At 40.0% G+C, this 57,401-nt stretch carries 45 protein-coding genes and 2 riboswitches; of the genes, 22 read left to right on the forward strand and 23 right to left on the reverse strand.

The features are described from left to right. Nucleotides 1-456 precede the first annotated feature (456 nt). Nucleotides 457-810, reverse strand: coding sequence for an iron-sulfur cluster biosynthesis family protein (locus tag FC85_RS00855; RefSeq protein WP_057863684.1), 354 nt, complete (start codon nucleotides 808-810; stop codon nucleotides 457-459). Between the two features lie 123 nt (nucleotides 811-933). On the opposite strand from FC85_RS00855, the gene FC85_RS00860 reads away from it, so the two are divergent. From FC85_RS00860 to FC85_RS00875, 4 genes are all read left to right on the forward strand, one after another. After that, nucleotides 934-1,890 (forward strand): NADP-dependent oxidoreductase, encoded by a 957-nt coding sequence (locus FC85_RS00860; RefSeq protein WP_057863685.1) that lies wholly within the window; start codon nucleotides 934-936, stop codon nucleotides 1,888-1,890. Nucleotides 1,891-2,516: 626 nt separating this feature from the next. Beyond that, the gene (locus FC85_RS00865; RefSeq protein WP_057863686.1) at nucleotides 2,517-3,707 is read left to right on the forward strand and encodes a metal-dependent hydrolase family protein; all 1,191 of its coding nucleotides are present in this window, start codon (nucleotides 2,517-2,519) and stop codon (nucleotides 3,705-3,707) included. Nucleotides 3,708-3,785: 78 nt separating this feature from the next. Then, nucleotides 3,786-5,387 (forward strand): peptide ABC transporter substrate-binding protein, encoded by a 1,602-nt coding sequence (locus tag FC85_RS00870; protein WP_057863687.1) that lies wholly within the window; start codon nucleotides 3,786-3,788, stop codon nucleotides 5,385-5,387. A 106-nt stretch (nucleotides 5,388-5,493) separates the two neighbouring features. After that, the gene (locus tag FC85_RS00875; RefSeq protein ID WP_057863688.1) at nucleotides 5,494-6,684 is read left to right on the forward strand and encodes a metal-dependent hydrolase family protein; all 1,191 of its coding nucleotides are present in this window, start codon (nucleotides 5,494-5,496) and stop codon (nucleotides 6,682-6,684) included. Nucleotides 6,685-7,213: 529 nt separating this feature from the next. Here FC85_RS00875 and FC85_RS00880 read toward each other — a convergent pair. The 3 genes from FC85_RS00880 to FC85_RS00890 form a co-directional block, all read right to left on the reverse strand. After that, nucleotides 7,214-7,729, reverse strand: coding sequence for a hypothetical protein (locus FC85_RS00880; RefSeq protein ID WP_057863689.1), 516 nt, complete (start codon nucleotides 7,727-7,729; stop codon nucleotides 7,214-7,216). Between the two features lie 10 nt (nucleotides 7,730-7,739). Next, nucleotides 7,740-8,180 (reverse strand): hypothetical protein, encoded by a 441-nt coding sequence (locus FC85_RS00885; protein ID WP_057863690.1) that lies wholly within the window; start codon nucleotides 8,178-8,180, stop codon nucleotides 7,740-7,742. Nucleotides 8,181-8,277: 97 nt separating this feature from the next. Beyond that, nucleotides 8,278-9,288, reverse strand: a complete 1,011-nt coding sequence (locus tag FC85_RS00890; protein WP_057863691.1) for a lipoate--protein ligase — start codon at nucleotides 9,286-9,288, stop codon at nucleotides 8,278-8,280. A gap of 165 nt (nucleotides 9,289-9,453) precedes the next feature. On the opposite strand from FC85_RS00890, the gene FC85_RS00895 reads away from it, so the two are divergent. The 3 genes from FC85_RS00895 (at nucleotide 9,454) to FC85_RS00905 (ending at nucleotide 12,409) form a co-directional block, all read left to right on the forward strand. Beyond that, complete coding sequence (locus FC85_RS00895) at nucleotides 9,454-9,921, forward strand: universal stress protein (RefSeq protein WP_057863692.1); 468 nt, start codon at nucleotides 9,454-9,456, stop codon at nucleotides 9,919-9,921. A gap of 5 nt (nucleotides 9,922-9,926) precedes the next feature. Next, on the forward strand, nucleotides 9,927-10,829 hold the full coding sequence (locus tag FC85_RS00900; protein WP_057863693.1) for an RluA family pseudouridine synthase: 903 nt from the start codon (nucleotides 9,927-9,929) through the stop codon (nucleotides 10,827-10,829). Between the two features lie 113 nt (nucleotides 10,830-10,942). Further along, nucleotides 10,943-12,409: an amidase gene (locus tag FC85_RS00905; protein ID WP_057863694.1), complete on the forward strand. Its 1,467-nt coding sequence runs from the start codon at nucleotides 10,943-10,945 to the stop codon at nucleotides 12,407-12,409. Between the two features lie 141 nt (nucleotides 12,410-12,550). Here the strand turns inward: FC85_RS00905 and FC85_RS00910 are convergent, their stop codons facing one another. From FC85_RS00910 to FC85_RS00920, 3 genes are all read right to left on the reverse strand, one after another. Further along, nucleotides 12,551-14,941 (reverse strand): phosphoketolase family protein, encoded by a 2,391-nt coding sequence (locus FC85_RS00910; protein ID WP_057863695.1) that lies wholly within the window; start codon nucleotides 14,939-14,941, stop codon nucleotides 12,551-12,553. Between the two features lie 241 nt (nucleotides 14,942-15,182). Next, nucleotides 15,183-16,595 (reverse strand): MFS transporter, encoded by a 1,413-nt coding sequence (locus FC85_RS00915; RefSeq protein WP_083484841.1) that lies wholly within the window; start codon nucleotides 16,593-16,595, stop codon nucleotides 15,183-15,185. 401 nt (nucleotides 16,596-16,996) lie between these two features. Beyond that, on the reverse strand, nucleotides 16,997-17,728 hold the full coding sequence (locus FC85_RS00920; RefSeq protein WP_057863696.1) for a GntR family transcriptional regulator: 732 nt from the start codon (nucleotides 17,726-17,728) through the stop codon (nucleotides 16,997-16,999). A gap of 133 nt (nucleotides 17,729-17,861) precedes the next feature. Between FC85_RS00920 and ybaK the strand changes: the two genes are divergently transcribed. Continuing rightward, nucleotides 17,862-18,365 carry a Cys-tRNA(Pro) deacylase gene (gene ybaK / locus FC85_RS00925; RefSeq protein ID WP_057863697.1) on the forward strand — a complete coding sequence of 168 codons (504 nt, stop codon included), beginning with the start codon at nucleotides 17,862-17,864 and terminating at the stop codon, nucleotides 18,363-18,365. After that, on the forward strand, nucleotides 18,365-19,105 hold the full coding sequence (locus FC85_RS00930; protein WP_057863698.1) for a hypothetical protein: 741 nt from the start codon (nucleotides 18,365-18,367) through the stop codon (nucleotides 19,103-19,105). The genes ybaK and FC85_RS00930 overlap by 1 nt, the downstream gene beginning before the upstream one ends. Nucleotides 19,106-19,143: 38 nt before the next feature. Here the strand turns inward: FC85_RS00930 and FC85_RS00935 are convergent, their stop codons facing one another. The 6 genes from FC85_RS00935 to FC85_RS00960 form a co-directional block, all read right to left on the reverse strand. Beyond that, nucleotides 19,144-19,788, reverse strand: coding sequence for an HD domain-containing protein (locus FC85_RS00935; protein ID WP_057863699.1), 645 nt, complete (start codon nucleotides 19,786-19,788; stop codon nucleotides 19,144-19,146). 175 nt (nucleotides 19,789-19,963) lie between these two features. After that, nucleotides 19,964-21,379 (reverse strand): APC family permease, encoded by a 1,416-nt coding sequence (locus tag FC85_RS00940; RefSeq protein WP_057863700.1) that lies wholly within the window; start codon nucleotides 21,377-21,379, stop codon nucleotides 19,964-19,966. Nucleotides 21,380-21,383: 4 nt separating this feature from the next. After that, nucleotides 21,384-22,499: an alanine dehydrogenase gene (gene ald, locus FC85_RS00945; protein ID WP_057863701.1), complete on the reverse strand. Its 1,116-nt coding sequence runs from the start codon at nucleotides 22,497-22,499 to the stop codon at nucleotides 21,384-21,386. A 263-nt stretch (nucleotides 22,500-22,762) separates the two neighbouring features. Then, nucleotides 22,763-25,375 (reverse strand): bifunctional acetaldehyde-CoA/alcohol dehydrogenase, encoded by a 2,613-nt coding sequence (gene adhE / locus FC85_RS00950; protein ID WP_057863702.1) that lies wholly within the window; start codon nucleotides 25,373-25,375, stop codon nucleotides 22,763-22,765. A gap of 213 nt (nucleotides 25,376-25,588) precedes the next feature. Next, complete coding sequence (locus tag FC85_RS00955; RefSeq protein ID WP_057863703.1) at nucleotides 25,589-26,125, reverse strand: DUF1836 domain-containing protein; 537 nt, start codon at nucleotides 26,123-26,125, stop codon at nucleotides 25,589-25,591. A gap of 372 nt (nucleotides 26,126-26,497) precedes the next feature. Further along, nucleotides 26,498-28,081, reverse strand: a complete 1,584-nt coding sequence (locus tag FC85_RS00960) for an ArnT family glycosyltransferase (RefSeq protein ID WP_225427602.1) — start codon at nucleotides 28,079-28,081, stop codon at nucleotides 26,498-26,500. 629 nt (nucleotides 28,082-28,710) lie between these two features. Between FC85_RS00960 and FC85_RS00965 the strand changes: the two genes are divergently transcribed. Then, the gene (locus FC85_RS00965; RefSeq protein ID WP_057863705.1) at nucleotides 28,711-29,232 is read left to right on the forward strand and encodes a hypothetical protein; all 522 of its coding nucleotides are present in this window, start codon (nucleotides 28,711-28,713) and stop codon (nucleotides 29,230-29,232) included. A 283-nt stretch (nucleotides 29,233-29,515) separates the two neighbouring features. On the opposite strand, the gene FC85_RS00970 is transcribed toward FC85_RS00965, so the two are convergent. Next, nucleotides 29,516-31,882 carry an HAD-IC family P-type ATPase gene (locus FC85_RS00970; protein WP_057863706.1) on the reverse strand — a complete coding sequence of 789 codons (2,367 nt, stop codon included), beginning with the start codon at nucleotides 31,880-31,882 and terminating at the stop codon, nucleotides 29,516-29,518. A gap of 111 nt (nucleotides 31,883-31,993) precedes the next feature. Next, nucleotides 31,994-32,320 carry a DMT family transporter gene (locus tag FC85_RS00975; protein ID WP_057863707.1) on the reverse strand — a complete coding sequence of 109 codons (327 nt, stop codon included), beginning with the start codon at nucleotides 32,318-32,320 and terminating at the stop codon, nucleotides 31,994-31,996. Between the two features lie 230 nt (nucleotides 32,321-32,550). Between FC85_RS00975 and FC85_RS00980 the strand changes: the two genes are divergently transcribed. Beyond that, on the forward strand, nucleotides 32,551-33,399 hold the full coding sequence (locus FC85_RS00980; protein WP_057863708.1) for an aldo/keto reductase: 849 nt from the start codon (nucleotides 32,551-32,553) through the stop codon (nucleotides 33,397-33,399). Nucleotides 33,400-33,998: 599 nt separating this feature from the next. Here FC85_RS00980 and FC85_RS00990 read toward each other — a convergent pair. Next, nucleotides 33,999-34,358, reverse strand: coding sequence for a class I SAM-dependent methyltransferase (locus FC85_RS00990; protein WP_057863710.1), 360 nt, complete (start codon nucleotides 34,356-34,358; stop codon nucleotides 33,999-34,001). Between the two features lie 167 nt (nucleotides 34,359-34,525). Between FC85_RS00990 and FC85_RS00995 the strand changes: the two genes are divergently transcribed. The 3 genes from FC85_RS00995 to nrdI all read left to right on the forward strand — a co-directional run bounded on the left by FC85_RS00995 (nucleotide 34,526) and on the right by nrdI (nucleotide 39,865). Further along, nucleotides 34,526-35,938, forward strand: coding sequence for a hemolysin family protein (locus tag FC85_RS00995; RefSeq protein ID WP_057863711.1), 1,413 nt, complete (start codon nucleotides 34,526-34,528; stop codon nucleotides 35,936-35,938). A 210-nt stretch (nucleotides 35,939-36,148) separates the two neighbouring features. Next, on the forward strand, nucleotides 36,149-39,265 hold the full coding sequence (locus FC85_RS01000) for a YfhO family protein (protein WP_057863712.1): 3,117 nt from the start codon (nucleotides 36,149-36,151) through the stop codon (nucleotides 39,263-39,265). A 150-nt stretch (nucleotides 39,266-39,415) separates the two neighbouring features. Then, on the forward strand, nucleotides 39,416-39,865 hold the full coding sequence (gene nrdI / locus FC85_RS01005) for a class Ib ribonucleoside-diphosphate reductase assembly flavoprotein NrdI (RefSeq protein ID WP_057863713.1): 450 nt from the start codon (nucleotides 39,416-39,418) through the stop codon (nucleotides 39,863-39,865). A gap of 256 nt (nucleotides 39,866-40,121) precedes the next feature. On the opposite strand, the gene FC85_RS01010 is transcribed toward nrdI, so the two are convergent. Further along, complete coding sequence (locus FC85_RS01010) at nucleotides 40,122-41,312, reverse strand: MDR family MFS transporter (protein WP_057863714.1); 1,191 nt, start codon at nucleotides 41,310-41,312, stop codon at nucleotides 40,122-40,124. A 268-nt stretch (nucleotides 41,313-41,580) separates the two neighbouring features. Further along, nucleotides 41,581-42,342: an Ig-like domain-containing protein gene (locus FC85_RS01015; protein ID WP_057863715.1), complete on the reverse strand. Its 762-nt coding sequence runs from the start codon at nucleotides 42,340-42,342 to the stop codon at nucleotides 41,581-41,583. A 410-nt stretch (nucleotides 42,343-42,752) separates the two neighbouring features. On the opposite strand from FC85_RS01015, the gene zwf reads away from it, so the two are divergent. Both zwf and gndA read left to right on the forward strand, forming a co-directional pair. Then, nucleotides 42,753-44,228, forward strand: coding sequence for a glucose-6-phosphate dehydrogenase (gene zwf, locus FC85_RS01020; RefSeq protein WP_057863716.1), 1,476 nt, complete (start codon nucleotides 42,753-42,755; stop codon nucleotides 44,226-44,228). 511 nt (nucleotides 44,229-44,739) lie between these two features. Then, a complete protein-coding gene (gndA, locus tag FC85_RS01025; RefSeq protein ID WP_057863717.1) occupies nucleotides 44,740-46,173 on the forward strand; it encodes an NADP-dependent phosphogluconate dehydrogenase in 1,434 nt (477 codons plus the stop codon). A gap of 189 nt (nucleotides 46,174-46,362) precedes the next feature. Here gndA and lepB read toward each other — a convergent pair whose 3' ends face one another. Together lepB and thiE are read right to left on the reverse strand one after the other, a co-directional pair. After that, complete coding sequence (lepB, locus tag FC85_RS01030) at nucleotides 46,363-46,956, reverse strand: signal peptidase I (RefSeq protein WP_057863718.1); 594 nt, start codon at nucleotides 46,954-46,956, stop codon at nucleotides 46,363-46,365. Between the two features lie 77 nt (nucleotides 46,957-47,033). Continuing rightward, the gene (thiE, locus tag FC85_RS01035; RefSeq protein WP_057863719.1) at nucleotides 47,034-47,672 is read right to left on the reverse strand and encodes a thiamine phosphate synthase; all 639 of its coding nucleotides are present in this window, start codon (nucleotides 47,670-47,672) and stop codon (nucleotides 47,034-47,036) included. A 158-nt stretch (nucleotides 47,673-47,830) separates the two neighbouring features. Further along, a riboswitch (TPP riboswitch) is annotated at nucleotides 47,831-47,923 on the forward strand. Nucleotides 47,924-48,065: 142 nt separating this feature from the next. Between thiE and thiS the strand changes: the two genes are divergently transcribed. From thiS to FC85_RS01060, 5 genes are all read left to right on the forward strand, one after another. Further along, entirely contained in the window at nucleotides 48,066-48,263 is a 198-nt protein-coding gene (gene thiS, locus FC85_RS01040) for a sulfur carrier protein ThiS (RefSeq protein WP_057863720.1), read from the forward strand. An 11-nt stretch (nucleotides 48,264-48,274) separates the two neighbouring features. Continuing rightward, nucleotides 48,275-48,928: a sulfur carrier protein ThiS adenylyltransferase ThiF gene (gene thiF / locus FC85_RS01045; protein WP_371862971.1), complete on the forward strand. Its 654-nt coding sequence runs from the start codon at nucleotides 48,275-48,277 to the stop codon at nucleotides 48,926-48,928. An 85-nt stretch (nucleotides 48,929-49,013) separates the two neighbouring features. Further along, complete coding sequence (locus FC85_RS01050) at nucleotides 49,014-49,784, forward strand: thiazole synthase (RefSeq protein WP_057863721.1); 771 nt, start codon at nucleotides 49,014-49,016, stop codon at nucleotides 49,782-49,784. 58 nt (nucleotides 49,785-49,842) lie between these two features. Then, on the forward strand, nucleotides 49,843-51,063 hold the full coding sequence (locus FC85_RS01055) for a M20 family metallo-hydrolase (protein ID WP_057863722.1): 1,221 nt from the start codon (nucleotides 49,843-49,845) through the stop codon (nucleotides 51,061-51,063). A 14-nt stretch (nucleotides 51,064-51,077) separates the two neighbouring features. Next, complete coding sequence (locus tag FC85_RS01060) at nucleotides 51,078-52,313, forward strand: dicarboxylate/amino acid:cation symporter (protein ID WP_225427622.1); 1,236 nt, start codon at nucleotides 51,078-51,080, stop codon at nucleotides 52,311-52,313. Nucleotides 52,314-52,715: 402 nt separating this feature from the next. On the opposite strand, the gene FC85_RS01065 is transcribed toward FC85_RS01060, so the two are convergent. Beyond that, the gene (locus FC85_RS01065) at nucleotides 52,716-52,961 is read right to left on the reverse strand and encodes a hypothetical protein (RefSeq protein ID WP_057863723.1); all 246 of its coding nucleotides are present in this window, start codon (nucleotides 52,959-52,961) and stop codon (nucleotides 52,716-52,718) included. 71 nt (nucleotides 52,962-53,032) lie between these two features. Next, the gene (locus FC85_RS01070; RefSeq protein ID WP_225427623.1) at nucleotides 53,033-53,377 is read right to left on the reverse strand and encodes a hypothetical protein; all 345 of its coding nucleotides are present in this window, start codon (nucleotides 53,375-53,377) and stop codon (nucleotides 53,033-53,035) included. A gap of 114 nt (nucleotides 53,378-53,491) precedes the next feature. Between FC85_RS01070 and FC85_RS01075 the strand changes: the two genes are divergently transcribed. After that, on the forward strand, nucleotides 53,492-55,006 hold the full coding sequence (locus FC85_RS01075) for a multicopper oxidase family protein (RefSeq protein WP_057863725.1): 1,515 nt from the start codon (nucleotides 53,492-53,494) through the stop codon (nucleotides 55,004-55,006). A 57-nt stretch (nucleotides 55,007-55,063) separates the two neighbouring features. After that, nucleotides 55,064-55,227: riboswitch (M-box (ykoK) riboswitch) on the forward strand. Between the two features lie 748 nt (nucleotides 55,228-55,975). On the opposite strand, the gene FC85_RS01080 is transcribed toward FC85_RS01075, so the two are convergent. Further along, nucleotides 55,976-57,250 carry a cation:dicarboxylate symporter family transporter gene (locus FC85_RS01080; RefSeq protein WP_057863726.1) on the reverse strand — a complete coding sequence of 425 codons (1,275 nt, stop codon included), beginning with the start codon at nucleotides 57,248-57,250 and terminating at the stop codon, nucleotides 55,976-55,978. Nucleotides 57,251-57,401: the final 151 nt, after the last annotated feature.

Raw genomic sequence — 57,401 nt, forward strand, 5'->3', positions numbered from 1 at the left:
AGTTCTATAAAAGATTTAATTGTTAAGAATATGGCACAACTAGCACAACGCGTTAAATACTAAATAATGTTACTTCTAAAAGGCGTGACCGGGACAATAGTCAGAAATCCACAGTTTAGCATCTTATTTCAAAGTGAAAATAGGGGTGAGACAATAATTGTTTTGCCTAGTCTCTGTAACTATTACCAAACAAAAACGCAGGGCAAAAGGCAATTTCCGGCCGCGTAACCGAATTCAAGTTCAGAATATTTCGTTTAAAAAACGTGGACCAGCAAGCAACCCCAGAATATAGCCCCTAACTTAACATTCCAAAATCAGAAATATCAAGTTAGGGGGCTATATTCTGGGGTCTAAACGCTTGCTGGTCCACTCTATTTTTTGAAAAATAACTATTTTATTGACTGATGTCTCAACCACATTCATTCTAAAAATAACGATAGTCAATATTAATTAGTATCAGACTTTTTGGCCTGTTAAATCTTGAATATCAACTTCACTGTCCAAAACGCCGCTATCACCAGACAGGACTAATTGATTATTCTTCACATCCAATTTCATGTTATCGTTCAAATAAATCTTAGAATACCCTTTATAAGCCCAACTTCCCTTATTTGATAATAGCGCTTGATCGTAGTCCGATACATTCGCATCAGGGTCAACCGCAATAATATCAAAAGCGGTATCTAACGAGCAAACACCAACTTTTGAAAATGGGCCAACCCCATCATCAAAGCTTAGAAGCAGCTTACTATTTAACGGTACATGAGCCATTATTTTTTGATAAGCACGATCTGTCACTGTTAATTTCATTTTGAACCCTCCCAACATCCAATCAAGTCCATTTTATTCCCATCCATAACAATGTCAATTGAATTGTGTACAACCTTTTTAAGCTGCTTCTACCATCTGCTATAATGTGAACGAGGTGATTAGATGATAAACAGTAATAATATGAAAGCAATCGTCATCAACGAATATGGTGATGAGCACAAACTAACTGCAGCAAACATCCCCATTCCAGAAATTAACGACAATCAAATTTTGATTAAGATTAAAAGCATTGGCGTCAATCCAATTGACTGGAAAACCCGTCAAGGATTGCGCCAAAAACGTTACCCTTTTCAATTTCCAATCATTCTAGGCCAAGAAGCAGCCGGAATCGTTGCCAAAGTCGGCAAAAATGTCACTGACTTTTCAGAAAATGACGAAGTAATTGCATACGGAACTCCCAGCAATCGGGGCACATATGCCGAATACTTTGCAATCGATGCGGATCTTGCAGGCCATAAACCCGCCAACCAATCATTCCAAGCTGCGGCTGGTTTGGGACTCACTGGAACGACTGCCTGGGAGGCTCTTTTCGAAGCGGGAAACCTGCAAGCAGGCCAGACGGTTCTAATCTTAGCTGGTTCCGGTGGTGTGGGTTCGCTGGCAATTCAATTAGCTAAAAATGCGGGCGCACATGTTATCACAACAACCAGCGGAAAAAATATTGACTTTGTGAGATCACTAGGTGCTGATGAAGTGATCGATTATACGACCAATCACTTTTCCGAAAAAACACTCAGCGTCGATCTCGTTTTCGATACGCTTGGTGGTAATAATCAAGTCGATGCTTTCAAGGTTGTAAAACCAGGCGGCAAAATTGTTTCAATTGTCGAAACTACCGAGCAGGCCGATAAACTCAGCGAACAATATCATGTTACCTTCAGCAAAATTAATGGCCATGCCCAGCACGATGTTATGACTAAGCTAAGCCAATTATTCGCTGATAATAAATTAAAAATTACAGTCGCTCAGCAACTGCCTTTTAGTGTCGAAAACGCACAGGAACTACAGAAAATAAGCGAAACGGGACACGTGGTTGGCAAATTAATTATGACTATTTAATGATGACCATTGATGATATTTTAAATCATATCAGTCAAGCGTCCTTTTTCAAAATGCTGGTGCCTTACCATTAGAAAATGGTTAGATGAAAAATCACCGACCTGTTTTTCCCTTATTGCTATTTTTTCTTAATGAGCAGCTGTTTTCCCTACTGTGTCAACGTCGGCGGCGACTATTGATTTATCAAAAGAGATTTAATAAAGATTGACATTTTTTAAAACGACTGTTAGAGTATATAACATTAATAATTGATTAGAAATTAATGGCATTGATGAAGAAGGATCCATTTACAGCCGTTGACAGCGACCCCGGTAAAGTGAAAGCGGGACAACAGCCAAATGGAGAAGTAGCTTCGGAGCTGTTGGCTGAACTCGGCAAAAGTAGGCTATCACCGGTCGCATCCGTTATCAATGCAGCGAATCGTTTCTAAATTTCTTCAAGTTAATTGTTATTTAACTTAGAAGATGATCTGGTTACCGTTCGTTTGAGGCTAATGATTAGCGAATAAAGGTGGTACCGTGCGAAAGCACCCTTTCAGAGAAATTCTGGAAGGGTGCTTTTTTGTCGCCTAGACAGCTATTTCTAATCAATTATCGAAAATCAATTGATATTATGGAGGAATTTCAATGACTCAAACAGCATTTTTTAATTTTACATTATTCGATGGTAAAACAGATCAAAATGAATCGGATGCTTGGTTCACTACCAATGATCAAACCGGCAAAATTGTCAATCGAGGCACGGGTACTGCACCTAAAGCTGACCATTGGATCGATTTACAGGGGCAATACGTCATGCCGGGGTTCATCAACGTTCACACTCACATTACCAGTGATCCCAATACATTTGATGGTAATTCAGGTGATTCTGAAACTGAAGCAGCGGTTACTGCTTACAAGAATCTTCAAACAATGTTGAAATCCGGTGTGACTTATATCCGAGAATGTGGCACCAGTTATGACGTTGATATTAAGCTTAACCGGCTCAAGAAAAAGGGACTGCTTGATCATACTCCTACCATGATGCCTTCTGGGCGTGCCTTTTCAATGACTGGCGGTCATGGAGACGGTCCCCACTTTTCATTTTTAGTTGATTCACCTGACGAAATGCGTAAAGCTGTCCGTCAGGGATTAAAAAACGGCGCTGAAAATATCAAAATGATGGCAACCGGGGGTGTCATGACACCTGGTGATTTCATGGCTGATCCTCAGTTATCAACGATCGAGATGAAGACTGGGATTGACGAAGCCCACCATAAGGGCAAAATCGTAGCAGCTCATGCGGAAGGAAATCCCGGCATTCAAAATGCGATTGACGCTGGTGTTGATTCTATCGAGCATGGTTTTTACGTTAATGAACAAGAAGCCCAACAAATGATCAAGCAAGGCACTTACCTCACGCCCACTATTATTGCACTTTGGGCAATTCCAGAATATGGCCGTGGTACTTTGCCGGCATGGGAAGTAAAAAAAGCAGACGATGCCGCTGAAGATGCCTACCGCAATCTTAGTCGTGCATTTAAACTTGGTGTCAAATTCACTTGCGGCACGGATGCAGGAACGCCCTATAACGGATTTGATACGACACCAAAAGAACTGGAACTGATGACTGAAAAGTTGTCCATCACGCCGCTTCAAGCTTATAAATGTTCAAGCATTAATTCAGCTTCTCTCTGTCACATTGAAGACGAATACGGCACTCTTGAAATTGGAAAATTTGCGGATTTTCAAGTACTCAAAAATGATCCATTAGCAGATGTTAAAGCATGTCAACAATCTGATAAACAAGTTTATTTACATGGAAAACGGGAATTCTAAATGTCACTAGATTCAAATTTTTAAAGTCAAATTTAAGTCATTCACCTTAATTACCGCATCAAATCGGAGGGACTATATATGAAACATAAACTATTGACGATTGGCGCTATTTTTCTCACAACGATCTCACTTGCTGCCTGTGGTAGTAAGAAATCTGCGAGTACTCACAAAGCGCTCTCAGTAACCTTACCAGACGAACCACTCACTGCAGACCCTAACAAAGCCACAGACACTAATAGTGCCGGACTAATTTTTCAGACTATGGAAGGGTTATATACATACAACAAACAGAACAAAATCATCCCGGGGGTAGCAACAAAAGTCGTTAAGCCCACTAATAACGGTAAAACCTACACATTTAATTTAAAACGAAATGCGAAATGGGCAAATGGTCAGCCTGTCACCGCCCAGGATTTTGTCAACTCTTTTAGGCGGACGGTTGATCCTAAAACGAAAGCTCAGTATGCTAATTTATATAGTGCTTTCAAAAATTACAGTGCAATCCAGGCTGGTAAGCTAGCGCCAAATAAACTTGGTGCTAAGGCAATTGGACGTCATAAACTACAAATTCAATTAACTAAACGAATTCCTTGGTTTAATGATCTGGCGGCTTCGAAATACCTGCCCCTCAATACAGCTGCCGTTAAGAAATATGGTCAGAAGTATGGGACTAATGCATCTAAAACAATGGCGGATGGTCCATATAAACTCGTTGGCTGGACCGGTAGCAACTCATCCTGGAAATATGTTAAGAATCCCCATTATTGGAACGCTCAAAACGTTAAAATCAACCAGGTTAACGTTAGTGTCACTAAAGACGAAAATACCGCAATTAATCTGTTTAAGAGTGGCAAGATTCAAGAAACCACTGTTACTGGTCAATACGTTCGAGCTAATGCCAGTAATCCAGATTTGAAAAAACATGCCACCGGTCGACTCAATTACCTTTATTTTAATCCTCAAATTAAGAAAACCAATTCTGAAAATCTCCGTAAAGCACTTGGATACATCATTAACCAAAAAACCATTACCCAAGATGTTCTCCAAGATGGGTCTAAGCCTGCCCTCAACATGGTTATTCGTGGCGACCAAAAGAATCCCAAAACCGGCAAGGACATGGCCGAAGATGTTGGTAATCTCCTACCGACCAGCGTTTCAAAGGCTAAAAACTATTGGAATAAGTATCTCAAAGAATCAGGTAAAAAGTCGGTTACAATGAACCTACTGACTGACGATACCGATGAAGACAAACATATCGGGGCCTGCATCCAATCAATTGCTCAAAAAAACTTCAAAGGCTTAACTATTAACCTCACATCACTTCCCCACGCTCAACACGTTGCTCGTGACTTTGATGGTAAGTTTGAATTGAATTTAACTGGTTGGAGCACTAATTGGCGTGACTCATACGACTTCCTCAGCTTAATGGCCAAGGACAACTCAGTTAACTTTGCCCATTGGAATGACCCGACATTCAATAAGCTCTTAAATACAGCAAACGCCAAAACTGGTCAAGCACGATATGATGGCTTGGTCCAAGCAGATAAATACTTAATGAAGGTAATGGGCTGCATCCCACTGTATCAACCTTCCGAAGCGAAATTAATTAGCAGTAAAGTCGGTGGCTTGACTTACTCATTACTAAATGAAGCGCAATACCAGTACGCTTATTGGAAGTAATGTATAGTAAACTGTAATCACTGCAATAATCGACAATCACGGGGCAAACAGCTCATACAATATAACTATTTTAAACTGAATTTATTTTAATTGGAGGACTTGTAACATGACCCAGACAGCATTTACAAATTTCACACTATTTGACGGCCGATCGCCTCATAACGAACCTCATTCCTGGTTTATCGTCGATGATGCAACCGGTAAAATAACCAACCGTGGAACTGGAAAAATGCCTGACACAACGCATTGGATTAATTTAGAAGGTCAATATGTGATGCCGGGATTTATTAACGTTCACACCCACATTTCAAGTGATCCGGCAACATTTGACGGTGGCCGCGACCGCTCAGAAACCGAAACAGCCGTGATGGCTTATCAAAATTTACAAGCATTACTGAAATCAGGGGTAACATTTATCCGTGGCTGTGGAAATAGTTACGATGTCGACATTAAACTCAAACGAATGCGCGAAATGGGATTATTAAAAAAGACGCCTGGTATTATGCCATCGGGAAGAACGTTCTCAATGACTGGTGGCCACGGTGATCATCCCCATTCAACTTACTTGGTTGATTCACCGGATGAAGTTCGTAAAGCCGTCCGCCAAGGGCTAAAAAATGGATCTGAACTGATCAAATTAATGGCAACCGGCGGCGTCATGACGCCTGGCGATTTCATGGCTGATCCCCAATTATCAATTGACGAAATGAAGGCTGGGGTAACTGAAGCTCATCACAAGGGAAAACGGGCGGCTGCTCACGCGGAAGGTAATCCCGGTATTCAAAACGCACTGGACGCCGGTGTTGATTCGATTGAACACGGCTTTTATGTTACCGAACAAGAAGCTGAGCAAATGATCAAACAAGGCACCTATTTAACGCCCACCTTGGTCGCTGAATGGGCCATTCCCGAATATGGTGAAGGCACACTTCCCAAGTGGGAAATCATGAAGGCAGCCGACGCACTTGATGACACTTATGAGAACCTTAGCCGCGCTTTCAAAATGGGCGTCAAAATCACTTGTGGCACCGATGCCGGAACGCCGTTCAATACTTTTGATAAAACCGGCAAGGAAATGGAGCTGTTGACAACCAAACTTGGCATGTCACCAGTTGAAGCTTATCAATGTTCCAGTATCAACTCAGCTGAACTTTGCCAAATCCAAGACGAATACGGTACCCTTGAGGTTGGTAAGTATGCTGATTTCCAAGTCTTAGCTGAGGATCCATTAGCCAATGTTGAAGCCGTTCAGCAAACCGATAAACAGGTCTACTTACATGGTAAACGTGAATTTTAAAATGACGTTTTTCAGAAAATAAAGAATGAAAACAATCTAAGATTAGATCCAGTTAGAAACTGACAAAACCTCGGCTTCTAACTGGATCTTTTTCGTCACGCTGAAATTGGAATCTGGAACCATTTATAGAACCCAACATACCAAATTCGACCCATAACCAATTTCGGCTATTAATTAGCTTAACCACGTCAATCTCCCGTCCTTAGCAATCTTGCAATCATATCAACATATTAATATTAATTAATTATCAAACCGCTTGTCTGGTCGTTACTGGTAACGTCTTATTAGATTAAGACAATGAAAAAAGGACCAACCAATTTCTTGGCTGATCCTTCAATACGGCATCTAGTTACTAGATGGGCTTCTTGGACTCCACAATCCGCTAAAGTCAAACCCCTGCAAATCTGTGCATTAAATTGGGTCCCGCTCAAAATATCACCTTAGTCGCTTGCGCGAACAGCAAAATGCTGTGTGATCTCTCGACTCATCGCATAAAGCCATTATGACACGTCTAGATTAATAATGCAACCTACTTTTTAGCAGTTCGCTTAGCAGGGGCCTTTTTATGCGTTTCTTTTTCCCTCTCAGCTTCTTGAGCCAAGTGATCTTTGACGGCCTCAATATGCTGAGCAACCCACTCGTTCATGGTCTTGGCGTAATCCGCAACGTGCCCAATATAATCATCAGCACTGGAAACCTCATCAATTCGTAGACCTGAAGCATTAACCAAAGGTGAAATCATTAAAATATAGACGTTAACTGGTAATTTATCCTCGTCAGAAATCATTTTCGAAATACGTTTAATTTCCTGTAACGGTAAATTAATAAGATTGGTCTCTAATCGAATCGCAACATCAGCGTCTGTTAATTTCAATTCAGCATAACCTAATTTCCCCAAGTTAAGTTGCGCTTCGATATAATTATAAACCGGCTTCATGACACCATCGATATCTGCTGCGACATCATCCAATTTACCGGTGAACGTTTTACCGTCAATTTTTTCATTCGTTGCATCATCAATAAAACTTGTTACATCCTTCTCCACTAGATTTCACCTATTTCTTAAATTCTTTTGCACGTTTTTCAAGTTGCTTCTTCATACTCTTTCGTTGATAAACTGCTCGTAATCGGAATACTAAAATATACCAATAAACGTTAACCCAAATGCCAATCGCACTCATCACAATTGGCAACGCTCGGACCAAATAATTGGCAGAGCTGTCATTGATCATCGTCATCAACATACCAACAAATCCCACTGAGTATACCGCAACAACGACTGCCAGTAAATAATAGCTGATTTTAACCTTTAAGACTGCCAAAATAATTGTAGCAGCATAAAATGCAATTGCGATCCAAGTAACCTGAATCGCTTCGGACATATGCACCGCTTTGTCAAGCTGCATCATCTTTAATGTCAGCAGCCAATTAGTAATTAAGAACACCACAAGCGAAACAATTGCCCAAGTGATAACTTTCTTCTCTTCGACTCTCAAATTAACCCTCCATTATTCCAAAACAAAAAAGATAAATTCGATCATGGAATTTATCTTTATGCTACCGTTCGTTTCAAGTTTAACTTATTCGGCCACTTTAGAAAAGCATATTCAGAAAATCTTCCTTTGGAATGCCGGTAAAGTACTGATTTGTGTCAATATCTTTTAAAGCATCTTCGAAATCTTGACGTTCAAAACGTAGGCCCTGTAACTTGTCGGCAAGTTCATTAACATCCTTTGGTCCAAAGAAATCACCATAGAATTTAATTTCGGAAACTTTACCATCATCAACTTGCAGACGGGCATCAATAGTACCGTTAGTGAAATGTTGACGCTTTTTAACTGTAAATTCAGGTGAATTACCATATACCCAATCCCAGTTATTGTAGTAATCATTGTAAATCTTTTCAATACCCTTTTTATCGCTATCTTTCAAGTGATATTCCTTATCTTTGATTTGAGACAAATCATCAACATGGAACAACTCCTTTAGTAACCGATCGCGAAATTCCGGGGTTGTTAAGTTTTGATACTTTGATGCTAAATATGGTTTTAGATTAGTGACACGTGAACTCACTGACTTAATTCCTTTTGACTTGATTTTGTCTTCAGGAACATCCAATGCCTTGGGAATAACTGACAAATCAACATCCAGCATTAAGGTACCATGTGAGAATGTCTTGCCACCCTTAGTGTACATTGCGTTGCCGGAGAATTTCTTACCATCAACCAAGATATCATTTCGGCCGCTAACTTCAACTGAAGTTGCCCCCATATCATGTAAAGCATCAACAATTGGCTGAACAAATGACTTGAAATCACCAAATTCTTCACTATCACTGTCAACCACAAAACTGAAGCAAAGATTACCAAGGTCTTGATAAACGGCCCCACCACCTGAAAGTCGACGGGTCACAACAATATTGTGCTCATCAACATATTTCTTATTAATTTCTTCAAGCGTGTTTTGATTACGACCAACGATGATGCATGGCCCTTCAATATAAAATAGAAGTAAAGGTTCATCAAAGTTAATTTCATTCATTAAATACTGTTCAGTAGCTAAATTTTGACGAATATCGTCGGACTTCATGACATAATAATACATAGAAAAAATCCCTCTTTTCATTGTTTCACTAGTTTATATGGTAGCACCATAAGTAAGCGATTACAATCACAAGGAAAAAGCTTCTGCAAATTAATAATTGATTACAAGCGGTGCTGAGAATGTTATAGTTTAGGTAAGGAATAAAACGAATACGGGGTGGTCGAAATGGAACAACAAAAATACAGTAGCATCTTAGTACCAGTTGATGGCTCAGCGGTTACGGAGCATGTGCTTAATCGAGCAATTGACTTAGCATTAGTCAACGATGCTCATCTAGATATCCTCAATATTTTGGAAGTTAATCAGTTCAACCAAACCTATGGAAGCGCTGTAAGCGGAGATGTCGTTTTCAAATTAACTGAAAATACCGAAGATAAACTTAAAGACATGGAACAAAAAGCCAAAGACGCCGGCGTTAAGAGTGTCGATATTCATATCCGTTTTGGTAACCCGAAACCCATCATTGCACGCGAATTTCCACGTGATCACAATAATGATGTGATTGTCATTGGGTCAACTGGACTAAGCGCCGTTGAGCGACTAATTATTGGTTCGGTTACAAGCTATGTGACTCGAACAGCCAAATGCGATGTGTTAATTGTTCGATCCAAGCAGGCTAAAAAAGCAAAGTGATTTAAATGATCGATAAATGGATATTTAATGAAGTCGTTCCACCGGAGATGGCCGATCAGCCACTCCGCTTTTTATTACATCAATATTGGTTAATTCCTAAACATTTGATATTTAGTTTAAGGCACAATCAACGTGTCTTAGTAAATGGCCAGTATCTGCCCGTCAATTTTCCAGTTCATACCGGTGATCGAATTCAAATGACCTTTTTGCCTCAGGACTTTGGACAGCCATACCCGGAAGTATTGGTGGACTCGGCTGCTACAATTGAAGTCTTATATGAAGATCGCAATCTCATTGTGATCAACAAACGTCGCGGTGACAAAACACATGCCAATCAACCTGGTGAAGTTGGCGCAACAATGAATCATTTAGCAGCTTATTTACAAGTAGAAGATATCCCACCATACATGATTCATCGACTAGACCAAGAAACCAGTGGTGCCATCGTTTTTGCAAAAAATCCAGCAGTTGTTCCAATTCTAGTGGCTAATATTGCTAAAAAGGTGATTCAAAGAACTTATTTAGCGTGGGTTAGTGGCACAAATTTAGAATCAATCGGTAAAGTCAACTTACCAATTGGCTTGGATCCAGACGATAAGCGAAAGCGAAAAGTAAACGGGCCACACGCGGTAAACGCCGTTACCCATTACCAAGTCATTCGGGAAGAAAAAGGTTTTTCACTACTATCAATTCAGTTAGAAACCGGCCGAACACACCAGATTCGCGTTCATATGGCTGCAATTAACCATCCAATTGTTGGTGATCCACTTTATAATCCGAATGACCAGTATGAGTATTTACTATTACATTCGTGGAAATTAGGATTGGTGATGCCGTTTACAAACCGGCTACAAACTGTGATTGCCCCAATTCCCTCACATTTTCTCAGATTTGAACAATTTTATTAGAAAAATAATCTCAAAAGTTGAGTGAGTTAATTGCTCAACTTTTTTCTTAAGTTTACAATGAAAGCGAGTTCATATTTAATCGCTTTTTTATTGATACTGAAAGGAAATCTGCCATGACAAATAATTTACTAGCTGCTCATTCTGCAACGGAACTATCTCAGCTTCTTCGCAATCATCAAGTAAGCCGAAGTGAACTTGTTTCCGAATTGATTGAGACAATTAAAAATAATAATAAGCATCTTAATGCTGTTACAAGCTACTGGCCAGAGCGAGCTCAAAAAATGGCCGCCGATTTCAAAGATACCGGCCAACCCTTTGCCGGGGTGCCAATTCTGTTAAAGGGATTAGGCCAGTCCTTTAAGGGTCAGCTGGATACCGCTAGTTCAAAACTATTAAAAGATTACGTTGCACCTGAAACCAACAACTTTGTTTTAGGACTGCTTGCCGCCGGATTAATTCCGGTTGGCGAAACAAACGCCCCTGAATTTGGGTTTAAAAACATTACCGACTCGCAATTATATGGTAACGCTCATAATCCTTGGAACGGAGATTACCAACCTGGCGGCTCATCAGGTGGTTCCGCAGCTGCGGTTGGAGATGGCTGGCTGCCAATTGCGGCTGGTAACGATGGTGGTGGTTCCATTCGAATTCCATCTTCATTTTCCGGCACCATCGGTCTTAAACCAACTCGGGGCAGAGTCCCAACTGGTCCGGGTGAATGGCGAGGCTGGCAAGGCGCCTCAATTAACTTTGCCATTACCCGGGACATCACAGATACTGCTAATTTATTAGATGCGCTAACAACTATCCAAATGGCTGCACCATTTCAAGTCCCGGCACCGGATAAAAAGTTTGCAGATACGTTAGACCAATTACCACATCACCTAAAAATCGGTTATTCAACTAAATCGCCAGTTGGAACACCGGTTTCCAATGCCGCCAAACAGGCCGTCAAAGAAGCTGTAACGTTTTTGGATGAGAGTGGATTTGATGTTGAACCGGCTGATGCCCCCATTGACGGTACAAAGTTAATGCAAACATATTATCTAATGAATGCTGGGGAAACTGCGACCATGTTCGCAAACATGGCGCTAGATGACCAGATGATTAAACAGAATGTTGAACCGTTAACTTGGGCATTAAATGTGACTGGGAAATCAGTTTTGGCCATTCAGTATAGTCAGGCACTGAGTTTTTGGGATAATGTCAGTGCAACAATGGATGAATTTCAATCCAAATACGATCTTTACCTAACACCAACAACCGCCCATCAAGCGCCGCGCGTCGACGATCCGTTAATTTCCAATGAGGATCTACAAAAGTTGAAACATATCGAAACATTCTCACCCAAAGAACAGCAACAACTTATTTGGGATCAATGGCTCCCTGCCCTGACGCTTTCACCATTTACCCAACTGGCAAACATAAGTGGTCAACCTGCGATTAGCTTACCAACTCATGTTGGCGAAAACGGGTTGCCAATGGGAATTCAATTTATGGCAAAGAAGGGGCGCGAAGATTTGCTGCTCCAAATCGGTAAGTATTTTGAAGATGATAAATGGTTTAAAATCTTACCCTAATCCAAAATAACTAAATGTTAGAAAATCAGCCCTATGACCAATATTTCCACAGATTTTATTTTGCAGCTAAAAAGGCACTCAAATCCAATTTGGATTTGAGTGCCTTTTAAGTTTTAGTAATTAATTATTGATTCAATTAGATTACTTGTTGAGACCAGTCCAGTTCCAACTAACAACTTCTGGAAGGTCAGTACCAACTTCACGGATGTAAGCATTATGCTTATCAACTGTGTCGTTCATACGTTGAATGAAGTAGCTACCCTTTACAGAGTATGCTGGAATATCTTGAACGGCTTCTTTAGCAAGATCGAAACGATCCAACTGGTTCAAGACACGCATGTCAAATGGTGTGGTAATATCACCGTTTTCACGATAACCATGAACATGAAGGTTATGGTTGTGACGATCAAAGAAGATATCCTTGATAAGATCTTCGAAACCATGGAATGCGAAGATAACAGGCTTGTCAGTTGTGAACAAGTTGTCAAATTCTTCATCGCTAATACCACGAGGGTCAATCTTAGGTGAACGAAGCTTCAATAAGTCAACAACGTTAATGAAACGAATCTTCATTTCTGGGAATTCTTTGTTCAAGATGTCAATAGCAGCTAATGCTTCCAAGTTAGGTTCGCTACCAGCAGCAGCAAAGACAACATCAGGTTCTTGACCTTGATCAGTTGAAGCCCAGTCAATGTATCCGAGACCGTTCTTAACCAAGTTTTGTGCTTCATCCATTGAGTACCACTGACGACGTGGGTGCTTTGAAGTTACGATCAAGTTAATCTTTTCGTAAGTTCTGAATGCAACATCACCAACAGCTAATAATTCGTTAGCATCAGCTGGGAGATATTCACGGATAAATTCAGGCTTCTTTTCAGCTAAATGAGTTAACATACCTGGATCTTGGTGGGTATAACCATTATGATCTTGCTGGAATACTGTTGAAGTATCAACAAAGTTCAATGATGGGTATTCTTTTCTCCATGATTGTTCTGAAGCCTTACGTAACCACTTGAAGTGTTGAGTTAACATTGAGTCGACTACTCGACCAAATGATTCGTAAGTTGCGAAGAAGCCATGACGACCAGTTAATACGTAGCCTTCAAGCCAGCCTTCTGCTTGATGTTCTGAAAGTTGTGAATCAATCACACGACCATGATTTGAAAGATTTTCATCAAATGGTTCGTGAATGTCTTCCATCCATTGACGCTTCTCATCGTCAAGTAAACTGTAAAGACGGTTTGACTTAGTTTCATCAGGACCAAAGCCACGGAAACTAGTTGGGTTCAACTTAGCAACAGCGTCCAACCACTTGGACCATTCGATCATATCTTGTCGCTGATCATTTCCACGTTTGTCAAATTTAACTTCAAAATCACGAACATTAGGGAACTTCAATGGTTCTGGCTTGATACCACCGTTGGTAATTGGATTAACTGACATTCGTTGGTCGCCCTTAGGAGCAAGTTCACGAAGTTCAGGCTTCAAAGTACCATTTTCATCAAATAGATCTTCTGGCTTGTATGACTTCAACCAGTCAACAAGCAAATCTTTATGTTCCATTGAACCTGCAGCAACAGGAATTGGAACTTGATGGGCACGGAATGAACCTTCGATAGGGTTACCATCAAGGTCCTTCTTAGGACCAGTCCAGCCCTTAGGTGAACGGAAGATGATCATAGGCCAGTTAGGTAGTTTAACACTATCTGGCGTTTCATTCTCACGAGCATTCTTTTGAATAGACTTGATTTCTTCGATAACGTGATCCAAAGTCTTAGCGAATTTCTCTTGAACTTCCATATGGTCAGTATCAGGAGTTGCTTCAACAAAGTATGGATCCCAGCCCATTCCCTTAAAGTAACTAGTTAAGTCTTCGTCACTCATCCGTGAAAGGATAGTTGGGTTAGAAATCTTGAAACCATTCATGTTAATAATAGGAAGAACAGCACCGTCAGTAATTGGGTTGATGAACTTGTCTGAGAACCATGATGCGGCTAAAGGACCAGTTTCTGATTCACCATCACCAATTTCAACAGCAGCGATTACATCTGGGTTGTCCAAGATAGCACCGGTACCATGTGAAAGTGAGTATCCAAGCTCGCCACCTTCATGGATTGAACCTGGTGTTTCTGGTGCGGCATGTGAAGCAACTCCACCTGGGAATGAGAATTGCTTGAATAATTTCTTCATACCTTCTTCGTCTTGCGAGATATTTGGGTAAATATCTGAATAACTACCGTCAAGGTATGAGTTAGAAACCATCACTTGGCCACCGTGACCTGAACCTTCAATATAGAACATGTTCAAATCGTATTTGTTAATAACACGGTTCAATTGTGCATAAATGAAGTTTTGGGATACGATAGTTCCCCAGTGACCGATTGGCTTGATCTTAACATCATCAGACTTAAGTGGTCGCTTAAGCAATGGGTTATCACGTAAAAATAACTGACCTACTGAAAGGTAGTTAGCAGCGTCCCAGTACTTATCAACAAGTTCCAAATATTCTTTGGAATCGTAATCTACTGTCATTAATTAACACTCCTTCTTCGATTTAACAACAAAGCTACTTGTATAGAATGTTCGTAAAGTTCACCAATTAATCCTTGATCAATTTACATGATTAATACTAAACCATATTTTCCAAAAGTCAACCTTTTTGCAAATTGATACGGTCCAATTATTTAACCTTGAGAAATCCTATACATTACTGCCATTATGAACGCTATAAATTCGATAGTCCACCAAAAGTTCTTAAATGTAATAAAAAATTTTAGGACTCTTTTTGCTGATTATTTTTTTGCTTAAAAATCACTCCCAGTTGAATGATAAAAAATAATGATAAGACAACTGCCGTGACCAAAAAGACAAATTGCATCCCCGAAATAAATGCCGTCGGCTGCTGAAACGGATAATTTTTAGTGGTTTCACCTAATGCCCGATCGATTCCCAAAAACAATAAAATATTCGCAAAAATTGAGCCAATTGTCATCCCGGTATTTCTGGACAACCCCAAAAGACCACTTGCCACTCCCAATTGATTTTTACTTACCGAATTCATAATAAGAACATTTGTCGGTGCCTGAAACAATCCATTTCCCAGTCCGACAAATCCCAGCCAAAGACATAGTAGAATCAGTGAAGTTGCGTGATGCACACTTGCCAATCCAAATTGGCTGACGACCATCAAGGCCAAAGCCACCAAGACAATAAAATGCGCACCCAATTTGTCACTTAGTAAACCGGCGATCGGTGACACGACAATTTGAATAATCGGGAAACTTATTAAAATAAAACCGGTTATATTCGTCGGTAATTTTCGATTTTGTTCAAGGTAGATTGGCTCAATAATATTAACAATAAAACTAATGCCGTAAACCAAAACGGTTGCCATTAAATTCATCGTCAAATCACTTTTGGCAAACAATTTAAAATTTACTGCCGGATTGACAACCCGTTTCTCAATCCAGATAAACCCGATCAGCGCGATAATAAAGACAACAGTCAGGCCAATAAATGGCATGGTTAAAAATCCGGCTTCCTGGCCGATTATTAACGCTAAAAAGAACGAGCCCATCATGACAATCAAGACCAATAGTCCCCATACATCGACCTTGGCTTTTTGAAAATGAACATCTTTTGGGAGAACAAACTTTCCCAATAAAATAGCCGCCAGACCAATTGGAACGTTAACCCAAAAAATATAATGCCATGGTAAATAAGTCAGAATCAAACCACCGATTCCCGGTCCGGCGATTGCTCCAAGTGCCACCACAGAGCCAAAACTACCAAGGGCTAATCCCCGTTGTTTCTTAGAAAACGTTTCGGTAATGATCCCGGCGTTGGTACTTAAAGTCATACTGGCACCAATTGCCTGAATTGCCCGCATAAGTAAAACCCAAGCGAAGCCAAAATTTATCCCGCATAATAGTGAACTAATGGTAAATACAACCGTGCCGATTTTAAAAACATTGATTTTACCGAAAAGATCGCCCAATTTTCCAAATGGAAGCAACAACATGCAGGTCACAACCAAGTAACTTGAAGCGACCCAAGTAATTTGAGCGATTGGAACGTTAAGATCACGAGACATAACGGGTAAAGCAATATTAACAATACTGCTGGTTAAAGTTGACATAAACGAGAGCAGCACAATCGCTGAAAAGATTCCCCATCGATTCTTCATGTCACCATCTTCTTCCACGTAACATTTTCCTTCCTAATAGAAAAATGAATTCTATAACTCTAGGATAAATCCTTTTGAGTAAAAAAAGGTTGTAAACGCTGTTGATTGTAAATTAGATTGGCCAGCGTTTCTAAACCATTATTGCAAAAGTACAAAATGGGAGAGTGGGACGAAAGCCGGCAATAATCGTGATGATGCCAAGAGAGCGGCTGTGACAATAGTCCAAATTTATATTATGGCGTTTTAACTTCAAAGTGAAAATCCCGTAAATCAGTTCACAAAAACGCTGATTTTACGGGATTTTTTTAAAACTATTTTATCGACTTATGTCCCAGCCACTCAGTTAATTCAAACATGATTATTACCGGGCAAAAACGTGAGACAATATTGAATTCAAATCATTATTGGTTTTCATCAAGGTCCACAAAGGTATTGTAATTGAGGTATTGATAATGAATCCGCATATTGGATACCTCAAACGGTGTCCCATCATCTAAAAAGAAAATGCCTTCCATGACCCCTACCGGCTCGACGGGTTTTAATCCCAGCAGCTTTTGGTCCTCATTAGTTGACGGATTGGCAGTAATTGTCATGAACGACTTGGTAACTGACTTTCCCTTTGCATCTTCAATATAATTGAAAATTGAACCAGTCACAATTTCTTGATTAAGCTCGGGCGCAACCCGAATCGGAATATAACCCATTTCAATCATAAACGGTTTATTTTCAAATGAACGTAACCGCTTAATCCGATAAACAAATTCACCGGGATCCAAAAAAAGTTCTGTTTGAAGTTCTTTGGTGGCTGGAATCACATCAAAATCCAACAACTTAATCTGTGGCGTCTTTCCGTCACTCTTAAAGCTGTCAGTAACCCCCAAATTTGAGCCTTCGTATTGAAAAATTGTTTGATTTTTTTGATATAGCGGGTTGATGAACGTTCCCGATCCCCGTTTTTTAAAAATAATGCCCTGGTTCGCCAAGACATTTAGCGCCCGTTTGATTGAACTACGACTAACACCATATGAGTCACTAAGACTACGCTCATCGGGTAGCTTTTTAGATTCAAACTCGTTGTCTTGAATCCGGTCCTTCAAGTCTTTAATGATGTTACGATAAACTAAATCCGTCATGCCCGCTCCTTAATTAAATCGTCCATTTGCAAAAAGATGCATTATTAACAATAAAGTATAACAGATATTTCCGCCCGATTCAGACAGAAATGTTTGAGCCATTGTGATAAAATGTCCGTGAGGTGTGGTAAATATGGCAAAAAAGAAACATAAAAAAGTTCATAAAACATTAGTTGAACAGATTCTGGACAAGCACAACATCCCATTCGAACAGATGACTTTTCCGACCCATCAAGAGGGTGATGTCGCACAAATTAGCGTTGATCACGTTGATACTGACGAACACAAAATCTTTAAAACGTTGGTCTTAACTGGTAAAACTACCGGTCCCGTTGTTGGAGTGCTTCCCGTTGACGAACATCTTGACGAAAAGAAGCTGGCAAAAGCGTCCGGTAATAAAAAAGTCACGATGGTTCCATTAAAAGATCTCCTTAAGACAACCGGCTATGAACATGGCGCAAACACGCCAGTTGGGATTTACGAAAAGTTCAAATATCCCATTTATATTGATCAGGAAGCCCAGGATATGGGCACCATGATTGTTTCATCCGGTCAAATTGGGCGTTCTGTGAAAGTTGACTCCCAACAACTGGCTGATTTGGTTCACGGAAAATTCACTGACTTAAAGGAAAAATAATGCTTAAAGAAATTATCACAAATATCGTCTGGGCACTCGGATTAATTGCTGGAGTGCCTTTCTTTTTTATCTGGTTACTATCGCGGCTTAATCGTAACACCAAGCAACACATTGCCAACCGATTTGGAATCAATAGTCAGCTCTATTTTGGCTTTTTGGGAATCATGATTCACGAACTTAGCCATCTCATTATCGCGATGATTTTTGGCCACCGGATTACCGGCTTTCGCTTAATCAGCCGGCCAACTAACAGCAAACCGACGTTAGGCTACGTCAATCACCGTTGGAACCAAGCCAATTTTTATCAAAATATCGGCAATCTTTTTATTGGTATAGCGCCCATCTTTGGGTGCTGCTTAGCAACATTAGCTTTGGCTAAATGCCTGATTCCTAATAGTTACACTTGGCTGCTTGAATTCACCCAGTTGCCATTAAGCGTTGATCTGCAATTATCACCTGGTTTTCATTGGCAGGGACTACTGCTGTTTATCATTTTAGCGGCTAACATTTGTATTGGTGGCTTTGACCTGAGTCCAGCCGACTTTCAGAACGCCCGTCAAGGCTTTTGGCAGGCCATCATCACGATAATTATCTTGTCACTTTTAATATCTTTCACACCGTGGCAGACAACTTTATTCACTGAGTTGCGCCGCTTAACCATCATCATTACTGCGGTTTCAATTTTTAATTTGATCCTTTCCGGAACCTTTAACCTCATTTTTCGAAGTCTGTCATCTTGATGTGTTTGCTTAACATGAAACTATTAACTATCAACCAGTCAGACAAGCCCGTTCCATTCATCAACAAATTCGTTAACAAAGGCCAGCATCACTTGTTGGCGATGTTTAGCAATTTTCTTGGCGGTTGGTGTATTCATTTGATCTTTCAATTTAAATAACTTCTCATAAAAATGATTAATGACCGTCCCCCGTTTACGATACTCAGATTTGTCCATATCCTTACGAGGCATGATCCGAGGATTATACATAATCTCGCCAAAATGACCACCGAAGTAAAATGTCCGGGCAATTCCAATCGCACCAATTGCATCTAATCGATCAGCATCCTGAACAATCTGACCTTCAATCGACAGTTGGTGTTTCACTTTTAAATTAGCGCTGTACGACATATTATCGATAATTTCAAAAACCTTTTTAATAAATGAGTCATCATAGCCAACTTCAACCAGTTTGTTAATGATGACTTTTCTTTTAGCCGCCGGATTGGTCGCTACTTTATCATCAGCAACATCATGCAAGTAAGCCGCAACCAACACCAATTCCTCATTAGCGGTCGGCTCACCTTTTAAAATCAACTTGGCAAGTGCGACTACCCGCATAATATGAGTAAAATCATGACCAGAAGTTTCATGGCCTAACTGTTCGCTAACAAATTCTTTAATCTCACGCATTCCACGAATCATCACTTGAGAACTCCTTATATCTTTAAATTTTACAAATATACCAATTAGTATAGCCTAGATTTTTTCAAACAAAAAATCTTCTGCAACAACAATTTAAATGTCATTACAGAAGATTTTCGATCAGCTTTTCCCAACAATTCCGTTACATCACTATTTCTGACATTTGAAATGCTGCCTAAACAACTTGATTCTCGGCAGTTAATGCTTCTTGTTCTTCACGCTGTTCAATATCCACATGTTTTCTGGAATATAAAAGGTATACGATAAAACCAATTAACAACCAAGCCGTATAGATAATCCATGCGTGTAATGGTGTATTTAACAACAAGAAGCCACAGATCAACATCGAAAAGATTGGAATTGTGTCCCCAAATGGTAATTTAAACGGACGCTTCAAATCAGGCTGACGGTGACGCAAGATAATCACAATTAATGAGATTAAAAAGAAAACCGATAGCGAACCAACGTTTGCGATAACCGCCAAGTGTTTGATATTGATGAAACCTGCCAGAGTTGCGGCAACCCCGCCAATAAGCCACAGGGCCCGATTAGGACTCTTGGTTTTAACATTTATGACTGAAATTTTTTTGGGCAGAAAGCCCCCTCGGCTCATTGCCATTGTAATATTCGACGCGGCGTAAACAAAAGCGTAAACCACGGCTGTAATTCCCAGGATTGCACCAACAGAAACCAGTTGGGCTGACAAATGATGACCCTGGCTGATTAAGACATACGCCATAGATTCTGGCACATTTAACTCAGTGTAGTGAACGACCCCAGTCATAATCAAACTAACAATAACGTATAGCGTTGTCGAAACAATCAGCGATAAAATAATGGCTCTTGGCAAATTCTTTTTAACATTCTTAACTTCTTCAGCAGAAGTTGCCAAGGCATCAAACCCCAAAAACGTGAAAAACACAGTTGCGGCACCGGTAAAGACACCTTGGACGCCATATGGTAAAAACGGGCGCCAATTACTAGCTTGAACACTGGTAATACTCATCACAATGAATAGGCAGATGACTGCTAATTTTACAATCACCATCACATTGTTGATCCACTTACTCTCGCTTGTCCCCCGTGTCAAAACAAACGTCATCAGGCAAATCATAATAAGTGCGGGTAAATTAATCAGTCCGCCATCAAAAGGGGATGCTAACAACGCGTGCGGTAAAGTCACCCCAATTTCTTTGAAAAATGATTTAACATACCCTGTCCAACCATTTGCGACAGTCGCGGTGGTCGTAATATAAACACCAATCAGGGTCCACCCAGCCAAAAACGCGATTCGCTGACCAATCGCCACCCACGCATACACATAAGCACTTCCGGAATTGGGAATACTTGTCGTTAACTCGGAATAACAAAGGCCAATCATACAACTCGCAACTGCTGCAATTACGAATGAAATTGCCACTCCAGGCCCCGCGTCAGTTGCGGCAACGATCCCGGTTAAGACCAAAATTCCTGTTCCAATAATCGCCCCGATCCCCAAAATTGATAAGTCAAACAGCCCAAGAGTCCGTTCGCGATCACCACGATTGGCATTTCGCTGAACCAAGTCAATATTTATTCGACTATCTTTCATCGAATTAAACCGTCAAATTGGCATCAAACTTTGCATAAGGCATATCCAAACTTTCTGCAACTGCTTGCTCAGTGACATCTCCTTGATAAGTGTTAATTCCAGTTAAGATCGTGTTGTCATCTTCAGCAGCTTGAATTAATCCCTTATTAGCAATTTCCAATGCGTATGGAATTGTTGCACTGGATAAGGCATCGGTAGCGGTCTTAGGAACGGCTCCCGGCACGTTGGCAACCGTATAATGACTCACACCATGAGAAATATAAATTGGATCCTGATGAGTTGTCGCATGGGTACTGGTTTCAAAAATACCACCCTGATCAATTGGAATATCAACAATTACTGATCCAGGAGCCATGTTGGCAACCATTTCTTCACTCACTAATTTTGGCGCAGCAGCCCCCGGAATCAACACTGCTCCAATAGCAAGATCGGCATCTTTAATCGCAGTCGCAATGTTATGGCGATTTGACATCAATGTTTGAATTTTACCGTCAAAGAAACTTTCTACCTCAGCTAAACGTTGCGCATTAATATCCAAAATTGTCACGTTCGCGCCAAGTCCAATAGCCATTTTGGCAGCATTAAATCCAACAGTCCCAGCTCCAATAATCACGACGTTACCCCGTTTAACACCCGTGGCACCCGCTAGAAGCAAACCTTTTCCCTGGTGTGGCTGCTCCAGAAAATGAGCCCCCACTTGAACCGACATTCGCCCAGCAATCTCACTCATTGGAAATAACAATGGTAAACCACCACGTGGTCCGATCATCGTTTCGTAAGCTACTCCGGTGGCATTGCTGTCAATCAGAGCCTCCGCTAATTCCTTGTCTGCAGCTAGATGCAAGTATGTGTACACAATTAAACCATCACGTAAATACTGATATTCCGATGGTAATGGCTCCTTAACCTTAATAACCATATCGCAATCCCAAGCATCTTCCGCCGATCCAATCCTTGCTCCCATTTGCTTATAATCATCGTCCGAATATCCGGCACCCATTCCAGCCCCACTTTGAACAACTACTTGGTGGCCGGCATGAATTAAATTACCGACATTACTAGGTGTTACACCAACTCTTTTTTCTTGAGCCTTAGTTTCTGTAGGTACGCCAATTTTCATAATAATGCTCCTCCTATAATGGAAACGGTTACATGTCTACATTTATAGGTTATCATGAACATTAACCAGAAGCACTTAAAGTGACTTATGCTAAAATTATAAATTACTAATGATTGGTATAAGTAACCATTAACTTAACCAGAATCGATGATAAAGTAAAAAAGCTGAGACAAAATTCACAATCGTCTCAACTTCTCACTTATTTATTCATTTAATCAGTTTTGTGATTGTAGGTACAAAGTTTCAAGTCAAAACTTATCAGCTTACTTTTCAACGTTTGTCCCTTCGTAATCATCAATCATGATCTGTTTCAAATCAGCAATGAGTGGCTCCTTTGGGTTAGCCGTTGTGCATTGATCTTCGTAAGCAAGGGTTGCTAATTTGTCAAGTGAAGCTTCAAACTTGGCTTTGTCAACACCTTGGGCTTTCAAGCTAAGCGTAACGCCAACTGAATGAGCCAGGTTAATGAATTTTTGAACCAACCCTTCAATTAACTCTTCATCCGTATTGCCTTCAACGCCAACATAGCGGGCAATTTGAGCATAATCTTTATTAGCTCTAAAGGACTCATACTTAGGCCATACGGCAATTTTTTCCGGTAACTTGGCGTTATAACGAATAACGTGTGGTACCGTGATTGCAATTGCGATGCCATGGGTAATCCCAAATTCACCGCCGAGCTTATGAGCAACCGAGTGGGTAATTCCGAGGAAGGCATTGGCAAAGGCCATTCCGGCAAGAGTTGCTGCATTATGCATTTCTTCTCGGGCTTGGGGATCACCGTTGTATGACGCAGTTAAATTATCAAATACCAGCTTAATGGCTTGCAAAGATAATGGCCGTGTGTAATCCGAAGCCATTGTTGAAACAAATGATTCAAAGCCGTGGCAAAGGGTATCTAATCCCGATGCTGCAACCGTGCCTTTAGGTACCGTTTGAACGAACTGAGGATCGACGATTGCAACATCAGGTGTCAAAGCATAGTCAGCTAACGGGTATTTAACATGCGTTTTAGAATCTGTGATAACAGCAAACGGGGTAACTTCTGAACCAGTTCCCGAGGTCGTTGGAATGGCAATCATTTGTGCTTTACGTGGTTTCTTGAAGCGATAAGCCCGTTTTCTAATATCCAAGAACTTCTGTTTAGCACCAAAGAAACTTGTCGTTGGATCTTCGTAAAACAGCCACATATTCTTAGCGGCATCCAGTGGTGAACCACCTCCAAGCGCGATAATGGTATCGGGCTTGAATGCGCGCATCTGGGCAACCCCCTTTTCAACTGTGTCAGTCGTTGGATCCGGCTCAACATCTGAGAAAAGTGAATATTCAATTTCATTTGGTCGACGCTTTAGCTCATCTAAGACCGTGTCAACATAACCATGTTCAACCATCCCAGGTGTCGTAACGATAAAGACTTTGTTAATTCCTGGCATGTCGTCAAGGTAACGAATTGAAGTCTTTTCAAAGTAAACTCGTGGTAATTTAATCCATTGCATATTATTTCGTCTCTTTGCGATAGTTTTAATGTTCAACAGGTCGTAATCAGTAACGTTATGGGAAATGGAATTACCACCCCATGAACCGGTACCAAGCGTCAATGATGGTGTCATTTCATTATAAAGGTTACCTAAGCCGCCAAATCCACCAGGCGTGTTAACCAATACCCGAGCTGCCTTCATCTTCTTGCCAAATTCAAGAGCAATTTTGTCATCCATCGTTTGAATTGCTGCAGTATGACCCAAGCCACCGTAGTTCAGCAACTTTTCAGCAATTTCGAAGGCATCTTCATGACTATTAGCCTTATAGACGGAAATGACCGGGCTCAATTTTTCGCCGGATAATGGGTACTTAGGTCCAACCCCCGTCAATTCAGCTGCCAGTACCTTCGTATTTTCCGGAACTTTGATGCCGGCAATTTTAGCGATTTTCTTAGCAGACTGACCGGCAATTGGTCCACGGACACTGCCACGTTTTGGATCAAACATTGCTTCAGTCAATTTGGGCTCATCTTTTTTTGCGATGAAGAAGACGCCGTTCTTAACCAAATTGGCTTTTACTTCATCGTAAACTTCAGTATCAATAATGGCACTGTTTTCAGTCGCACAAATCATCCCATTATCAAATGTCTTGGATAGGACCAAATCGTTCACGGCTCTGGCAATTTTAGCGGTTCTTTCAATATAAACCGGACCGTTACCAGGACCAACACCCAAAGCTGGTTTCCCGGTAGAATAAGCGGCTTTAACCATACCAGGGCCTCCCGTAGCTAATGTACTGGCAACACCGGGATTGTTAATTAATTTATCGGTTGCTTCAATACTTGGCTCAGTAATCCATTGGATAACACCTTCAGGAGCACCGGCTTCAATTGCGGCATCACGAACCACTTTTGCAGCAGCAATTGATGACTTTAATGCTTGAGGATGAAAACTGAAAATAATTGGATTTCGCGTTTTCATGGCAATGATTGATTTAAACAAAGTTGTTGAAGTTGGATTGGTAACTGGTGTGATCCCAGCAAGAACACCAAGTGGTTCAGCAACTGTGATCAATTGACGTTCATGGTCATCTTTAATCACACCAACTGTTTTGTGGTTCCGAATGCTGTGCCAAATCTCTTCAGTTGCGTACATATTCTTGATTGCCTTATCTTCAGCAACACCACGGCCGGTTTCTTCATATGCCATTGTGGCAAGTTCCATATGCTTGTCTTGGCCGGCCATTACCATTGCATGGGTAATATGATCAACTTTCTCTTGGTCAAATGAATCCATAATTTTAAGTGCTTTTTGTGCTTTTGAAACCAACTGATTAATTACAGTGTCAACATCGGTCTTTTCATTCTTCTTTTCAACTTTTACTTTATTTTCTATCATTGCTTTCCTCCAATGAAAAGTTCTTTGTTATCTCTTTCACATGGATAATGATATCACGTTTTTCTGAGATGTAAATACTTTTGTGTAAAAAATCACATAAATTATTAAGCCTTCCTCTTCCCTTGTCGGAGTATGCATAAAGAAAGAGGAGTCTGAATTTCAGGCCCCTCTTAAATGTAACCGATTACAGTTAATTTAAAGTGAAACGGTTCACTATTTAATTATTTTAGTCAAAGGTTTTTCAATAATTCCCAATAATTTTTCAGATTGGAGTCGGTCAATAATGACATTCACGGCAACTTGCATCAACTTATCGTTCAAATTGTCCTCAGCTAAGGCACGACTATTTCGACTATCGATACTTTTAAATGAAAACATCAACCGTTTAATAAAACTGTCATATGCTTGCTGTGGGTAAATATTTGCCGTCACCTGATCAATGCCATGCCGAATTGTTTCTAAAGAAAATGCCGGCTTTAACAGACTGATTAGAATAATATCAGCAATTTGCATTGTCTGATATTTCTTCTTTACCGGGGCGATAATGGCTTTATGCTTAACATAATTGTTAATCATCGCAGGCGTTACTTGATCAACACCAATCGGTCCCAATATATCGTTAACCAGTGCTGTCACCTGATCCATATATAAATCAAATTTTGGTAGCTCTGACCACAATGGCAGTTCTGCAGTTTTTAGCCTTTGTTCCCACTGTTCATATTTTTCGTACTGTTCTTTACTCGATTCCATGGGATCACCTCTTTGATTTTATTATATCACATTATCTAGTCTTAACGACTAGGTAATGTGAAATTAAAATACAACAGTTTGTATCATCCAGCTATTCAGAAAAAAACAGTAGGTCGCCGAACGTAATCGACCCAACTGTTTTTTTGTGACGATACAATTAAAATCATTTACAATTCGCATATTACTTGGCCTACTATTCCTAATTGTGCGACCTCAGACATCCCCATAGCTGATACTGGCTTTCCACAAAAATATTGATTATGCTCCGGACTTGCTAAATGTACAGAAAGCCAAGCAGTTTCTGGCCATATAAGGCCCTTAGGCGATCTCCCCAAACAAGGGAGATCGCCTAAGGGCCTTATATTCTGGAAACTAATCGCTTGGTTTTGCACTCTTTCTTTTTAACAACCAATACGCCACATTGGTATTTTCAAAATTTTGAGTGTGCAGTGCCACCACTCGATAATTTCTTAACATGACTTTTGAAATCTTTTTCGTTCCTGGATTTAGATTCCCTGCACTAATTTTTTTGCTACCTGTACCGTGCCACTGCTTAATATTCTTTCCAGCTGGTGTATTCACTACAACCCACTGCGTCTTAGCCTTCTTAATCGACTCATTTTGCGAATTCATAATTTGAGGTGCCTTGTTATACGCAATATTATAGTTTTGGAAATAATAATTCGTTGGCAATGCGCCAGACGTTGTGTAAAATCCCATGTCAATTGATCCATAATTCAATAATGTTGGTCTACCATGACTCTGCTGCCGCATGATGTTCCCAAAAATAATCTGAGCCGGCTGCTGTGGCTTCGTCGTGGACTGTAATGTCACTGACGCATTATTCGGAAAAATTTTGGAACTTAAAATATTATTATTAACCCCCAGCACTAAAAATAAGCTGATTAAGACACTCCCAATAAAAATTTGCGACTCATTAACTTTTGTAATCTTAAATTGATAAAACTTAAATAATTGAATTAGTAAAAACACACTTGGCACAACAATATAAGGAAAGAATGCCAACTCATAATATTGATAGACCTGGCCGGCATGATATCCATAAACAACAAAAGCAGCGTTACTAATCATCATAGCCACAAACAACGCTTTTCCATGCCATGTTTTAAAAATCGAATTTGTAAACATCAAATAAATCAATCCGATAAAACCACATACAAAGATTAACGGATCTTGGCGCAGAAAACTGCTATAAATTGTTAGTGACTCAAGAAACTTGGCGAACACCGAATTATCCGACAGCATATAAACATGCATATTTTCATAGAAATAGACGTGAATAAAGGCCGCCAATGAATGCGTTACTAAGAAATAAATCAGCCAAGGCACAATTGCAATTAAAAAGCCTAATAAGCTCCATAAAATTAATCGCTGAATATCCCGATATCGTTTATCGGTAACATACTCAATAAAAATCCAGATATAAAAAATAATCCAACCACCTAAAAGTGTGTACTTCATTAAGAATGTGAGTCCAACAAGAAATCCCTGAATTGTCCAACCGGCCTTAGACAGCTTAAGATTCTCTTGATCCGCCCGTAGCAATGAATAAATCAGCATTAACATGGCCGGAAACAGGAAGGATTCGACTGTATCGCCATAGGTGTAATACGGATGAAAGAGTTGAAAGACCGGCGAAAAAATCGCGATAATTCCGGCAGCACTTTTATGTATGTATAAACCAGCAATCATGTAAACAACGATCATCGTTATTAATAAGCTCAGCACTTCAAAGGGGAACATTCCCAATAAAGAACGGCCACTCATTAGTGACGCAATGCCGTGAATCAAGTAAACATATGGTCCCTTCTGTTCAAAAACGTCCCTGTAAGGGAGAATGCCATGCATCATTGCTTTACCAACCGTAAAAAAACAATTATTATCCGGTGAATAATCAAAATAAAACAACGGTGACGTATAACTACAAAAACTCATGAACCAAATACTGACTACTAAAAAATAGTAAAAGAAAGGCTCTCGGAAAAACTTCAAATACCTCAACAAAAAAATCACCCAATCCTCATAAAAAATCGAATAGTACAACTCATATACAGCTATTACGAATAGTAACATTTTATTTGGATTATATGCTAATTATTTTTTTGTGATGCAAATTCCCGTAATTATGACATAAAAAGTCTAGTCCCCTAACAATTTAATCACACATGTTAGCTAAAACGTTTTTAACCTGATTACCACGCTATTTCATTTTTTAATTTATCAGGACAATTTATTGCAAACCTACAGTTTGCTAATAAATTTCAGTAAAAAGCTATTGCAAAAAATCACCTTAGCACACTATAATGAATGTTAACATTTTCTATGGGTTATGTAGTGATTAACTTTTACTGATAACGATCGTTGGGTGTTATTATTAAAGAGTTAGTGCTAAACTAGTCAATGGGCTGAATGGTAAACACGTGTAATCATTCCGATTGGTTTATTATTTGAGTCCATACACACCCCATCAATGTTAATTTTTGGAATTAACCTACATATTATGGTGTGTTAGAGAATGTAGAACTGTATTGGGCATTGGGTTAAAAATCGAGGAGGTTTCTTTTATGAAGAAAACATTAATCAACTTGGTAGCATTGGCTACTATTTTTGGTGTTGGTTCAGTTGCATCTGCCAACGCACTTGCCAACAACGCTGATACCACACCAACAGCTACTAGTGCATCTACTACTAGTGGTTCAACAACTGCAACCAGTGGTTCAACAACCACACCAACAGTTAGTTCATCATCTGTAGATTCAAGTGAACCTACGACAACATCATCATCAACAACTCCTAAGAAGTCTGCTAAGACGACTAAGAAAGCTGCTGCTAAAAAGGCTTACACTAAAGCCAAAAAAGCTTACACTACGGCTAAGAAGAACTTTACCAAAGCTAAGAAAGCTTACACTAAAGCTAAGACTACAAAGAATAAGAAGGCCTACACTAAAGCTAAGAAAAACTTTACCAAGGCTAAAGCAAACTACAAGAAAGCTGCCGCTGCTTACAAGAAGGCTCTTGGCAAGAAGACTACAAAAAAGTCAACTACCAAAAAGACCACTGCTAAGAAGTCAGCTTCCCGTAAATAATTTCAGATAATCCCACATACAGTTCTCAAAGTGAGTCTTAAACTCAAACAAAGATCTTAAGGCCACTCTGTTAATAAAGGTGCTAAGACAAGGTAATCCTTGTTTTAACACCTTTTTATATTGCAATTTTAATGATTTTTTAGTGGTATCACGGTAAAACCGATATCGATTAGCCACCTGCGAAAAAGACTTATTATGTGCTGTCAAGCTCGAAAACGCCAAGGACATAAATGTCAACTATACCAATTGGCATACTTTCGGCTTAAAAGCATCATCTAGTATGCTACCCGCGTCTTTTCGCACGCTTTGCCTCACGCTTATTCAAAAACGTCGCAATCACACCCTGCATAAAAATATACAGTGGATAAGCAGTTGCTATCAAGGGAATCCCATACAGCCAGATATCCTTATTAAAGAATGAGACCAGTGAAAACAAATCATTAAAGAAGACGATGATCGCTAGAAAGGCAACTAATACAAGTAAGTCCATTCCAACCTTTAATCGATTCAGTGGCCGCGAAACCATCACTAATGCCAGCCAGCAAATTGCCCCGGTTAACAGGACACACAACGTTGACGTAAACTCATAACGCATACCAAAGACTGTTCCAATAAACTCAATGAACATGATATAGCCCACAATACAAATTGCTGCGGGCGTTGAAACAATCAAAACCTGCTTCATAAATTGATTTGTAATTCGACTGAAGTTTGGTTCCAAAGCCAGGAAAAACGACGGAATTCCTACCATTAAGGACGTGATTGGGGTTAATTGGATTGGCTCAAACGGATAACCGACGGTCATAAACACAAAGATAAATGACAAGGCAACCGAATACATCGTTTTAATTAAATACATCGAAGCTACTCGTTCAATATTATTGATAACCCGGCGTCCTTCTTTTAACACATCAATCATTGCATCAAAGTTTGAATTAATTAACACAAAATCGGCAATACTTTTAGTACTCTCACTTCCCGAAGCCATCGCAATCCCGCAATCTGCTTGTCGCAGCGCTAACAGATCATTAACCCCATCGCCAGTCATCGCAACCGTGTGCTGACGATCTTGAAGTGAGCTAATCAGCCGTTTCTTTTGATCAGGTGTCACCCGACCAAATACTGTATTTTCCGTTGCGATTTTGCCAAAGTCAACGTCATCAGTGACCGTTGACATATCAATCTTTCTTTCAGCGTTTTGAATTCCGGCATTCTGGGCAATCGTTGAGACCGTTGTTGGATCATCACCAGAAATGACTTTAATGACCACATCCTGGTTCTTAAAATACTGAAACGTATTATAAGCATTGGGTCGAATCACATCAGAAATTAAGATTAACCCAATCAGTTCCGGATTTTTCAAAACTTGTTTTACATCAACATCATCCACTTTGGCAACCGCCAAAACTCGGTATCCCTGGCTCGCATAATGTTGGACCTGCTGCTTGGTGCCCTCACTTAATTGCTTAAAAATGAACTGAGGTGCACCAAAGACATAATCATCATTCTCAAAGCCAGCACCACTCCACTTTCGATCGGATGAAAACGGGACAATCTTTTGGGAAACCATCTTAGGATCATCAATCGCTTCTTTAATCGCATTAGCAGTTTCATTACTATCCCCCGTGGCATACGTAATCCCAGCGGTTAGCCGCTTTAGCTGAGTCGCAGAAACGTCCCTTTTTAAAGGAATGGCATCAACAAACTTCAAATCACCACTGGTAATCGTCCCTGTTTTATCCAGACAAATGATATCAACCCGAGCCAACGTTTCAATGGCGGGTAAATCTCTAACCAACGTTTTCTTGCGGGCCAGGTGCATTGCAGAAACTGCCAGTGTCATTGATGTCAACAACACTAATCCTTCAGGAATCATGCCAATCATCGCAGCTACTGAACCTAAAATTGCTCGATTAATCCCTGTACCGCCAAATAACTTGGCAGCAAACAAAATCATTCCCAGTGGAATAATCACGTACGTCAAAACTTTAATAATTCGATTAATGGTGTTCAATAAAATGCTGGAGGTATCTTCACCTTTTTTAGCTTCATTGGAAATGTGATTGACAAACGTATCCTTGCCAACTTTCGTGACCAACATTTTTCCGGAGCCACCAACTAAATAAGTCCCCGACGTTACTTGATCGTCAACTTGCTTTGAAATGGTAACTGATTCACCAGTAATCGGCGACTCGTCAATCTCAATTCCGCGACTAACCAACACCTTTCCGTCAACCGGAATTTGATCCCCCCGGCCAAGGACAATAATATCACCAAGCACGATATTTTCCGGCCGGATTTCAATCACCTGACTATTGCGAATAACGGTCGTTTTTCCCTCTGCTAACAACACCATTTTATCAACTTGGCGTTTTGACCGAATTTCTTGGATGATTCCAATCGCCGTATTAAAAATGGCGATTCCCAAAAACAACAAATTTTTATAGCTGCCGGTGTAAAAGACTAACGCCCCTAAGACAACGTTAATCAGGTTGAAGAGTGTAAAAATGTTATCGCGAAGAATCTCCTGGATGCTTCTAGTCAGAGATTGTTCAGCAGCATTTTTCTTACCATTTTTAATTTGCTGATTAACCTGCGCGTTAGATAATCCCTGATCAGGATTGATATTTGATAAATTTACCTCAGCCATCCTATCAACACCTCGCTTTACCATCATTGTACAAAATAACCCAAAAGATTCACATATTTTCGTACGGCATTTCAAGAAGTTTAAATTATTTTAAGATCACGTTAAATTTAATTAATGAGATGACGGCCCATACAGATCTAATATCGCCACCCCGATCAGGATCAACCCAATTCCTAAAATACTGGCAAAATTTACCGGTTCTTTCCAATAAAAGACCGCAATAAGCGTTGTAATAACAATGCCGACGCCAGACCAAATTGCGTATGTCACGTTTAGATTAACCGTTTTTAGCGTCAATGCCATAAAATAAAAGCAAAGCCCATAAGAAATTAACGACGCGACGGCCGGAACCAAACTGGTGAACCCATCCGAAGCTTTCAATAAATTTGTGCCAATAATCTCGCCAGCAATTGCTAACGTCAAAAATAAATACCCCATCCCATCACCCTCATCTTTTATCTAATCCAATTGTATCTTAACCACTTTATTTTATCATTTAGGCGGCTTAGGGGAATGATTTAGCTAAGCGCTTTCAATGATTATTAATAATTGCTACTATATAAGTTGATATCAATTAAAGTTGATTGGGGTTGAATAGCCAATTAATCAGAGGAACAATCAGCCAGACCAACATTAAAATACTCGTGATATTATTTTGGAGGGAAATCATGTTTGAACCAGATAAAAGTACTTATCAATTAGCAGACGGGAATCAGATGCCCATCCTAGGATTTGGTACCTATAAAATTAACAAGCCTGAGCTCATGACCCAATCCGTTCAGACCGCTTATGAGGCCGGATATCGGTTATTTGACACCGCTCAATACTACCGAAACGAGAAAGTTCTGGGAGACGCCATTGCCAGACTAGGGGTTAGCCGGGACAAGGTGTTTATCATCGACAAAGTTACTGAAATGAATCAGGGACACGATTTAACCATTAATAGCACTGAGTTTTCGTTAGAACAATTGGGAACTGACTATGTGGATCTCCTACTCGTTCACTGGCCAATTGCAGATAAATTTTTTGAAACTTGGAAAGCCTTTGAAGAATTAAAGAAACAGGGGAAAGTACGCTCGATTGGTGTTAGCAATTTTACCCGGTCACAGTTGGAACTGCTTAAAACTCAGGCCGATGAAATGCCGGTTGTCAACCAAATTGAAACCCACCCTTACTTTACGCAACAACCAATGATTGACTTTAATACCAAACAATCAATTATCACGCAAGCTTGGAGTCCCCTTGGCCGTGGTTTGGTATTGGACAATCCAATGCTTGAAAAAATTGCTAAGCATCACGGAAAGACACCTGCCCAGATTGTATTACGCTGGGATATTCAGCGCGGCATTTCGATTATTCCAAAATCACAGACACCTCAACGAATTAAGGAAAATGCCGAATTGGATTTTGAATTAAGCGATGACGAACAATCAATGCTCGACATTATGAATCGAAATCAGCGAACAGGCAATGAACCGGAGCTGGTCTATGAATTAGGCAAACAGTACAAAAACTAATCAATTACGATAATTCATGCCTGAAGAAACGGCTGCATTATCAAACGTTACTCCTCACATAACTAAGCAAGAGGTTGAGACAATCGTCATTTATCCCAGCCTCTGTTCGTGTAAACACGATTGTTACCGAGCGAAGACGCGGGACAAAAGGCAACTTCCGGCCGTTCTTCTTGTCTAATTACGATTATTACCAAGCAAAAATACGGGATAAAGGACAACTTCCTGCCGCGTAATCGAATTATCCAAATATTCAAGTCTGGAATATCTTGTTGAACTTCTTACTTGGTTGAAACGTGGGCCAGCAAGCAGACCCCGGCCATATAAGCCCCCTAACTTGATATTCCAAAATCGGGAATATCTTGTTGACCTTTTTACTTGGTTGAAAACGTGGACCAGCAAGCAGGCCCCGGCCATATAAGCCCCCTAACCTTGATATTCCAAAATCGGGAATATCTTGTTGCGCTTTTTATTTGGTTAAAACGTGGACCAGCAAGCAGGCTCCGGCCATATAAGCCCCCTAACTTGATATTCCAAAATCGGGAATATCAAGTTAGGGGGCTTATATGGCCGGGGCCTAAACGCTTGCTGGTCCACTCTGTTTACTTAATTCGCTTCTTCAGCACGTCAGCCAACTTCTCCAAAGCACCTTCACGCGTTTTGATGACATCCATATTCCAAATAATGGAATCAATATCACCACCAACAAAGTCAAACTTTTCATAGTAAATGTATGGGTCTTCATCACTCTTTTGAAATACCTTGTCGATTTCTTTGGAGAAACCCTTTGCCCAATCATCGTCATCCATTTCTTTAAAGTCGATTTTAGTAATGTATCCCTTTTCTTCAATCAAATCGACAGCTTTTTTTACTTCATCACTTGAGAAATTAAATTTACTTTCGGGTTTCTCTTCTGCATCCGCCTTTTTTTCTTCTGCACTTTCCTTAGCCTTTTCAGCCATATCTACATCCCCTTATTTCTTGTCTATGTTAAGCGTAGCACTGATTTGCCACAAAATTAAGAAAAAAGTCCATCAAACTGCCCATTTGCTTAAAAAATCCCTTGTATCAGCGTATAATTAGATGTAATCTGATGTTTACATAATCAGTTAATCAAATATATTTTGAAATGAGGAATAAAATTTTGGGCGATAGCCAGCTAATGACCAATTTATTGATTATTATAGTTACGTTCTTCTTTGCAGCTTTCTTCGTTGCCAGTGAGTTTGCACTTGTTCAATCAAGGCTGAGCGCATTGGAAGAAAGAAAAAAAGCTCTAAAAGATAAGAAGATCACTAAAGGAAAAAAAGTTACCAAGCTTAATCGCGAAATTCACATGGTAACCAATCTTAACGAATATTTATCGACGACCCAAGTTGGTGTCAGCTTGGCAGGAATTATTCTTGGTTATATTGGTGAATCATTTGTCGTAACAATTTTGGTGGACGTTATGGAAGTCCACAATTCGCCAATCAATCCTACTACGGCACATGCAATTGGTGCTGTTTTGGGGATTATCATTCTAACCTATTTGGAAGTTGTTTTAACAGAAATTGTTCCAAAAAATATTAGTATTGACATGCCAATGAAGGTCCTGAACTTCGTTTCAACACCACTCCATTATTTTCACATTATGTTTTACCCATTCGTCTGGTTACTCAATGTTTCAGCCAATGGGATCGTCAAATTACTGGGATTACCATTTGCCAATGAAAATGCCGAGTCGTTCTCACAAGCTGAAATTTTAAGCTTATCAAAGAACGCGGTTAAAAGTGGTGCCCTTGAGCAAAATGACTACCTATACATGCGAAGAGCCTTTCAATTAAACGATAAAGTTGCGAAAGATATTATGATCGACCGAACCCAGTTAGTGGTTATTGATATCACAACTAATATCAAACAAGCCGTCCAAGTTTATCTACAAAAGAAATTTAGCCGAATTCCAGTTGTTGCCAACAACGATAAGGATAAAATCTTAGGTTATGTCTACAACTACGACTTAATTCGTCAGTCTCAAGTCGACTCAAGTGTTAAGGTGGACCGCCTGTTAAGAAATATTTCAACAACGCCGGAGATGACACCAATCACCGATGTCCTTCATCAAATGATTGAAAAACGGACACCAATCGTTGTTGTTGTCGACGAATATGGTGGAACTTCGGGGATTATTACCGATAAAGATATCTATGAAGAATTGTTTGGAACTGTCCGAGATGAAATTGATCCATCATTTACCGAGTACATTTTCAAACAGCCTAACGGGACCTACCAAGTAAGTGGTAAATTAACCACTCATGATTTTGAACGATACTTTGACGCGGATTTTCCAGAATTCACAAGTTCAGACGCCGTGACGTTAGCCGGGTATTTCCAGGATAACTATCCAGACGTCAAACGTGGCGAGGAAATTTCATTTGAGAACTTTGATTTCAAAGTAATTGACTTAGAAAATTCATTCATCAATTGGTTTGAGGTTACCAAACGCCAACCTCAACCAACAAACGGTGATCAGAATAACGATTCAGACGATGAATCAAATTAATTTTAACTTAAGATAGCGGCCGGGACAAAACTTAGGTTTTGGTTCCGGCCGCTATCTTTGTATAATAATAATGGATGGCTTGGATAGCACGTATCCAAACCAAATGGCCCGATAACCATTTTTAACACTAACGATTAATCGTTAGCCTATTCAAATTGCGACCCCAAGCATCTCACCTGGTGGTCACACACTACTTAAAGGGGGATCCTCTTGAAAAAGTTATGGCAAAAAACACCAGCTTGGGTGACATATACGGTGTTATTTACAGTTCTAATCAGTGTCATCGTTGGGACTCTTGCAATGACCGGTCGTTCAATGATTTGGGAACTCGATGGTTTTGCTCAGCATTACCCAATTCTTGTCCAACTTCGCCACATGATCGCAGCCTTCCTTTCCAACCCCAGTCAGGGATTTACTCACTGGGCATGGAACATTAGTCTGGGGTCTGATCAATTAACCAATCTATCTTACTATGTCATTGGTGATTTATTTAACTACCTTATTATCTTATTTCCACAGTCACACATTGAACTGGGATTTGCTGTCCTGATTTTCTTACGAATGTACGTTTCTGGACTGGCTTTTATGTTGTATTCATCAACTTACAACTTCAAAAAAATTAGCCGAATCATTGGATCACTTGCATATGCTTTTAACGGCTATGCGCTTTCTACTGGTTTGCACCATCCATTCTTTATTTTGCCATTAATTTTCTTCCCGCTGTTATGTTACGGCATCGACCGCATTATGCGCAATAAATCTTGGATTCCACTAGCCTTAGCGGTCTTTTTAACATTATTTGCCAACTTTTATTTTGCTTGGATTCTCGCAATCGGATCACTTGTATACACGGTCATTCAAACTTTGAGTCTCCGAAAATCTGCCAGCTTTCATCTTGGAAAATCATTTGCGAAGATGGCCTGGTCTGTTGCTCTCGGGCTCGGAATGTCTGCAGTTGTTTTTCTGCCAACTGCTTTATTTGCAACAAAGTCGACCCGAATTCACCAGGCATTTGCAAACGGAATGGCATTTTTCCCGCCAGAATACTATCTAAAGATGCCAAGCTCAATTCTAACAACCGGACGGGCAATGAATTTTTGGTTAGTAGTCGGCATCTCATCCTTGTCATTTCTGGGTGTCGTTTATACCCTTCGACATTTTAAACGTTACCTCTGGCAAAACGTTGGATTAATTGTTGCCTTTATTGGCATTCTGATCCCAGCTTTTGGTGCAATCATGAATGCGATCTCAACACCTTCCAATCGCTGGTTCTTGCTGGCTAACATTATCTTTGGCCTCGCAACAATGGCTTTGATTGATAATTTGGATACATTAACCAAGCAAGACGTGGCTTGGCTAACCGGTACTGGAATACTATTAATTGTCCTTGTTTGGGCAACAAACGGATTTATTTTAAATCTAAAAGCCCATGATGCCGTTTCATATGGTTTCCTATTTCTCACAATAATCGCGTTACTCATCATCTTCACTTTTAAGTGGCGGCCACTTACACGAATCTTATTAATTTTAGGCATCTTCATGCTGAATATTGCCTCTAACATTGTCGGAATTTACAGTCCAAATGCTAGTAATCTTGCAATTCAGCAGCTGAACCGTGGTCTCGCCACCCGCTTTGGTAAAGATTATTACAACAATGCGCAAACGTATATCAAAAATCAACCCGGCTTCTTCAGAACCTCAATGGCACCGCGTTATCACTACAACCAGCACTTACAAAATTTAGCAAACTATACAAATACCAACACTGACCTTTCAATTAATTCCGGTATCAATAACACCTCTGTCTACTTAACACTTCAAAACGGGTATCTTGGTAAGTTTTCCAGATCGGTTGGTAATAGTCAATTTTCAATGAATACTCCGATCGCTCAAGGAGATTATCGAACAGCCTTCAATGACTTAATCGGCGTTAAATATATGTTTGCTAAAGCTAACACGGAAAAACCACCAATGGTTCCGTATGGCTATCAACTCGTTAAAAAAGCTAATGGGCAACCATTAATCTTTCAAGCAAAATCTCGAGTCAATGCGGTTTCCGCCATCGAAAACATGGACGGAACTGTAATTTACAAAAACAGGAACGCGTTGCCACTTGCCTATACACAGCTTAAGACGGTTTCAACGGCTGAATATAACCAACTTGATCCATTAAACCGTGAACGAATTATGACTCAAGGTGCGGTTGTTAATAATCAGCATGACACTCATCCACTTAATTACAAATCTCCAAGCCAGAACCTCAGATATCAAGTTCAAGTTGATCGATCAGCTTTCATAGATTCCGGTAAGAAACTCACGGCTTATCGTCTGGGGGTTCTTGGCGATAAGGATCAAAAACAAGTGATTGATCAGCCTCACGCCCAAGTCAGCCTAGGTGCTAATTTAACGAAAACCAAGGACTTACTGGCAACTAATCGGATGATTCTTGAAAATAATGAGTACGAAAATCGAAATAACCTCAAAAAGATGACAACTGATGTAATGGGTAAGCCACTTCAATACTATTTGAAGGTTAATAAGCCAAAGCAAACTAGAAGTGCCGAACTTTATCTGGTTCTTTCGGGAATTAAGCAGACCAACGCCACGATGACTGACCATAACAACTGGATGGCTAATAAATTGCTGTTGCAAAACAAACTGTATTCTCATCTGGGTAAGCTCGATGTTGCCCGTCACAGCTTGCTAACACCAACTTTTGGTGGTTATAACTTTGATGCCCGCACCAGCGGCTTTCATAATGGATTTGCACAATATGATAGTGATAATCTTTCAAACTACCGCCAAATCAACGATATTGTCTTAAATTTAGGATACTCAGCCAAGGCTCGCAAACGGGTTAAGTTGAATTTTAATATGGTCAAAAACATTAAATTCAAATCTGCCAAACTCGTCGCAATGCCGTTTAACAAGTCCTATGACAATCAAATATCCAAACTAAAACAGTCTGGATTGACTAATTTAAAAGTCAATGATAATCACGTTAGCGGCAGGTCAGATACTCAATCCGCCAGCACCTTGGTCACTTCAATTCCTTACTCACATGGTTGGCAATTGACAATCGATGGTAAGAAGGCCAGCACGTTTGTTGTCAACAAGGGCTTTGTTGGTGCATCATTACCAGCTGGAACCCATAAAATTCATTTAACTTACACCACTCCAGGAATTGGGATCGGTAAATTATTATCAGTGGCTGGTTTCTTAATTGTCCTGATTTCTATGATTGTCACCGGGATGATAAAGTTGGCTTCCTCAAGAAGTCGAAAATTAGCGCACTCTCAGGCAACTGATCATCACAAAAAACGGTAATGCCACCTGACGGCCAACACGCATCAGATAAAATGATAATTATTCAGAATCGATCTTGATTACTCTTTAAAGAATCGTTAAAGTATTAGATAGTATGTAATCCTTTACACGGATTCTAATTAAAGATATCTTTTATTGAGGAGGCAAGTTTTGAATCCAATCCGAATTTTATTTATATCAATTGAGGGAAACACCCGTTCATTCGTCAAAAATTTAACCAAATACGCAGTTGGCATGCACGATCAAGATGCTCACAACCCATTGATCAAATCTACAGAAATTAGTGAACAAACTGATTTTGCGGATGAGACTCAACCATACTTTGCGTTCGTCCCCACATACCTAGATGGTGGTAACGGTATTGACAATGGCGTTAAAGAACTGATGACCAATACATTGGGGGAATATATCGCTTATCACAAAAACGCCTCGCTCTGTCGTGGGATTATCGGCAGTGGTAATCGAAATTTCAACGAACAGTATTGTCTGACCGCAAAGCGCTATGCATCTCAATTTAATTGTCCCTTTCTAGCTGACTACGAACTTCGTGGAACTGGCAGAGATGTTGAACGCATCTATCAGTTGTTGGCAAAAAGTTAAAGGATTAAATAGATTGTGACCGTTTGAGTTGTTCAGTTCTACGATCGGAAGTTATTCTTCCGTATTTTCACTTGATAATAATTGGACCTACACAAAAAATAGGGGCTGAGACAAAAGTGATTTTGTCCAGTCCCGTTTTGTGTCATCACGATTATTACCGAGTGGAAACGTACGCCAAAAGGTAACTTCCTGCCACGTAACCGCCTTTCGTCCCACTCTCTATTTTTTATATCACATCAATAACAAATAAACTGATTTAAGGTTCTCTCAGACTTTTTTGCTTTCGCTGCCAACTTGTCCCCATCAAAATAATTAGGAAAAACAGAATCAATCCAGCAGCCGAGGAGAACAAAACTCGATATGAGGCAAAATCAAGGATAATGCCACCCAACAGTGGGCCAAGTGCTCGTCCAGCCGACAAAAACAGATTAAAGTAGCCTTGATACTTTCCTCGTTGTTTGGGTGTTGAAAGACTGTCAATCCAAGCTGGAATTCCAGGGAAGCCAATCATCTCGCCAATCGTAGTCACAATCATTACAACAATAAATGCAGGATATTCTTTCGCAAAAATAAGACCAATAAAAGAAGCCGCAAAAATTGCCACGCCAACGTAAGTTTGGGTACTCATTTTAAAGTGATTGCCAATTCGATTAATGATTGGTTGACCAAAGACAATCATCAGGCCATTCAATGTCCATAAGAGACTATATTTTTCAAACGCAATTCCCAAACTGGTCATATGAACAGCGATCACACTCTCCCAAAGGGCATACGCTAAATAAACAGCCAGCACAATGCCACAAATTGCTAAAACCAGCCAATTGGCATTCGTTTCAATGGGGGCACCGGGAGTTACTTTATCGGACGCTTTTATTGGTGCCCGTCGATCTACCGGCACATTAAAATCAATCAGTGTAATGACAAATAAGGTTAAATAAAAAATAGCGGCAACGATAAAAACCGTTGTAACCCCATTCTTCAAAAGGACCCCAACCATTAAGGTACCAATCACAATCCCTAAATTTTGACCAATATAAAGAATGTTGAAAATGGCCCGAGTTGACCGGCTTTTAATACTGGCAGCATACGAATTTAATAATGTCATACAAGCGCCATCACCAAGGCCTACAAATAATAGCATAATCGAAAACATCGGCCATCCATGGAAAAAAATTAAAACAACAATTGCCCCAGTCGATATTAAGACGCTGATTACAGCGGTTCTAAATGGTGACCAGCGATCAAACAAATAGCCGCCAAGGTAATTCCCCAGCATCATAAAACACGACATTGCCAAAATTGTCATCCCTGCTAAAGTTAATGATTTATGCAGATAATTGTGTAAATAAACTGTTACCAGCGGCCACATGAATGCGGCACCCGCATTCAAAATTAGTGCATAGACAATAACAGAATTAAATCTGATTTCAGTTCTTTTTTTAAACAAGCACTCAGTCCCCTCACTATGAATTTACGTTTATTCGAATATTTCCCTTATCTATTTTCGCATAATCTCATCAAAAACAAAACCTGGCGCTCAAAAATGACTCACTATTTCCTAACCAGAACCTTTGAAAAACAAAAAGACTGATAGTGAGACGAGGCACAGTTAAATTTCTGACACGTTTTCACTCGATAATAATCGTAATGATACAAAAAGGCTGGAACAAAAAAATTGTTCCAGCCACAGCCTATTGATTTCAGTTATTATTAACTTACTTTACCAATTCGAATTTATAATAATGAACCGGTGTATTAGCGAATTGAACTTTAACAGCCTTATTTGATTTATTTACTAAGATAAAATGTGTATTATCGGTAAATCTCAAATAAAAACGTTCGTAATTCTTTTGACCGCGTTGACGATAGGTAATTGCCCAAAAAGCTTTGTTATACGTAGTAACTTTATAGCTAGCGTAATTGATTAACTTCTTTTGAACCTTACCGTCCTTATAAAGGTATTGATTCAAACCGGTCGACTGACTAAACTTAGTTACAACTCGATAACCGTTATTATTGCCAGAACGCCAAGTACCAGTTGGTTCATTAATCTTTAACTTACTCCCGGCATTACTATTCGTAGTTGAACTACTGGTAGTTGATGAACTGGTTGTCGACCCAGAATTAGTCGTTGCATTTGTAGTTGTCGGTGCCTTAACAATCATGATGCGATAGAAATAAGACGTTGCCGAACGACGCGCATAGACATAAAGCTTTTGGTTTGCTTTAAAGCTTGTATGCAAATCAGCACTAAACTTACCTGTTTGCGTATCCGCCGTTGTCGTCGCAATAGTCTTTTTATTTGCAGTTCGGACAATAATCGAAACACCCTTGGATGCGGTTCCGCTGACGTTCTTTGATGTTGTATAAACGTTGTTCACCTTGAGTGATGGAGAACTAGCAGACGCATTGATACTGATTCCTAAGAAAAACGATGCAAGAACAGCAATAAATGCAATAACTTTAATTTTCTTCATTATACTGTTTACTCCCTAGTCTTTATTTTGCAAATTATATTATAAGCGATTAACAACCAAACTGTTGCGCTTAAACCTTCATTTATGCATTTCTTAATAAAGAGTTCGTATATTAAATTAGTGTTGGCAAAAGATTAACCTGAGTGTCCTATTCGCAAAAAAGATCTGGCATGATTTCGATATTGTTGCCGGAAAATAACCACGTGCTGAAATCATTACCAGTATTTTTAAAGACCACAATTGTTGAGTTGAAAAGTTTTTCCAAAATGAAAACAGTATCTCTGTAAATTTTTATCATTTACATGAGCTATGCTCTTTTGTTGTGTTGATTTGTGTTATATAATGTTAGCGAACTGGTATAGACAATATACTGAAATTACTTAGTTAATCTTTTGATAGGAGTGAAAAATTTGGCAACTGAAAGACGTTCTTTGATTATGCTCTTTGGGGCTACTGGTGATCTTGCCACTCGTAAGCTTTACCCTGCAATGCTAAAGCTTTACGAAAAAGGGAATATCCGTGATCACTTTGCTGTGATTGGGAGTTCTCGTTACAAGTTTGATGACGCTAAATTCCGTGAGATGGTTATGAAATCCGTTGATAAGGAAAGCAGCAACAAAAAACTAATTGCTGACTTTGCAAGTCATTTTTACTTTGTAACCCATGACGTGACCGACTTAGCTCATTATGCCGTTTTAAAGGATAAGGCAGCTGAACTGGATAAGAAGTATAAATTAGGCGGTAACCGTGTCTTTTATATTTCAATGGCCCCTAACTTCTTTGGAACAGTCGCAAAGAACCTTAAAAATCAAAACTTACTCAGTACTAACGGATTCAACCGTTTAGTTATTGAAAAACCATTTGGCCGTGATTTTGAGTCAGCCAAAGCATTAAATGATGAATTAAGCAACGCATTTGAAGAAAATCAAATTTTCCGAATCGATCATTATTTAGGTAAGGAAATGATTCAAAATATCGAAGCCATTCGTTTCGGAAACACCATTTTCGAAGCCCTTTGGAATAACCGATACATTGATAATATTCAAGTTACTTTAGCTGAAAACCTTGGTGTCGAAGAACGAGCCGGTTATTATGATAATTCGGGTGCTCTCCGAGACATGGTCCAAAATCATATCATGCAGATCGTGAGTCTCCTTGCGATGGAGCAACCGGTTGCATTTAAAGATACCGATATTCGAGCTGAAAAGGTAAAGGCATTACGTAGTCTTCGTGTTTACAATGTTGCTGAAGCCTCAACCAACTTCGTCCGTGGTCAATATGGTTCTGTTGGTAATACGAAGGACTATCGTCATGAAGATGGTGTCCCAGAGGATTCTAATACGGAAACATTTGTTGCCGGCAAATTATTATTTGATAATTATCGTTGGTCGGGCACACCATTCTACATCCGAACTGGTAAGAAACTTGCCGACAAGTTCACCCGAGTGGATGTTGTCTTCAAGAAACCACTTGTTGACATTTTTGCATTCCCACAAAATGGCAATGCACCGCTAAACGCCAACGTTTTGACAATTTTTATTGAACCTAATCAAGGATTCTCATTAGTTGTCAACGCTAAGAATAGTGAACAAGGATTCCACACTGAACCCGTTAATTTACAATTCATTGAGGATTCAAAACGTACCAAGAGTACGCCACAACCTTACGAACGACTCATCCATGACGTTTTGAAGGGTGATGGTACAAACTTCGCCAGTTGGCCAGAAGTTGCCAATGCTTGGAAGTTTGTTGATCAAATTCGTCGTGTTTGGGATATCCAACAACCAATGTTCCCTAACTATATTCCAGGATCAATGGGTCCTGTTTCTGCTGATGAATTATTGGCACGTGACCATCGTGAATGGGTATATAAGTTAAACCAATAAATCATTAGGGTTTTACTGCCCGATTGTTGGAACAATTAATAGTCGCTATCAATTATCCAAGCGGCTGATACACCAGAAAGCTGACTTTTTAGTTGTCTTTCGCCTAAAATGGTCAATTGGCTTTTTTGCGAAAGCACTTAAGGGTCGGCTTTTATTATTCAAAATAATAGTTTGCTACGTTATTTATGTCAGCAAACGCAATGCAAATCTGAAAATTATTTACGCTTTGAACGTTCTGGATGGATTCTTTTCCATTGCGATAAAAAAGTTTTTCAAAGCCTCAATTTAATAAAAGGCGATTTTTCTCTTATAAATGTGACCATTGGGAGTTGTTTTTGAAAATCTTTTTCAAATATTCAACTTTCTTTTTCACAATCTATTTTGTAGAATTAAATTAATGCCGTTATGTCGACATTATTGTTTCACTTTTTGCTTGTGCAATGTTACACTATCGGTGTAGCAAGTTACAGTATTTTTGTAATAATTTTTAATAGAAAAGGATGGTTTTCAAATGTCTGATCAAAAAGCAAACATCGGTGTTGTTGGTATGGCCGTTATGGGTAAAAACCTTGCCCTTAATATCGAAAGCCGCGGTTACACTGTTGGTATCTTTAACCGTACTGGCGCAAAGACCGAAGCTGTTATGAAGGATCACGGTGAGAAGAAGTTAGTTCCAAGTTACTCTGTTGAAGACTTCGTTAAATCACTTGAAACACCTCGTCGAATTATCTTAATGGTTAAAGCTGGTAAACCAACTGATGCTGTTATTGATGAACTGTTACCACTTCTTGATAAGGGCGATGTTCTTATCGATGGTGGTAACACAAACTTCCACGACACAATGGCCCGTAACGCCCGTCTTGATAAATCCGGTATTAACTTTATCGGAATGGGTGTTTCCGGTGGTGAATTAGGTGCCTTACAAGGCCCATCATTAATGCCAGGTGGTCAAAAAGAAGCTTATGATCTGGTTGAACCAATTCTTAAACAAATCGCTGCCAAAGCTCCTGCAGATGGCGAGCCATGTGTCACATACATCGGCCCTAATGGTGCTGGTCACTATGTCAAAATGGTTCATAACGGAATCGAATATGGTGACGAAGAGTTAATTGACGAAAGTTACAACATTTTGAGAAATCTTGCCGGCTATTCTGTTGATGATTTAGCTGACATCTTCAAGGAATGGAATAAAGGTGAACTTGACAGTTACTTAATTGAAATCACTGCTGACATCTTGACTCATAAAGATGATTTGGGCGACGACAAGACTAAGCCAATCGTTGATATGATTCTCGACCGTGGTGCCAATAAGGGTACTGGTAAGTGGAGTTCACAAGACGCACTTGAAGTTGGGGTTGACCAATCAGTCATCACTGAAGCCGTTTATGCTCGCTTTATTTCAATGATTAAAAAGGAACGGGTTGCCGCTTCTAAAGTTCTTCCAAAGCCTAAGGGTGACATTGACTTTGACAAGAAAGAAATCGTTGAAAAAGTTCGTGAGGCCCTCTACTTCGGTAAAGTAATGAGTTATGCTCAAGGCTTTGCTCAATTAAAGGCTGCTTCTGACAGCTACAAGTGGAACATCAAGCTTGGCGAAATGGCTAAGATTTGGAGAGCCGGCTGTATTATTCGTGCTCGTTTCTTGCAAAACATCACTGATGCATACGACAAGAACCCTGCTCTTCAAAACCTGCTTCTTGACCCATACTTCATTGATATTGCTAAGAAGTATCAAGAATCAGCTCGTGACGTGGTTGCTCTTGCAACTAAAGCCGGCGTTCCGGTACCATCATTAGCTGCTGCCGTTTCATACTACGACTCATATCGTTCAGAAGTTGTTCCTGCAAACTTGTTGCAAGCACAACGTGATTACTTTGGTGCTCACACATACGAACGTGTTGACCGTCCAGGCAGCTTCCATTACACATGGTACAAAGAACAATAAAAACACTTTCAGTTCTGAAATGATCTGAGGGATTATAAATAAAAAGAGTTAGCGACAAAATTAAATTTTGTCGCTAACTCTTTTTATTTTGATAACCTTTTCTTACCAAGATGGCCAACAAACACCAATTTCCGAACTACTGTAATTTTTAAAAGCTTCGATTCACTTTTTATTTTTTATCAAAAGTGATCAGTATGGCGCTCCAACCTTATAGGCGGCATTAATTTGATTGGCATCCTTTTGGAACGGAAAGGCCTTTGCCACCCCTTCAATCTTGCTCTTATCGACAAATCCCCAGTATCGACTATCATTGGATACCGACCGATGATCACCAAGAACAAAATATTTTCCTTGTGGCACCTTCACAGTACCCTTATCCTGTGTCCAGTGTTGTGAAAGAGATTGAAGATCCCAATTGCCAGTTCCGGTTGTTCGCTGATTATTTGAAATATAATTCTGATTAATCTGATGGTTATTCACGTAAATTTGACCGTTATTACTAGAAACCGTGTCCCCTGGTAATCCAATGACCCGTTTAACGTAATAGTCCGTGGGCTTAGTTGCCTGTGGATCCTCACCATGTGCATTAAAAATAATAACCGAGTTGCGATGAATAGTTGCTGGACGTAAAACCGTTACCATTTGACCACTTTGCAAGTTAGGCTTCATCGAATCCCCGTGAATAAAACTGGCACTGATTACAAATTGTTTAACAGCTAAACCAATTACCAATCCCAGTGCTATTGGCACTATCCAGCTTAGAACACCTTTAATAAATTTCAAAATAAAAACTCCTTATTTAGACTTCTAATACACCATTGTATAAAAGGCAAGATTACGTCCCGATGACTGCCTACCCCTTACGAATTAATAATAACTTGTTCAACTGCATCCCGCAGCTTTTTAGTCGTTTCAACCGGATCATCAGCATGCATAATAGCTGATACAACAGCAATACCATTCACATGTGCCGGGGCAACCGCTGATACATTATCTGCTGTTAACCCACCAATCGCATAAACGGGGATTTGAACTAATCGCTTAATCTTTCCCAAGGTTTTAACACTGGTATGAACTGTCTTAACATGAGTCGTTGTTGGGAAAATCGCCCCAACACCTAAATAATCCGCTCCTAATTCCTCAGCCAACTTAGCTTGTTTAAGTGTTTTGGCAGTTGCCCCAATAATCTTATTTGGACCCAATATTTTTCGAGCGACATCGACCGGTAAATCGCTTTGACCCAGATGAACACCATCCGCAGCCACAGCTTGTGCAATATCAAGCCGGTCATCAACGATTAACGGCACCTTATAGCGATCCGTGATCTGCTTAACTTGAAGTGCGATTTGATATATTTCAAGACTCGTCCCTGATTTTTGTCGGAGTTGAACCATCCCTACTCCGGATCGACATGCTAATTCAATTTTCTGCAAAAATTCCTGATTCGTTAAATTAGTATGATCGGTTATTAAATATAAAGGTCGATTATTTAAACGCATTTTTAAGTCCTCCAAATCACGTGAAATGACTAGATACCGTAATATTATTATTGTAATGGATCAGTCAAAGAAATAAAAGGCATATTTTTCAGCTTGACAATCGACAATGAAACCGTTATAAATATTTTGTAAGCCAAATTGGCTACATATCAATTAAATACATTCGTCTGGGGTGCCAGTTATGGCTGAGATTATACCCATCGAACCTGATGTAGTTTGTACTGCCGAAGGAAGAACGAGCTGGGATATATTGATTTTAAGATAACTTCCAAACCTTCTTTTTGCAGAAAAAAGAGGTTTTTTCTTTTTCTGCTAATTGATAGGATAAAATTGGCAGGCTATTTAATCAATTTGGCCCCTTTCTTCGGCAACTGAAGAAAGGGGTCTTTTTGCATGGTGACTGTCAATGGTCATGAAACAACCGGCGTTGTTGGCCAATCCATTACCGAATTCCTAACAAAACGCGATGCACCATTAGCAAATATCGTTGTTGAACGGAATGGTGAAATTGTCCATCGAGCCGATTTTGATCACACACTCGTTGAGAAAAATGACAAGCTTGAATTGATTTCGTTCGTTGGTGGCGGCTAGGAGGAAAAATTTTGAATGAACAACAACCAGAAGTCCAAGGATTAAGTTATCAAGACGTCTATACAGGAATGAAAGAACGTAATGTTAAGGGTTCTACCGCAAAGCTGGCTTCTGCTCACGTTACAATTGCCGGAGCTGGCGGGTTAGGGTCAAACATCGCAATTGCTTTAACCAGAATTGGGGTTGGTCATCTAATATTAATCGATTTTGACACCGTCGAACTCAGTAATTCAAATCGTCAACAATTCAAATTGAGTCAGTTGGATGTCCCCAAAGTCGTTGCTTTAAAACAAAATCTTCAGGAGTTCAACCCATTTATTGAAATTAAAACGATCCAAGAGAAAGTGACTCACGACAACGTTAAAGCCTTTTTTGCTCAGGCAGACATTATCTGTGAAGCATTTGATAATCCAGCTGCCAAGGCAATGCTCTTGGATGCAGCAACCGAATTCTATCCAAATAAACCGCTTGTGATGGGAACTGGAATGGCAGGTATTCACAGTTCCAATACCATCACAACCAAGCATCCCCGTCCCAATCTTTATCTGACAGGTGATGGCACTTCTAAGGGAGTGGAAGGCTTAATGGCACCGCGGGTAATGATCTGTGCAGGCCACGAAGCTAACATGATTACCCGGTTGATTTTAGGTAAAACCACCGTTTAGCCACGATGCCTCACAATTGACTCAGGACCAGTGTCACCCTTGTTTTAAATATAAACCAGCCCACGATTTACTTTAGGAGGATATTATGACAAATACTGACGAACTAATCATTGGTGGTCACAAATTTACATCACGTTTTATTTTAGGATCCGGTAAATATTCTTATGATTTAATTGATTCGGCAATTAACCATGCCAAGGCCCAAATTATCACGATGGCACTTCGTCGGACTAATACAGCTGAGGAGAACATTCTTAACTACATTCCAGACGGGATTACCATTCTACCAAACACATCGGGTTCAACTGATGCTGAAGAAGCCATTCGAACTGCTCGGATTGCCCGTGAACTCAGCGGTAGTAATTTCATCAAACTTGAGGTTGTTCCCGACAAAAAATACCTTATGCCTGATAATTATGAAACGTTAAAAGCGACTGAGGTTTTAGCTAACGAAGGCTTTATTGTCATGCCCTACATCTTACCGGATTTAAACGTCGCCAGACAACTGGTCGAGGCGGGCGCTGCAACGGTCATGCCACTTGGCGCTCCGATTGGTACCAACAAAGGATTGGCAACCAGAGATTTAATCCAAATTTTAATTGACGAAATCGATGTGCCAATCATCGTTGATGCCGGAATTGGTCGGCCAAGCCAAGCAGCTGATGCCATGGAAATGGGCGCCGCTGCTATTATGGCCAACACTTCAATGGCAACTGCCGGTAATATTCCACTAATGGCCGAAGCGTTCAAGCTCGCGGTTGAAGCCGGCCGAAAGGCGTTTTTGGCAAAACCGGGCCGGGTTATTGAACATGGTGCCGTGGCTTCATCACCGCTAACCGGCGTTAGTGAAGGCTAAACCATTAGTCTTATTCAGAAATGTTACCACTAGAACAAATGATAATGAGGCGATCGCAATGTTAACAACCAGCCTGGACCAATTGGATCAGCGGTTGAAAACAATTAATTCTTTTTCACATAATGGTCTTGGTCAAAACCGCTTGGTATACACGCCAAGCTGGATAGCCGGCCAAAAACAATTAATCAATTGGGGACTCTCAATTGGGTTAGCCCCAACAGTTGATGATTATGGCACCGTTTATCTTGACGTATTAGGAACCGAAACGCCTAATCAGATTATTGCAACCGGATCCCATATGGATACTGTTGCTCAAGGTGGCAGGTTCGATGGTCTATATGGCGTCATTGGTGGCTTGCAATCAATTGAAACGTTACTCAATGCGTTTGGCCGTCCTAAGAAGACGCTTCGATTAATTTCATTTAGTGAAGAAGAAGGCAGTCGATTTCCAACAACGTTTAGTGGCTCGAAACACTATGCCCGCATTGAAGAAACGGTTGGTCTAACCGATAAGTCAGGGATTTCATTCGATACCGCACGTATTAGAGCGGTTTCTCGGCTTGAAGCATCATCGGTTAACCGATCGTTACCCAGTCTGCCGCTGACTTTTACCGAACTGCATATTGAACAAGGACCACGACTTGTTGCCAAACACCAACAAATTGGGCTTGTCACTTCGATTGTTGGTCAACGACGGTTTACGGTTGTTATCAACGGTATTGCCAACCATGCCGGGACAACGCCAATGAACCGGCGACACGATGCACTTCAATCCGGCATTCAACTAATTAGTCGACTCGAACTTTTGGCGCAATCATTAAGTCCGGATTTAACAGTTACTGTCGGTGAATTCAATGTTGAACCAAATACCTCAAATGTTATCCCTGGCAAAGTTAGCTTCACCATTGACTGCCGACATGTTGATTCAGAGATTCTCAATGAGTTTGAAACGATGATTCATTGTGAGGCAAAGCTGATGACCCGGCCTCAATTGTCAATCCGTGTAAATCGTTGGGCCAACAGCCAACCGGTTCAATTAGATCAACAGCTTTTAGCCCAAAACGATCACTTGGCTAATCAGCTGAATTTAAGTCATGTTTCGCTGGCTTCGGGAGCTGGCCATGACAGTCAAATTATGAGCCAAGTAACAAGGACGACAATGATTTTTGTCCCAAGTATTAATGGCATCAGCCATGCACCACAGGAAGCAACGCATTTAACTGATTTAAAAGCTGGTGTTGATTTGTTAACAGCCAGTCTACACCAGCAGGCCTATTAATCAAGGAGAAAGTGATGTTGAGAAGAATAAGCTTAACAAGCCAAATTAGTATTGGGATGCTTGTGGGCGGTTTCGCAGGCCTCATTTTAGGGCCACAAATTGCTGGCATTCAACTCATTGGCAATATCTTTTTACGCCTGATTCAAATGGCCGTTGTTTTACTAATCTTTGGCGCGGTTATTGAAGCAATTGGCGGTTTAGCTGCTAATCAACTGGGAAGATTAGGTGGCAAAACCGCCGGATGGTTTCTAATCACAACGCTAGCGGCAGCCGTTTTAGGATTGCTAATCGGCTATCTCGTTAATCCCGGGATAGGTATGAACTTGTCGCGGGTTAGTCACGCTACAGAGATTGCCAAAGCACCTAGTAACATCGATCAAACCATCTTAAACTTTTTTCCATCGAACATTTTTGACTCCCTTGCAAAGGGAAACGTGATCCAAGTTATTATTTTTGCCATCTTGTTCGGCATTGTTCTTAATCAGGCAAATAAAGCCGGCACATTCAATCAAGTATTGTCCTTAATCAAGCAACTCAACCAATTAACTGTCAAATTGGTTATGTTAGTGATGAGGACCGCCCCGATTGGAATCGCATCCTTAATGGCCTGGGTGACTGCCGATAGTGGGTTAAAAGTTGTCCTGCCACTCTTAAAGTTTCTAATGGCATTCGGATTGGGAAGCGTTGTCTTCTTAACTTGTTTGTTTACACTTATCAGTTGGTATGCAAAAATTCCACTTGGGGGCCTGATCAAAGGATTTTCCAGAATCATCCTGATTGCTTTTACGACAACCTCTTCAGCGATTGCACTCCCTGTTGAAATGACGGATGCAGAATCACGCTTGGGAGTTAGTAAATCAATTAGTCAGTTGGTGTTACCACTGGGCATGGCGTTAAACAGCAATGGACTGGCAATGTACCTATCACTTGCCTGCCTAACGTTAACGCAGCTATATGGAATTTCATTATCATTCGTTGCCATGTTGAAAATCATTTTGCTATCAGTTATCGCTTGTTTAGGAACAGTTGTCGTACCAGGTGGTGGTTTAGTTGCATTAACCATTGTCGTTCCAACCCTGGGATTGCCAACCGAAAGTATCGCCATTTTAGCCGGTATCGATTGGTTCTCAGGAATGTTTCGCACTGTATTAAATGTTGTTGGAGACACCACCACTGCGATTGCAATTGCAGCGGATGAAAAAGAATTGAATCATGACATTTATGAACAAGTCCGTCCGGTAACCAAGTAATTATGCGTATTATGTGTACTAAGAACCCAATTCCAAATTTACGTCACCGGATTGGCTTTTCTGGAATTGGTTTCTCGAATCCGTCTCAACAATTCATCCTTCATCTCGTTTAATTATGGATGAAGGATGAGTTGTCGAGAACCATTTTTAACACTTTTCTTCTAAGCCAAATCACCTCACGCAGACAAATTGGATATTTGTTTGCGTGAGGTGATTTGATTGTCCGCATTTTAATATCCACTGGAGTTACACAATACGTGGATATTAAAAATCACTTTCTTATCAGCGTTGATTTTATTGACAAGAATCGCAAAAAATCAGCAAATAAAATAACCTCATTCCCCACAGCTGAGAAATTAGGTTATTTTTGATACTTGATAAACCGGTTACTTTTTTAATGAATCATTCTCTATGTGACAACCCACTAAGCCGTTCTAATGTTTCCTTTTTCAAGTAGTAAGGAGTAATACCATCGGCCATAACCTTGGATAACAACCCCTGTGCTTGCTTTTGCGCAATAACTGTCGGCACTTTTAACGACATGACCGACTTATTAATCACCATTTGATGAACGGTCACATCAGTTTTATAATGCAACTTCGGCTGTGTATTCTTTTCTTTTGATTGTTTGGACTTTTCCTTAGCCATGAAAACCCCTCCTCACTATTACTTGTTAAGTCAATAATAGCAAAATGCATGTCGAAAGTATATTTAAACGACTAGTCGCGAACACTTAGTTTATTAAATTTTGCTTGATACCACTTTTTCCATGTTCCAGCAACCAAGTTACCATCTGGTTGATATTCTGGGTTAATAACTGAAATAACATGCTCGATATCTTGACCGCGGTCCTTAAGCAAATCTTCTCTAATTTGTTCAGGAGTAAAGGACTGATTTTCGAAAACAAAATGATTAATATCTGCCAAAAAGTAATCAACCTTATATTCTGAAAGAATTTCAAGGTCATTTTTTCTTAGGTAAGGCAAATAAAAGTCGATAAAATCTTTAATCGCTTTTGTTGTCGTTGTCTCATCTAACTGATCGATAGAAACTACGTCTGCCACAATGACACCTCCTCTTATAACTCTAATTCCATTATGCCACAAATCTTGTTGAAAAACCTAATTTAGGGGTATTATGGAGATGAATCCAAATTAAAATTAAAGGATGCGGATAATATGTCTCAAAGAAAAGTATATACTGATTATTTCTTCGATGAGCCGGCATATAACACTCATGACGGGGGATTTGTACCACTTGAGGAGCCTAAAACACCTCAACAAAAGCTAAAAGTTCCAGAGTTGCTGGAGCCTGATAGAGAAACCGATACAGATATGTATTATACGGTAATTGCGCAAACCGGGGAAGTTCAGCTATTACCAGGGGAAAAAACAAAAACCTGGGGATATAATACCAATCTGCTTGGCAAAACCATTCTTTTTAAAAAGGGGAAAATGATTCACATTACATTAAAGAATGAATTGCCCGAATTAACTACTTTCCATTGGCACGGCCTAAATGTTCCGGGTCCTGTTACTGATGGTGGCTGTCATGCACCTGTTTATCCAGGAAAAAGTACCCAGATTGAATTTAAATGTGACCAACCGGCAGCTACTTTATGGTTACATGCCCATCCATGTCCATCCACTGCCCAACATGTTTGGAAGGGACTTGCAACAGCCGTTGTTGTTAAAGATGATACTGAAGCCAAACTCCCCTTCCCAAGAAATTACGGTGTCGATGATATTCCACTTATTTTACAGGACCGACGCTTCCACGAGGATAATCAATGGGATTATATGGCGGATTATGACCCAGACGGTGTCCAAGGACCAACTCCAATGATTAACGGTACCATTAACCCTTACTTCGATGTCACGACGCAGAAGCTCAGATTACGCATTCTGGACGGTGCTAATCGTCGTGAATGGCGCCTTCATTTTAGCGATGATTTAAAATTCACCCAGATTGCTTCCGATGGCGGCACATTACCAGAACCAGTTGATTTCACGCACTTAATGTTAACCTGTGCTGAACGGGCTGAAATTATTGTTGATTTTGGTAACTATCAACCTGGCGATGTCGTAACTTTATTCTGCGATGATGTTCCAATTGTTCATTTCAGAATTCACGCCTTTAAACGTGACGACCGTCAACTACCGGACCATTTGGCCGATATCCCAGATCCTGATGTTACTCCGGATGCGCCTGTTCATAAAGTGGTGATGTCCGGAATGGATGAAGAAGTTGAAATGAATGGCAAGAAATTTGATATGCAACGAATTGATGACAAACAAAAACTCGGAAATGTTGAATATTGGGACGTTTCTAATACTAACGACATGAGCAATGGCATGGTTCATCCATACCATATGCATGGAACTCAATTCCGAGTCATCTCCAGAAACGGTCATGCACCATATCCAAACGAAAATGGATTGAAGGATACAGTCGGTGTCAATCCAGGTGAAACCGTTCGATTGAAAGTTTGGTTTGATCATCTTGGCGTTTATATGAACCATTGTCATATCATTGAACACGAAGATGGTGGCATGATGGCCCAATTTGAAGTTTATGATCCGGATCATCCTAAGACTTACAAGTTAATGGATATGGATACTTTAATGAACGCATTTGCTAAAGAACGCGGCGTTAAAGTTGAAGACTTAAATATGCCAGGGATGGATATGTGACCTTAATTCTTGCAAAGACATTTTTGATATGATACTATTAGCCATGGAATGAAAAAAGAATAAAGCTGTTAGGTGAGGCTCCTATGTGGAAAATGCTACTGCTCAGAAACGTCGAAAGACGCCAATGAGTCAGCTGTCCAAGTCAAAGTAAGGCTTGGACTAACGTAGCTGTTATTATAACTACATCACATAGTGCTAAAGCTCAACGACTGGCGAAAAGTATCGTAGTGTGTCCAGTCGTTAGCGGCTGGACACTTTTTATTCCAAATAAAATTTTTTGAAGAGGTGAGAGTTATGACAAACGAATTTAAAGATCCTGGAGCGTCGAAGCATCAGTCTATTAAGGGAAAATTGGTTGTGGTAACTCTCTCACAACTTGAATTTTAATGAGAGATTGTTATGATCGATTTTCCCAAAAGCAGTAATCCTTCGATTTATCTAAACGTATTATTTCTTGATTCATGGCTTTAGTGCCAAATGCATCACAAGAAAATTCTCGTATTCGTTGGTTTAGATATTTCAAAATTTTTGGGAATTCGGTTAATGCAATTTCTCAGTGGTTTCGAACACTTAGGTACTGACGTACTTGTGCTCGATAGACTGTTTGCGGTCGAAAAACGCTTCACCTTTTAGGAAACTAATTGGGGAGAATGAATTAATCGTTCAACATTGCCAACACATAAAAACGGTAATAATAGTAATCATGAGGGCGCGACCTCCAAGTATCTGGTGGAAACTGATTCTTGAAAAATGACTGCTATCTTATCGAACTAATAATATTATAAAACCGTCAACGTAAATTCGTTGACGGTTTTTGTTTTATTCAAACTGAATATGCTGTTATAAATGAGAAAGCAAATCAACTTTTAAATCTACAATTGGTTGATCTGCTTTCTTATTTCAATTCTGAAATATCTGTTATTGGTAAATCAGCCCATTTACGATAAAAGCAATCTATTTTACAAGTTACTATTTTTTGTACTGAGCAATGTATTGTTTAGACTTTTCTTCATCAAATTCTTTTTCAGATTTTCCAATAACAACAGACGCAAGCGAATTACCTACCACATTAACAGCTGTTCGACCCATATCCACAATTCGGTCAATCCCGGCAATGAAAGTTAATCCAGTTACAGGTACTCCAATGGTTGAAATTGTTGCCAGCAGGACAACAAAGGAAGCCCCCGGGACGCCAGCCATTCCCTTTGATGTCACCATCAAAACAACTAGTAATGTAATTTGCTGACCAATCGAAAGATTTATATGATAAGCTTGTGCCAAAAACAACGCCGCAATTGATTGATAAATTGCTGAACCATCCAAGTTAAACGTATATCCAGTCGGAATAACGAATGAAACGATTCCTTGACTTGTCCCGAATTTATCCATTTTTTCGATCATCTTGGGAAGAACGGCTTCTGAACTCGCTGTTGAAAATGCAAGTAAGATTTCATTTTTGATCACTCTTAACAGATCGAAAATATTGAGACCAAACAATTTGGCAACAATTCCCATAATGACTATCACAAAAAAGATCATGGTCGCATAGGCAATTGCTACAAAGTATCCCAATGGTATTAGTGCACTAATCCCCATTTCAGCCAACGCGACACCGATTAATGCACAAACACCAATAGGTGCCGCATGCATTACCCAGTTGGTTACCCTAAACATGACTTCGGCAACAGCATTTAATCCATCAATTAAGATCTTTCCTTTTTCACCAATGGCTGCAATTCCCAGCCCAAAGAAAACGGAGAAGAAAATAACCGGCATCATATCACCGTTAGCCAACGATTTAAAAATGTTAGTTGGGATAATTCCTAATAATGTTTGCCAAATTCCCGAATGCTTTGCCGCTTTAGCCGTCGCCATATACTGACTAATATCTGAGCCATGTAGCGAATGAATATCAATTAATGTTCCTGGATGAAGCACATTGGCGACAATCATTCCTAAAGCAATTGCAACCGTCGTCATTAATTCAAAATAAATTAACGTTTTCAAACCCACTCGGCCTAACTTCTTAATATCACCAATACTGGCAATTCCAACCGTTAAACACGAAACCACAATTGGTAAAACAATCATTTGAATTAAATTAATAAACATGGTTCCAATATTTTGCATCACCATAATTGCCATTTGGTTCTTATAAAAAATAATTCCAAAAAAGATTCCCAAAATTAAGCCAATTAGAATTTGCCAACCCAGAGTTATTCGATATGCCTTATAGCGCCTCATCATTTCCACCTATTCCTTACAGATTTTAACTGTTTTATTATAAAACAAAAGCCTTCGATAGTAAAAACTATCAAAGGCTTTCGATTACTTTGCGCGGCAACGTCCTACCCTCGCAGGGGGCGATCCCCCAACTACTCTTGGCGTGCAGAAG

The organism is Lentilactobacillus diolivorans DSM 14421, assembly GCF_001434255.1.
Taxonomy (GTDB): domain Bacteria; phylum Bacillota; class Bacilli; order Lactobacillales; family Lactobacillaceae; genus Lentilactobacillus; species Lentilactobacillus diolivorans.

Excerpts from the sequence above, each read along its gene's own strand:
- FC85_RS00890 (WP_057863691.1), bottom strand. The coding sequence starts at position 9,288 with ATGTATTATTATGTCATGAAGTCCGACGATATTCGTCAAAATTTAGCT.
- FC85_RS00930 (WP_057863698.1), top strand. The coding sequence starts at position 18,365 with ATGCTTAAAGAAATTATCACAAATATCGTCTGGGCACTCGGATTAATT.
- FC85_RS00860 (WP_057863685.1), top strand. The coding sequence starts at position 934 with ATGATAAACAGTAATAATATGAAAGCAATCGTCATCAACGAATATGGT.
- FC85_RS00870 (WP_057863687.1), top strand. The coding sequence starts at position 3,786 with ATGAAACATAAACTATTGACGATTGGCGCTATTTTTCTCACAACGATC.
- adhE (WP_057863702.1), bottom strand. The coding sequence starts at position 25,375 with ATGATAGAAAATAAAGTAAAAGTTGAAAAGAAGAATGAAAAGACCGAT.
- FC85_RS01015 (WP_057863715.1), bottom strand. The coding sequence starts at position 42,342 with ATGAAGAAAATTAAAGTTATTGCATTTATTGCTGTTCTTGCATCGTTT.
- FC85_RS00900 (WP_057863693.1), top strand. The coding sequence starts at position 9,927 with ATGATCGATAAATGGATATTTAATGAAGTCGTTCCACCGGAGATGGCC.
- FC85_RS00935 (WP_057863699.1), bottom strand. The coding sequence starts at position 19,788 with ATGATTCGTGGAATGCGTGAGATTAAAGAATTTGTTAGCGAACAGTTA.
- FC85_RS00875 (WP_057863688.1), top strand. The coding sequence starts at position 5,494 with ATGACCCAGACAGCATTTACAAATTTCACACTATTTGACGGCCGATCG.
- FC85_RS00990 (WP_057863710.1), bottom strand. The coding sequence starts at position 34,358 with ATGGCTGAAAAGGCTAAGGAAAGTGCAGAAGAAAAAAAGGCGGATGCA.
- thiS (WP_057863720.1), top strand. The coding sequence starts at position 48,066 with ATGGTGACTGTCAATGGTCATGAAACAACCGGCGTTGTTGGCCAATCC.
- gndA (WP_057863717.1), top strand. The coding sequence starts at position 44,740 with ATGTCTGATCAAAAAGCAAACATCGGTGTTGTTGGTATGGCCGTTATG.
- FC85_RS00915 (WP_083484841.1), bottom strand. The coding sequence starts at position 16,595 with ATGAAGAATCGATGGGGAATCTTTTCAGCGATTGTGCTGCTCTCGTTT.
- FC85_RS00975 (WP_057863707.1), bottom strand. The coding sequence starts at position 32,320 with ATGGGGTATTTATTTTTGACGTTAGCAATTGCTGGCGAGATTATTGGC.
- FC85_RS01075 (WP_057863725.1), top strand. The coding sequence starts at position 53,492 with ATGTCTCAAAGAAAAGTATATACTGATTATTTCTTCGATGAGCCGGCA.
- FC85_RS00905 (WP_057863694.1), top strand. The coding sequence starts at position 10,943 with ATGACAAATAATTTACTAGCTGCTCATTCTGCAACGGAACTATCTCAG.
- FC85_RS00895 (WP_057863692.1), top strand. The coding sequence starts at position 9,454 with ATGGAACAACAAAAATACAGTAGCATCTTAGTACCAGTTGATGGCTCA.
- FC85_RS00940 (WP_057863700.1), bottom strand. The coding sequence starts at position 21,379 with ATGAAAGATAGTCGAATAAATATTGACTTGGTTCAGCGAAATGCCAAT.
- FC85_RS00920 (WP_057863696.1), bottom strand. The coding sequence starts at position 17,728 with ATGACGGATTTAGTTTATCGTAACATCATTAAAGACTTGAAGGACCGG.
- thiE (WP_057863719.1), bottom strand. The coding sequence starts at position 47,672 with ATGCGTTTAAATAATCGACCTTTATATTTAATAACCGATCATACTAAT.
- FC85_RS00960 (WP_225427602.1), bottom strand. The coding sequence starts at position 28,081 with ATGAGTTTTTGTAGTTATACGTCACCGTTGTTTTATTTTGATTATTCA.
- FC85_RS00855 (WP_057863684.1), bottom strand. The coding sequence starts at position 810 with ATGAAATTAACAGTGACAGATCGTGCTTATCAAAAAATAATGGCTCAT.
- ybaK (WP_057863697.1), top strand. The coding sequence starts at position 17,862 with ATGGCAAAAAAGAAACATAAAAAAGTTCATAAAACATTAGTTGAACAG.
- FC85_RS01065 (WP_057863723.1), bottom strand. The coding sequence starts at position 52,961 with ATGGCTAAGGAAAAGTCCAAACAATCAAAAGAAAAGAATACACAGCCG.
- FC85_RS00995 (WP_057863711.1), top strand. The coding sequence starts at position 34,526 with ATGAGGAATAAAATTTTGGGCGATAGCCAGCTAATGACCAATTTATTG.
- FC85_RS00955 (WP_057863703.1), bottom strand. The coding sequence starts at position 26,125 with ATGGAATCGAGTAAAGAACAGTACGAAAAATATGAACAGTGGGAACAA.
- FC85_RS01060 (WP_225427622.1), top strand. The coding sequence starts at position 51,078 with ATGTTGAGAAGAATAAGCTTAACAAGCCAAATTAGTATTGGGATGCTT.
- FC85_RS00965 (WP_057863705.1), top strand. The coding sequence starts at position 28,711 with ATGAAGAAAACATTAATCAACTTGGTAGCATTGGCTACTATTTTTGGT.
- FC85_RS00865 (WP_057863686.1), top strand. The coding sequence starts at position 2,517 with ATGACTCAAACAGCATTTTTTAATTTTACATTATTCGATGGTAAAACA.
- ald (WP_057863701.1), bottom strand. The coding sequence starts at position 22,499 with ATGAAAATTGGCGTACCTACAGAAACTAAGGCTCAAGAAAAAAGAGTT.
- FC85_RS01050 (WP_057863721.1), top strand. The coding sequence starts at position 49,014 with ATGACAAATACTGACGAACTAATCATTGGTGGTCACAAATTTACATCA.
- FC85_RS01080 (WP_057863726.1), bottom strand. The coding sequence starts at position 57,250 with ATGAGGCGCTATAAGGCATATCGAATAACTCTGGGTTGGCAAATTCTA.
- FC85_RS01055 (WP_057863722.1), top strand. The coding sequence starts at position 49,843 with ATGTTAACAACCAGCCTGGACCAATTGGATCAGCGGTTGAAAACAATT.
- FC85_RS00980 (WP_057863708.1), top strand. The coding sequence starts at position 32,551 with ATGTTTGAACCAGATAAAAGTACTTATCAATTAGCAGACGGGAATCAG.
- FC85_RS00910 (WP_057863695.1), bottom strand. The coding sequence starts at position 14,941 with ATGACAGTAGATTACGATTCCAAAGAATATTTGGAACTTGTTGATAAG.
- FC85_RS00970 (WP_057863706.1), bottom strand. The coding sequence starts at position 31,882 with ATGGCTGAGGTAAATTTATCAAATATCAATCCTGATCAGGGATTATCT.